The sequence below is a fragment of the Actinomycetota bacterium genome, assembly GCA_028698215.1.
GTDB lineage: Bacteria > Actinomycetota > Humimicrobiia > Humimicrobiales > Humimicrobiaceae > Halolacustris.
Genome location: JAQVDY010000003.1, coordinates 70,001 through 127,671 on the forward strand (window position 1 = coordinate 70,001; position 57,671 = coordinate 127,671).

Annotated in this window: 52 protein-coding genes, 2 rRNA genes and 1 other RNA gene (2 of these 55 running past the window's edge); 48 read left to right on the forward strand and 7 right to left on the reverse strand. The window is 38.7% G+C overall.

The window, feature by feature from the left end; all coding sequences use genetic code 11:
• From PHN32_01870 to PHN32_01880, 3 genes are all read left to right on the forward strand, one after another.
• Window positions 1–2,109 (forward strand): 23S ribosomal RNA (locus PHN32_01870); it begins 868 nt to the left of the window's first position.
• Between the two features lie 54 nt (window positions 2,110–2,163).
• A 5S ribosomal RNA gene (rrf, locus tag PHN32_01875) occupies window positions 2,164–2,280 on the forward strand.
• A gap of 258 nt (window positions 2,281–2,538) precedes the next feature.
• Window positions 2,539–4,413, forward strand: a complete 1,875-nt coding sequence (locus PHN32_01880) for a phosphoenolpyruvate carboxykinase (GTP) (GenBank protein MDD3776344.1) — start codon at window positions 2,539–2,541, stop codon at window positions 4,411–4,413.
• Here PHN32_01880 and PHN32_01885 read toward each other — a convergent pair.
• The gene (locus PHN32_01885; protein ID MDD3776345.1) at window positions 4,410–5,663 is read right to left on the reverse strand and encodes a DUF1015 domain-containing protein; all 1,254 of its coding nucleotides are present in this window, start codon (window positions 5,661–5,663) and stop codon (window positions 4,410–4,412) included. The genes PHN32_01880 and PHN32_01885 overlap by 4 nt on opposite strands.
• A 137-nt stretch (window positions 5,664–5,800) precedes the next feature.
• Between PHN32_01885 and hypB the strand changes: the two genes are divergently transcribed.
• From hypB to PHN32_01915, 6 genes are all read left to right on the forward strand, one after another.
• A complete protein-coding gene (hypB, locus tag PHN32_01890; GenBank protein ID MDD3776346.1) occupies window positions 5,801–6,451 on the forward strand; it encodes a hydrogenase nickel incorporation protein HypB in 651 nt (216 codons plus the stop codon).
• Between the two features lie 68 nt (window positions 6,452–6,519).
• Window positions 6,520–7,551 carry a 4Fe-4S dicluster domain-containing protein gene (locus PHN32_01895; GenBank protein MDD3776347.1) on the forward strand — a complete coding sequence of 344 codons (1,032 nt, stop codon included), beginning with the start codon at window positions 6,520–6,522 and terminating at the stop codon, window positions 7,549–7,551.
• On the forward strand, window positions 7,552–8,421 hold the full coding sequence (locus tag PHN32_01900) for an FAD/NAD(P)-binding protein (protein ID MDD3776348.1): 870 nt from the start codon (window positions 7,552–7,554) through the stop codon (window positions 8,419–8,421). It begins immediately after the preceding gene.
• Entirely contained in the window at window positions 8,421–9,164 is a 744-nt protein-coding gene (locus tag PHN32_01905; GenBank protein ID MDD3776349.1) for an NADH:ubiquinone oxidoreductase, read from the forward strand. Before PHN32_01900 ends, PHN32_01905 begins: the two co-directional genes overlap by 1 nt.
• A gap of 16 nt (window positions 9,165–9,180) precedes the next feature.
• Window positions 9,181–10,482, forward strand: a complete 1,302-nt coding sequence (locus PHN32_01910; GenBank protein ID MDD3776350.1) for a Ni/Fe hydrogenase subunit alpha — start codon at window positions 9,181–9,183, stop codon at window positions 10,480–10,482.
• 12 nt (window positions 10,483–10,494) lie between these two features.
• Window positions 10,495–10,965 carry a hydrogenase maturation protease gene (locus PHN32_01915; protein MDD3776351.1) on the forward strand — a complete coding sequence of 157 codons (471 nt, stop codon included), beginning with the start codon at window positions 10,495–10,497 and terminating at the stop codon, window positions 10,963–10,965.
• 145 nt (window positions 10,966–11,110) lie between these two features.
• Here PHN32_01915 and hypE read toward each other — a convergent pair whose 3' ends face one another.
• The 4 genes from hypE to hypF are packed head-to-tail and all read right to left on the reverse strand — an operon-like array spanning window position 11,111 to window position 15,753.
• The gene (gene hypE, locus PHN32_01920; protein MDD3776352.1) at window positions 11,111–12,136 is read right to left on the reverse strand and encodes a hydrogenase expression/formation protein HypE; all 1,026 of its coding nucleotides are present in this window, start codon (window positions 12,134–12,136) and stop codon (window positions 11,111–11,113) included.
• A gap of 2 nt (window positions 12,137–12,138) precedes the next feature.
• On the reverse strand, window positions 12,139–13,218 hold the full coding sequence (gene hypD, locus PHN32_01925; protein ID MDD3776353.1) for a hydrogenase formation protein HypD: 1,080 nt from the start codon (window positions 13,216–13,218) through the stop codon (window positions 12,139–12,141).
• Complete coding sequence (locus PHN32_01930; GenBank protein ID MDD3776354.1) at window positions 13,211–13,426, reverse strand: HypC/HybG/HupF family hydrogenase formation chaperone; 216 nt, start codon at window positions 13,424–13,426, stop codon at window positions 13,211–13,213. Before PHN32_01930 ends, hypD begins: the two co-directional genes overlap by 8 nt.
• The gene (gene hypF / locus PHN32_01935; protein MDD3776355.1) at window positions 13,417–15,753 is read right to left on the reverse strand and encodes a carbamoyltransferase HypF; all 2,337 of its coding nucleotides are present in this window, start codon (window positions 15,751–15,753) and stop codon (window positions 13,417–13,419) included. Before hypF ends, PHN32_01930 begins: the two co-directional genes overlap by 10 nt.
• 133 nt (window positions 15,754–15,886) lie before the next feature.
• Between hypF and PHN32_01940 the strand changes: the two genes are divergently transcribed.
• Complete coding sequence (locus tag PHN32_01940; protein MDD3776356.1) at window positions 15,887–16,084, forward strand: hypothetical protein; 198 nt, start codon at window positions 15,887–15,889, stop codon at window positions 16,082–16,084.
• Window positions 16,085–16,173: 89 nt separating this feature from the next.
• Here the strand turns inward: PHN32_01940 and PHN32_01945 are convergent, their stop codons facing one another.
• Window positions 16,174–17,403 carry a sugar-binding protein gene (locus tag PHN32_01945; protein ID MDD3776357.1) on the reverse strand — a complete coding sequence of 410 codons (1,230 nt, stop codon included), beginning with the start codon at window positions 17,401–17,403 and terminating at the stop codon, window positions 16,174–16,176.
• Complete coding sequence (gene fusA, locus PHN32_01950) at window positions 17,393–19,477, reverse strand: elongation factor G (protein MDD3776358.1); 2,085 nt, start codon at window positions 19,475–19,477, stop codon at window positions 17,393–17,395. The genes PHN32_01945 and fusA overlap by 11 nt, the downstream gene beginning before the upstream one ends.
• 196 nt (window positions 19,478–19,673) lie before the next feature.
• On the opposite strand from fusA, the gene PHN32_01955 reads away from it, so the two are divergent.
• The 38 genes from PHN32_01955 to PHN32_02140 form a co-directional block, all read left to right on the forward strand.
• Complete coding sequence (locus PHN32_01955) at window positions 19,674–20,243, forward strand: LemA family protein (protein MDD3776359.1); 570 nt, start codon at window positions 19,674–19,676, stop codon at window positions 20,241–20,243.
• Window positions 20,244–20,261: 18 nt separating this feature from the next.
• On the forward strand, window positions 20,262–21,194 hold the full coding sequence (locus PHN32_01960; protein MDD3776360.1) for a M48 family metallopeptidase: 933 nt from the start codon (window positions 20,262–20,264) through the stop codon (window positions 21,192–21,194).
• Between the two features lie 18 nt (window positions 21,195–21,212).
• Window positions 21,213–22,097, forward strand: coding sequence for a pyridoxal 5'-phosphate synthase lyase subunit PdxS (gene pdxS, locus PHN32_01965; protein ID MDD3776361.1), 885 nt, complete (start codon window positions 21,213–21,215; stop codon window positions 22,095–22,097).
• Between the two features lies 1 nt (window position 22,098).
• The gene (pdxT, locus tag PHN32_01970; GenBank protein ID MDD3776362.1) at window positions 22,099–22,713 is read left to right on the forward strand and encodes a pyridoxal 5'-phosphate synthase glutaminase subunit PdxT; all 615 of its coding nucleotides are present in this window, start codon (window positions 22,099–22,101) and stop codon (window positions 22,711–22,713) included.
• The gene (locus PHN32_01975; protein MDD3776363.1) at window positions 22,697–23,455 is read left to right on the forward strand and encodes a YebC/PmpR family DNA-binding transcriptional regulator; all 759 of its coding nucleotides are present in this window, start codon (window positions 22,697–22,699) and stop codon (window positions 23,453–23,455) included. The genes pdxT and PHN32_01975 overlap by 17 nt, the downstream gene beginning before the upstream one ends.
• Window positions 23,455–23,973 carry a crossover junction endodeoxyribonuclease RuvC gene (ruvC, locus tag PHN32_01980; protein MDD3776364.1) on the forward strand — a complete coding sequence of 173 codons (519 nt, stop codon included), beginning with the start codon at window positions 23,455–23,457 and terminating at the stop codon, window positions 23,971–23,973. Before PHN32_01975 ends, ruvC begins: the two co-directional genes overlap by 1 nt.
• Window positions 23,973–24,554, forward strand: coding sequence for a Holliday junction branch migration protein RuvA (gene ruvA / locus PHN32_01985; GenBank protein ID MDD3776365.1), 582 nt, complete (start codon window positions 23,973–23,975; stop codon window positions 24,552–24,554). The genes ruvC and ruvA overlap by 1 nt, the downstream gene beginning before the upstream one ends.
• A 48-nt stretch (window positions 24,555–24,602) precedes the next feature.
• A complete protein-coding gene (ruvB, locus tag PHN32_01990) occupies window positions 24,603–25,583 on the forward strand; it encodes a Holliday junction branch migration DNA helicase RuvB (GenBank protein MDD3776366.1) in 981 nt (326 codons plus the stop codon).
• A 2-nt stretch (window positions 25,584–25,585) separates the two neighbouring features.
• On the forward strand, window positions 25,586–26,599 hold the full coding sequence (gene queA / locus PHN32_01995) for a tRNA preQ1(34) S-adenosylmethionine ribosyltransferase-isomerase QueA (GenBank protein ID MDD3776367.1): 1,014 nt from the start codon (window positions 25,586–25,588) through the stop codon (window positions 26,597–26,599).
• A 7-nt stretch (window positions 26,600–26,606) separates the two neighbouring features.
• Complete coding sequence (gene tgt / locus PHN32_02000) at window positions 26,607–27,722, forward strand: tRNA guanosine(34) transglycosylase Tgt (GenBank protein MDD3776368.1); 1,116 nt, start codon at window positions 26,607–26,609, stop codon at window positions 27,720–27,722.
• Window positions 27,723–27,812: 90 nt separating this feature from the next.
• Complete coding sequence (yajC, locus tag PHN32_02005; protein MDD3776369.1) at window positions 27,813–28,226, forward strand: preprotein translocase subunit YajC; 414 nt, start codon at window positions 27,813–27,815, stop codon at window positions 28,224–28,226.
• 13 nt (window positions 28,227–28,239) lie between these two features.
• Entirely contained in the window at window positions 28,240–29,499 is a 1,260-nt protein-coding gene (secD, locus tag PHN32_02010; GenBank protein ID MDD3776370.1) for a protein translocase subunit SecD, read from the forward strand.
• A complete protein-coding gene (secF, locus tag PHN32_02015) occupies window positions 29,496–30,380 on the forward strand; it encodes a protein translocase subunit SecF (protein ID MDD3776371.1) in 885 nt (294 codons plus the stop codon). The genes secD and secF overlap by 4 nt, the downstream gene beginning before the upstream one ends.
• Before the next feature lie 2 nt (window positions 30,381–30,382).
• The gene (recJ, locus tag PHN32_02020; protein ID MDD3776372.1) at window positions 30,383–32,113 is read left to right on the forward strand and encodes a single-stranded-DNA-specific exonuclease RecJ; all 1,731 of its coding nucleotides are present in this window, start codon (window positions 30,383–30,385) and stop codon (window positions 32,111–32,113) included.
• Window positions 32,114–32,233: 120 nt separating this feature from the next.
• Window positions 32,234–34,399 (forward strand): bifunctional (p)ppGpp synthetase/guanosine-3',5'-bis(diphosphate) 3'-pyrophosphohydrolase, encoded by a 2,166-nt coding sequence (locus PHN32_02025; protein MDD3776373.1) that lies wholly within the window; start codon window positions 32,234–32,236, stop codon window positions 34,397–34,399.
• Window positions 34,396–35,028, forward strand: a complete 633-nt coding sequence (locus tag PHN32_02030; GenBank protein ID MDD3776374.1) for an MBL fold metallo-hydrolase — start codon at window positions 34,396–34,398, stop codon at window positions 35,026–35,028. The genes PHN32_02025 and PHN32_02030 overlap by 4 nt, the downstream gene beginning before the upstream one ends.
• 9 nt (window positions 35,029–35,037) lie before the next feature.
• Window positions 35,038–36,312, forward strand: a complete 1,275-nt coding sequence (gene hisS, locus PHN32_02035; GenBank protein ID MDD3776375.1) for a histidine--tRNA ligase — start codon at window positions 35,038–35,040, stop codon at window positions 36,310–36,312.
• Complete coding sequence (aspS, locus tag PHN32_02040; protein ID MDD3776376.1) at window positions 36,312–38,123, forward strand: aspartate--tRNA ligase; 1,812 nt, start codon at window positions 36,312–36,314, stop codon at window positions 38,121–38,123. The genes hisS and aspS overlap by 1 nt, the downstream gene beginning before the upstream one ends.
• A gap of 10 nt (window positions 38,124–38,133) precedes the next feature.
• On the forward strand, window positions 38,134–39,021 hold the full coding sequence (locus PHN32_02045; GenBank protein ID MDD3776377.1) for a dihydrodipicolinate synthase family protein: 888 nt from the start codon (window positions 38,134–38,136) through the stop codon (window positions 39,019–39,021).
• 1 nt (window position 39,022) lies between these two features.
• Window positions 39,023–39,988, forward strand: coding sequence for a hydroxyacid dehydrogenase (locus PHN32_02050; GenBank protein ID MDD3776378.1), 966 nt, complete (start codon window positions 39,023–39,025; stop codon window positions 39,986–39,988).
• 2 nt (window positions 39,989–39,990) lie between these two features.
• On the forward strand, window positions 39,991–41,322 hold the full coding sequence (locus PHN32_02055; GenBank protein MDD3776379.1) for an FGGY family carbohydrate kinase: 1,332 nt from the start codon (window positions 39,991–39,993) through the stop codon (window positions 41,320–41,322).
• A 110-nt stretch (window positions 41,323–41,432) separates the two neighbouring features.
• The gene (locus tag PHN32_02060) at window positions 41,433–42,152 is read left to right on the forward strand and encodes a FadR/GntR family transcriptional regulator (protein MDD3776380.1); all 720 of its coding nucleotides are present in this window, start codon (window positions 41,433–41,435) and stop codon (window positions 42,150–42,152) included.
• A gap of 48 nt (window positions 42,153–42,200) precedes the next feature.
• Window positions 42,201–43,544 (forward strand): hypothetical protein, encoded by a 1,344-nt coding sequence (locus PHN32_02065; GenBank protein ID MDD3776381.1) that lies wholly within the window; start codon window positions 42,201–42,203, stop codon window positions 43,542–43,544.
• A 19-nt stretch (window positions 43,545–43,563) separates the two neighbouring features.
• Entirely contained in the window at window positions 43,564–45,036 is a 1,473-nt protein-coding gene (locus PHN32_02070; protein MDD3776382.1) for an aldehyde dehydrogenase family protein, read from the forward strand.
• A 139-nt stretch (window positions 45,037–45,175) separates the two neighbouring features.
• Entirely contained in the window at window positions 45,176–46,144 is a 969-nt protein-coding gene (locus tag PHN32_02075) for a C-terminal binding protein (GenBank protein ID MDD3776383.1), read from the forward strand.
• 18 nt (window positions 46,145–46,162) lie between these two features.
• Complete coding sequence (locus PHN32_02080) at window positions 46,163–47,347, forward strand: dihydrodipicolinate synthase family protein (GenBank protein ID MDD3776384.1); 1,185 nt, start codon at window positions 46,163–46,165, stop codon at window positions 47,345–47,347.
• Between the two features lie 18 nt (window positions 47,348–47,365).
• Window positions 47,366–47,629 carry a BMC domain-containing protein gene (locus tag PHN32_02085; GenBank protein ID MDD3776385.1) on the forward strand — a complete coding sequence of 88 codons (264 nt, stop codon included), beginning with the start codon at window positions 47,366–47,368 and terminating at the stop codon, window positions 47,627–47,629.
• Between the two features lie 61 nt (window positions 47,630–47,690).
• Window positions 47,691–47,875, forward strand: a non-coding RNA gene (gene ssrS, locus PHN32_02090) — 6S RNA.
• Window positions 47,876–47,902: 27 nt separating this feature from the next.
• On the forward strand, window positions 47,903–50,587 hold the full coding sequence (gene alaS, locus PHN32_02095; GenBank protein ID MDD3776386.1) for an alanine--tRNA ligase: 2,685 nt from the start codon (window positions 47,903–47,905) through the stop codon (window positions 50,585–50,587).
• The gene (gene ruvX, locus PHN32_02100) at window positions 50,578–50,967 is read left to right on the forward strand and encodes a Holliday junction resolvase RuvX (GenBank protein MDD3776387.1); all 390 of its coding nucleotides are present in this window, start codon (window positions 50,578–50,580) and stop codon (window positions 50,965–50,967) included. The genes alaS and ruvX overlap by 10 nt, the downstream gene beginning before the upstream one ends.
• Window positions 50,957–51,952: an endolytic transglycosylase MltG gene (mltG, locus tag PHN32_02105; protein ID MDD3776388.1), complete on the forward strand. Its 996-nt coding sequence runs from the start codon at window positions 50,957–50,959 to the stop codon at window positions 51,950–51,952. Before ruvX ends, mltG begins: the two co-directional genes overlap by 11 nt.
• Window positions 51,924–52,559, forward strand: a complete 636-nt coding sequence (locus PHN32_02110) for a methyltransferase domain-containing protein (GenBank protein ID MDD3776389.1) — start codon at window positions 51,924–51,926, stop codon at window positions 52,557–52,559. Before mltG ends, PHN32_02110 begins: the two co-directional genes overlap by 29 nt.
• Entirely contained in the window at window positions 52,556–53,785 is a 1,230-nt protein-coding gene (locus tag PHN32_02115) for a U32 family peptidase (GenBank protein ID MDD3776390.1), read from the forward strand. Before PHN32_02110 ends, PHN32_02115 begins: the two co-directional genes overlap by 4 nt.
• A gap of 32 nt (window positions 53,786–53,817) precedes the next feature.
• Window positions 53,818–54,090 carry an acylphosphatase gene (locus PHN32_02120; protein MDD3776391.1) on the forward strand — a complete coding sequence of 91 codons (273 nt, stop codon included), beginning with the start codon at window positions 53,818–53,820 and terminating at the stop codon, window positions 54,088–54,090.
• 6 nt (window positions 54,091–54,096) lie between these two features.
• Window positions 54,097–54,975, forward strand: a complete 879-nt coding sequence (aroE, locus tag PHN32_02125; GenBank protein ID MDD3776392.1) for a shikimate dehydrogenase — start codon at window positions 54,097–54,099, stop codon at window positions 54,973–54,975.
• Window positions 54,962–56,017: a type IV pilus twitching motility protein PilT gene (locus PHN32_02130; GenBank protein ID MDD3776393.1), complete on the forward strand. Its 1,056-nt coding sequence runs from the start codon at window positions 54,962–54,964 to the stop codon at window positions 56,015–56,017. Before aroE ends, PHN32_02130 begins: the two co-directional genes overlap by 14 nt.
• A 5-nt stretch (window positions 56,018–56,022) precedes the next feature.
• Window positions 56,023–57,243 (forward strand): type II secretion system F family protein, encoded by a 1,221-nt coding sequence (locus PHN32_02135; GenBank protein MDD3776394.1) that lies wholly within the window; start codon window positions 56,023–56,025, stop codon window positions 57,241–57,243.
• 218 nt (window positions 57,244–57,461) lie between these two features.
• Window positions 57,462–57,671, forward strand: part of the annotated coding region (locus PHN32_02140) for a type II secretion system protein GspG (GenBank protein MDD3776395.1) (this coding region is incomplete at its 3' end). 172 nt of the annotated region lie beyond the right edge of the window; 210 of its 382 annotated nt are in view.

The window sequence follows — 57,671 nt, forward strand, 5'->3', positions numbered from 1 at the left end:
CAATCAAACTCAGAAATATCTGGTTCTCCTCGAAATAGCTTTAGGGTTAGCCTCGAGTGTTTGACTTTGGAGGTAGAGCACTGAATGGACTAGGGACCTTACAAGGTTACCAAATCCAATCAAACTCCGAATGCCAAAGTTTTTAGCTCGGGAGTCAGACTGCGAAGGATAAGCTCCGTAGTCGAAAGGGAAACAGCCCAGACCATCGGCTAAGGTCCCTAAATGTATGCTAAGTGGTAAAGGAAGTGAAATTACCCAGACAACCAGGATGTTTGCTTAGAAGCAGCAACCATTTAAAGAGTGCGTAACAGCTCACTGGTCAAGTGGTTTTGCGCCGATAATTCAACGGGGCTTAAGCATACTACCGAAGCCATGGACCCATTTATGGGTGGTAGAGGAGCGTTCTGTAAAGGCTGAAGCTCAACCGTGAGGTTGGGTGGACATTACAGAAGTGAGAATGCCGGTATGAGTAACGAAAGACAGGCGAGAAACCTGTCCGCCGAATATCTAAGGTTTCCTGGGCAAGGTTAATCCTCCCAGGGTTAGTCGAGACCTAAGCCGAGGCTGAAAAGCGTAGGCGATGGATAACAGGTTAATATTCCTGTACAACCAAATTTCGTTATCACCAATGGGGTGACGCAGGAAGGTAGGTCATCGCGGTTTGGTTGACTGCGTGTAAGCGTGTGGGACGCTAGCCAGGAAAATCCGGTTAGCATTAAGTCTGAGGCGTGATGCCGAGCCAGTAAATGGCGAAGTGATTGATCCTATGCTGCCAAGAAAAACCTCTAGGAAGTTATTTGGTTCTCGTACCAAAACCGACACAGGTAGATAAGTAGAGAATACTAAGGCGATCGAGATAACTCTCGTTAAGGAACTCGGCAAAATAACCCCGTAACTTAGGGATAAGGGGTACCATAGTAGCGTGAAGAAACTTGCTTTCGGAGCGCGACGTGGTTGCAATAGAAAGGCTCAAGCGACTGTTTACTAAAAACACAGGTCTCTGCTAAGTCGTAAGACGATGTATAGGGGCTGACGCCTGCCCGGTGCTGGAAGGTTACGAGGAGGGGTTAGGTTTCTTCGGAAACCGAAGCTCTGATTCTAAGCCCCAGTAAACGGCGGCCGTAACTATAACGGTCCTAAGGTAGCGAAATTCCTTGTCGGGTAAGTTCCGACCTGCACGAATGGCGTAACGATTTGAGCGCTGTCTCAACGAGGGACTCGGTGAAATTATAATATTGGTAAAGATACCAATTACCCACAGAAGGACGGAAAGACCCCGTGAACCTTTACTGTAACTTGATATTGGACTTTGGTATACCTTATGCAGGATAGGTAGGAGGCTTTGAAGCCAGGGCGCCAGCTCTGGTGGAGCCAACGGTGAGATACTACCTTTGGTATGCTAGAGTTCTAACCACGTACCGTGATCCGGGCGTGGGACAGTGGCAGGTAGGCAGTTTGACTGGGGCGGTCGCCTCCTAAAGAGTAACGGAGGCGTCCAAAGGTTCCCTCAGAGTGTTTGGCAATCACTCGTAGAGTATAAGGGCAAAAGGGAGCTTAACTGCAAGACTTACAAGTCAAGCAGGAACGAAAGTTGGGCCTAGTGATCCGGCGGCTCAGTGTGGAATGGCCGTCGCTCAACGGATAAAAGGTACTCCGGGGATAACAGGCTTATCTCCCCCAAGAGTCCATATCGACGGGGAGGTTTGGCACCTCGATGTCGGCTCATCGCATCCTGGGGCTGTAGCAGGTCCCAAGGGTTTGGCTGTTCGCCAATTAAAGCGGTACGCGAGCTGGGTTTAGAACGTCGTGAGACAGTTCGGTCCCTATCCTCTGTGGGCGCAGGAAAATTGCGGGAATTCGTCCCTAGTACGAGAGGACCGGGATGAGCAAACCTCTGGTGTGTCAGTTGTCCTGCCAAGGGCATGGCTGATTAGCCAAGTTTGTTATGGATAAGTACTGAAAGCATATAAGTACGAAGCCATTCCCAAGATTAGTTTTCCCATCCATTTGGAGTAAGACCCCATGAAGAATACATGGTTGATAGGCTGGATGTGTAAGCACAGCAATGTGTTTAGCTGACCAGTACTAATAGGTCGAGGACTTAATATTTTCTATAGAATGCTATGAAGTTTTGAGAGAATACTTTAAAAAGTTATTTAAGCTTACGGTGGCAATAGCGAAGGGGTAACACCTGTTCCCATCCCGAACACAGAAGTTAAGCCTTTCAGCGCCGATGGTACTGCACTGGAGACGGTGTGGGAGAGTAGGTAGCCGCCGTTTTTTTATGCCCATTATTTAACAAATTTAAAATATTTAAACTCTTCCTCCAGTCTTCTTTTAATAAGAACCCTGCTATATTTAAAAAAAATAAATAATTTTTCTAAATATTAAAAAATACGAAATAATTTGCAAAACTGAAATAAAAGTAAAAAAATAATAAATTATTACCTAAATTTTAAATATTTGTAATATTTACTATATATATTGTAAAATTTAAGATATAATTTTTAAAAATTGAATAATAACAAAAGGAAAACCATGAAATTAAAATTAGAAGAAATCAAATCCAAGTTAGATGAAAAAAATTTTAACAAACTGATTAAAATAGGTAACCCTTTCCTAATTGATTTCATAGTAAAATATGTAAAATTACTGAATCCTGACAGCATATTTGTAAACAGCGACACTGCTGAAGATCTTCAATATATAAGGGATAAAGCATTGGCTGACAGGGAAGAAAAAAAATTAGCATTAGAAGGGCATACTGTCCATTTTGATGGAATTAACGACCAGGCTAGGGATAAAAAAAGGACTAAATTCCTAATAGATGAAAACAGCGAGCTAACCAGTGAATATAATACCATTGACAAAAAAGAAGGCTCAGAAGAGCTGGATAGTTTGTTTAAAGACATTATGAGGGGCAGGGAATTAATAATTGGATTTTACAGTTTAGGGCCCAACAACTCTGTATTTTCAATTCCTGCTGTTCAATTAACTGATTCCAGTTATGTAGCGCATTCTGAAAACATATTGTATCGACCAGGTTACCAGGAATTTATAAAATCCGGACAGGCCGATAGGTTTTTTAAATTTGTACACTCAGAAGGAAAACTGGAGAACGCGGTTAGCGTAGATGTGGATAAAAGAAGGGTATATATAGATACACAGAATGAAATTGTGTATTCAGTTAACACCCAATATGGTGGAAATACAATAGGCTTAAAAAAACTAGCTATGCGGCTGGGTATTAAACGGGCATCACAGGAAGGATGGCTTACCGAGCATATGTTTATAAGTGGAATCCATGGTCCCCGGGATAGAGTAACCTATTTTATGGGAGCTTTTCCTTCTATGTGCGGCAAGACCTCTACTGCCATGATTCCTACAGAAACCATAATAGGCGATGACATAGCCTATATCAGGAAAGTAAATGGTAAAATAATGGCAGTAAATGTAGAAGAAGGCCTGTTTGGCATAATTAAAGACATTAATCCGGAAGACGATCCCATTATATGGGAAGTGCTGCATAGTCCCAACGAGACTATATTTTCCAATATTCTGGTAACTGAGGACCTTCAGACTTACTGGATCGGTAAACCGGTGGATGAGCCTTCAAAAGGTATAAATTTTGCGGGGCAGTGGTGGCCCGGTAAAAAGGATGAGAGCGGCAATGAAATAACTCCTTCCCATAAGAATGCTAGATTTACTACCAATTTGAGAAATCTTAAGAATTTGGATCCTAATTATAACAATCCTGAAGGGGTGCCTATAGGAGGAATAGTTTATGGTGGCCGTGATTCGGATACCAATGTACCGGTACTGGAAGCTTATGATTGGACGCATGGCATAGTTACAATTGGAGCATCACTGGAATCTGAGACTACAGCCGCAACCTTAGGCAAAACTGGGGTAAGAACTTTTAACCCCATGTCTAACATGGACTTTCTTTCTGTACCTATGGGAAGATATTTAGAGATGAATATTGGTTTTGGCCAAAATTTAAGCAATCCTCCTAAAATATTTGGAGTAAACTATTTTCTAAAGGACGATCAGGGAAATTATATCAGTTCTATTTTAGATAAAAGGGTATGGTTAAAATGGATGGAACTAAGGGTTCATGATGAAGTAGGGGCTATTGATATCGGTACCGGCTACATACCCAAATATGATGATTTACAAGAGTTATTTAAACAGGTTCTGGGTAAAGATTATTCACTTCAGGAGTATGAGCTCCAGTTTAGCTTAAGGGTAGTGCAAAACCTTTCCAAGATTGAAAGGATAACTGGCATCTACAATAAATCTGAAAGCAAAATACCTCCTGTGCTCTTTGACATACTAGAAAAACAAAAAAGAAAATTATTGGAAATGCAGCAGCAGTATGGTGATTGCATTAAGCCTGAACAGTTTTCTTAATAACTGTCAAGTTTATACATGACCAGTCCAGTGCAGGGTTTAGGATAGAAATAAGTTGATTTCTGGGGCATCAGGTATCCCTGCCTGGATAAGGTTTCTACCTCGCTAACACTAGGAGCATTGAGCAATATGCCCATATTGTATTTTCCCTTGTCCAGCTCTGATTTTAAATGCTGCCATGAATGGGTAAAATCAATGTTTTTAACCATGCTTTTTCCCAATCCCTGGTCCAATAATACATTATGCAATATATTTACATCCAAGTCCTGCCATAAATCATTTTTTAGAAGATTATTTTTGTAATCGGCTTCCAGCGTAAGGCCGTTGCCCATATAAATGAGAAAGGATTTGATTTGGTTGTTTTTCCTATCTACTAGAAATTGGTCTATTGAAAAACCATCATAAGTTTTTATTTTTATATTAAAATAAGGGCTTATTTTATCTATTATCTGCTCTATTTTTAAGGGTTTTTCAGTTTCTACCAATCTATAGGTAGGATAGATGGCAATATCTTTCTGGTAGCTGTTTACAAAAAGGGTTAAAATATATTCATGCCCTTGGCCTGGCCAGCCTTCCTGGTTGGCTTTCTGGCCATATATTCTTGAAGTTTCATAACGGTGATGCCCATCCGCTATCAAAACCTGTTTGGCAGCCATTAACTTAATTATTTTTTGAATTAAATCCGGCTGGCATAACTTCCATAGCCGAAATTCCAGGGTAGGGTCATAGCTGGGCTTAAACTTAAATTGTTCGGGGCAGCTGTCAGCGATCTTCTCAATAAAATTGGTCTGGTCCCGGTATATAGTGTACACCAGGCCAAAATTAGCCCGGGTACTTTCCAGAAGATTTAGGCGGTCTTGTTTAGCTTTAGGAAGGGTATTTTCATGCCTCAGCACTTTTTGGGTGCTATATTCTTCTATTTTATTTAGGCCTATAAAACCAATAATACGCTTTTTTTGACCACCTGTTTTAAATGATTCTTCTAATAAATAAAAACACCTCTGGGATTCAAACTGGAGTATGTCCTCTCTTATCCATTGATTTAAAGTAGTAGCAGCATACAGATACTTATCCGTTGCCGGGCTGCCTGCAGGCAATATAAGATTTATAATATTATAGGGAGAAATACTTCTAAGTAAGGTGTCTTGCTGTTCGGAAATAACATCATAGGGAGGAGATACTACCTGCGAAAGATGCTTAATTTTCAAATTATTGTAAGTTAATGCCTTGAATGGTAGAATTTCTACCACGGATATCCTTTCTTTTATCTTCCAAATTTGAATAAATATAAAATTGAATTAGAAATATGTCAATAAAAAATTAGTTGTTTGACATAGATAAAAATTTAGGTAGGATTGTAAATCAGAAATTTATTTATGGAGATTTTATGAAAGTAAATGTAGTTGAAAATGTTTTAGCCTATAACAAGGAACATGCTGAACAAAACAGGGATTTGTTTGCTAAAAACGGTGTTTTTGTGATAAATATTTTGTCCTCTCCAGGGGCAGGCAAAACTACTTTAATTATAGAAACATTAAAAAAACTGGAAAATGATTATGCCATTGGAGTGGTAGAAGGGGATATTTCTTCTACCCATGATGCTGAAAAAATAAAGAGATATACAGATGCTGTAGTACAAATTAACACTGGAGGCAGTTGCCACCTTAATGCTTCCATGGTAAAGAAGGCTTTGGAAAAACTGGACCTTGAAAAACTGGATATTTTATTTATAGAAAATGTTGGCAACTTGATATGTCCCGTAAATTTTGATTTGGGAGAAAATATTATGGCAGTGCTCTCTTCCGTAAATGAGGGAGATGATAAACCTGTAAAATATCCGCCGGTATTTGTCAAAAGCGGTTTAGTTTTGTTAAACAAGATAGATATGTTGGAAAATAGTGATTTTGACCTCGCTTTTTTCCAGGGTAAGGTGCGGAAGTTAAATCCTAAAGCTTCTCTAATTAACTTTTCCTGCAAAACCGGGGAAAATCTGGATAAATGGATAGATTGGCTAAAAACCAATAAGGACATTGGCTAGTTTTACTTTATTAATAATTTTGTTGTAAATGTTTTGTGTAAAATAGCATTCAAGCGAAAGGAGACTCTATGCTCTATAAGGTCTTAACCAAGAATGATTATGTACGGCTAGTAAAAGGGCTGATTGAGGATTACAAAATGATTGGACCCAAAAAGAAAGATAAAGCCGTTCATGATTTTGTCCATATCAAGGATATGGCAGAACTAGACACCAATTATACCCGGACTACTATACCTCCAGCTAAAAAGATACTTTTCCCCCCCAAAGAAAAACTGGTTGAATACGAGATCGGTAATGAAATTAAAATAAAGCCGGTTATTGAAAGCGAAGAAATGATATTATTTGGAGTAAATGCCTGGGATATTAATGGCATTAACTTTTTAGACCAGTTTTTCTCTACAGACTTTGTGGATGAAAATTATTGGGAAAAAAGAGAAAAAATTACAGTAATTGGCCTGGATATTGATCCTATTGAGACGAATTTTGCTTTGAGCATGAATGCAGAATATGCAACTGAAGGTTTTGATCTATACCTAACCGATTTAGGAGACAGGTATTTTACCAGGGTTGCTACTGCCAAAGGTAATCAGCTGTTAAATAGTTACACAGAAGCAAAAGAAGCTACCCAGAAGGACTTTAAAGATTTTGACAGCTATATGGATAACTACAGGTCAAAATTTACCAATAAGGTAGATATAAAAAGTTTTTATGACAACTTTGAACTTATCTATGATAATGAAGAATTTTGGAAAAAAGCAGCCAAGGATTGCTTAAGCTGCGGTTCATGCAACCTGGTATGCCCCACCTGTTTCTGTTTTAATGTGCAAGATGACCTGGAACTTAATTTAAAAAAAGGTGCTAAAACCAGGGAATGGGACTCCTGCATGATTCCGGAATACGGATTAGTTGCCGGCGGGCATAATTTCAGGCCTGACAAAGAAAACAGGCTCAAGCAAAGGTATCGATGTAAGCTTAAGACTTTTTATGATAAGTTCGGTCAGTACTCTTGTGTGGGTTGTGGAAGATGTATAGAAGCATGTTTGGCAAAAATAAATATAGCTGAAGACATTAACTCAGTTAAGAAAGAGGTGAATGTATAAATGACTACTCCAACCAGAGAAATAGATAAACTGGATCATCACCAGAAACTATATGAACCCTTTGTAGCAACAATTAGAAATATAAAAGAACTTTCTCCCACGGAAAAACAGTTTGATATCTATATTGATGACCCCCAGGTAAGAGAATCTTTTAATTTCTTGCCCGGTCAATTTGTAGAATTAACTATATTTGGTTTGGGAGAAGCACCATTTTCTATACCATCTTCTCCTAATAATAAAGACTATTTTGAATTATGTGTCAGGAATACGGGGAACGTATCCGGTGCCCTCCATAGAATGAAAGAAGGCGATAAAGTTGGTATTAGGGGTCCATTCGGGAATGGCACCTTTCCCTATGAAGATATGAAAGGCCATAATGTTATTATAATTGCTGGCGGTTTAGGTATGGCTCCGGTGAGGTCCCTTATTAAATACATTCTGGAAAACAGGTCAGACTATAAGAGGCTGGTAATAGTTTATGGTTCGGTAAGCCCTGAATATTTGCTTTACAGGCAAGAGTTGGAAGAATGGAAAAATAGGGATGATATAGAACTCTGTTTAACTGTTGATAACCCTGATCAATCTTGGGCAGGCGAAGTAGGGGTGTGCACAAACCTTATTCCCGGCATTGACTGCCCGGTAGATGATTCTTATGTAGTGGTATGCGGACCTCCAGTAATGTATAAATTCGTTATCAAAGAATTGGACATTAAATGCTTTAAGCCGGAAAACATTTTCCTGTCACTGGAGAGAAGGATGGAATGCGGGGTAGGTAAATGTAACCACTGCCATATTGGGGATAAACTAGCATGTGTAGATGGTCCCGTTTTTAGTTTATGGGAAATCAGGAATTTAAAGGAGGCTATATAATGAATAAGCCGAAGGTAGGAGTATTTGGATTTACTGGTTGCGGCGGATGCCAGCTGGAAATATTGAATCTGGAAGACCAGCTGCTGGATTTGGTGAGTGCAGTAGACATTGTTCATTTCCGAGAAGCCATAACCGAATACAGCGACAATTATGATATAGCATTAGTAGAAGGTTCTATTACCACCAAGCATGGAGTGGAAAGAATAGAAAAAATTGGCAGCATAGCCAAAATAATAGTAGCTGTAGGGGCTTGCGCCTGCACCGGAGGGCTAAACTGCTTGAAAAACCTTTACGGCCTGGAGAAAGCCAAAGACCTGGTGTATGGTGAAAAAAAAGATTGGATTGATTCTATTGAAGTTAAACCTATTGATGATTATGTCAAAGTAGATTATATGGTGAGGGGATGTCCTCCCAACCGGTTTGAAATAGTGGATGTAATAAGATCCTTACTGGTAGGAAGGAAACCGGAAATACCCAACTATCCAGTTTGTGTAGAGTGCAAGAGGAATGGAAACACCTGTCTTTATGATCTGGGTCTTACTTGTATGGGGCCGGTTACCAGGGCAGGGTGCGATGCCAGGTGTCCCGGCAATGGTTCAGGATGCGATGGTTGCAGAGGCCCCATTGATGATCCTAATGTAAATGCTCAAAAAGACATAATGGTGGAATATGGGTTGACAGTTGAGGATATAATGGAAGGCTTTAATCTATATAATGCATGTAAAAAGATTGAGCAAAAATAATGGAGGTTAAATAATTATGGCTAATACTTTTAGTATAGAAGAAGAAAACATTTCAAGGGTAGAAGGTCACGGTGATCTTGTGCTTAATGTAAAAGATAGAAGGATAGAGCAGCTGCAATTTAGGATACCTGAGTCACCACGGTTTTTTGAAGCCATGCTGGTAGGAAGAAAATGGGATGAGCCTTCACATATTACTTCAAGAATATGTGGTATTTGTTCTGTTGCTCATACTTATGCTTCCATCAAGGCTACTGAAGCTGCTTTTGGAGTGGTGCCTACCGATAAGATAACCAAGCTGAGAAAACTTATATTCCATCATGAGTGTGTGCAGAGTAATGCATTGCATGTTTATTTTTTAGCAGCTCCCGATTTCTTTGGGGTAGGCAGTGCCATATCTTTGGTAGATACCCATCCAGATGTAGTAAATATTGCTTTAAGGATTAAGAAAATGGCCAATGACATGGTTAGAATCATCGGCGGAAGGGCTGTACACCCTATTAGGACTGTGGTGGGCGGATTTACCAAACTTCCTACAGAGGAAGAAATGGTTAAGATGAAAGAAATGTTAAAATCCAGCTACGCCGACCTAGAGACTACCTTGCAGTTATTAAAAACCTTAAATCTACCTGATTTTGAAAGGGAAACTGAATATATCTCCATTAGCGATCCCTTAGATTATGCTTTATATGATGGTGATATTAAATCCAGTGACGGGTGGGTAATAAATGATCAGGATTACTTGACTAAAATAAATGAAAAGGTAGTTCAGCATTCTACCGGCAAGCATTGTTGGGCTTCCCGTGATTCCTATATGGTAGGGGCTTTGGCCAGGTTTAATAATAACTATGAACAGCTTTCTGACCGTGCCAAAGAATACGCCCAGGAATTAGGCCTTCAGGCTCCAAATTATAATACATTCATGAACAACATAGCACAATTTGTAGAGATAGTTCATAGCATAGATGACAGTATAAAACTTATTGATGAGCTAATGGAGGAAGGTATGGCTCAAGAGGAAGCCATGGTAGATATTAAGCCTAAAGCCAGTAGGGGAGTAGGGGTAGTCGAAGCGCCCAGGGGCCTGTTAATCCATGATTACACCTATGGTGATGATGGTAAAGTAACTAAAGCCAACCTTATAATACCCACCAATATGAATTATGCCAATGTAGAAAAAGATATGGAGGCTTTAGTGCCATCTATAATTGATAAAAGCGAAGATGAAATAAAACTGGCTTGTGAAATGCTGATCAGGGCTTATGATCCCTGTATTTCTTGCTCTACCCATTTTTTGAATGTAAAGCTAGTAAATAAATAAATTAAATCAGCTATGAATAAAAGTAATATTCCCAAAACCATTATCAGAGTTATTGGTTTTGGGAATATTTTTATGTCTGATGATGGTGTAGGAATAAAAGTACTGGAAACTTTACCCTCTTTACCCGGGAATGTAGAAGTTATAGATGGGGGCACTTCAGCAGCTGATTTAATCAATTATGCCAAACAATGTGGAAAAATAGTTATTATAGATGCAGTGGACGCTGGGCAGGAGCCTGGTGAAATTATAAGATTTGGGCTTAAGGAAATAGATCAGTTCTATAAAAATATTAGGAGCTATTCCCTGCATGATTTTGGCTTAGGCCAAGCTTTAGAGCTTATCCACCGGCTGCATTTAAAAACTGAAATAATAATAATAGGAATAAAACCGCTAAATGTAAGTTTTGGCCAGGAGCTTTCAGAAAGAGTAAAATCAAAAATAACTGAAATGGCAGAGATGGTCCTAGCAGAAATAAATGTTTAGACCTGTAATATATTACTGGTTGCTTTTTTATTTATACTTTCATATTCAGCCACCCGGCCAGGATACATATTTGTCCTAATTATTCCAATATTAAAAAGCAGCCATTATAGTCAAATTGATTAAAATAACCGATGCTAAAGCAGGCCTAGCAAATACGGGGCAACTGTTCCCCATACAGCATGTCCAGCATTCTGCGGGTACCTATTTCAGTATTTAGTATTACAGATCCTGGTCCTGAAGGGCCTACTTCGCCTATAATGGCGGCCTGCTTCCCATATTTGTGGTTTCTTATCGTATCCAGCACAACCTGGGCATCCATAGGATCTACAAATATAACCATCTTGCCCTCATTGGCTATATATAGCGGATCTAATCCTAAAAAATCACAGATGCCCCGTACTTCATCCCTGACCGGTATATTTTGATTATGGATATTAATGATATGGCCGGAAGCTTGGGCTATTTCCAGCAATACTGTAGCCAAACCACCCCGGGTAGCATCACGGAAAGCATGTATTTTTTTTGTTTTAGACATTACAGCGGAAACCAAAGAGCTTAAGGGCGCACAATCACTTACAATATTTGATTGGAAGTTAAATTCCTTTCTTTGGCTGAGGATAGATATTCCGTGATCTCCAATGGGGCCATTAATAATTATTTTATCTCCTGTTTTTACTTCAGAGGGTGACAGCAGGCTATTGTGTTTGATTAGGCCTAAGCCAGAAGTGTTTATAAATATTTTATCTGCGCTTCCTTTTTCCACCACTTTAGTATCACCGGTGATGATACTGGTTTTTGCTTCGAGAAGGGTTTCCCTCATAGAAGCTAGTATTTTTTTTAAATGGCTTACAGGAAAGCCTTCTTCCAATATAAGGGAAAAGCTTAAACCTATAGGAACACACCCTGAAGTAGCCAGGTCATTTATGGTACCGCATATAGCCAGTTTGCCTATATTTCCTCCCGGAAAAAATATTGGATTTACTACAAAACTGTCCGTAGTAAAAGCTATCCGGGATCCAGGCGCCTTAATTACAGCACTGTCCTCCAAGCGGTTAAGCAAATCATTTCCCAAGTATTCTAATATGAGGTTATGAATCAGCTGATTGCTTTTTAAACCCCCATCCCCATGAGATAACTGAATATTTACATCTTTAAAATTTTGATCTTTAATAGCTATATCCTTTCTGGGTTTAGTCTTTCGTACCTATAATATGCAGCACAGGACCCTTCGCTGGAAACCATACAGGGGCCGATAGGGTTTTGGGGAGTACATGGCTGGCCGAAAAGGCGGCACTGGTTTGGTTTCAATAATCCTTTCAATACCTCCCCGCAAACGCACCCTGGATGAGGCCTGGGTTTAATCTCAGGTACCGGAAATCTTAACCTGGCATTAAACCTCTGGTATTCAGGCTTTAGTTCCAGACCACTACAGGGCATATTTCCCAACCCTCTCCACAAGCAGTCCACAGGCTGGAATACATCGTATATATTATCGATGGCTACTCTGTTGCCTTCCGGTTTCACAACTGTCTTATATTGTATTTCTACGCTGGGCTTACCCTGATATATCTGCCTTAATATCATAGCAATGGATAGCAGTATGTCAGTGGGTTCAAAACCGCTAACTACACAGGGTATACCATATTCTAAAGGTATAAAATGGTAAGGTCTGGACCCAATTATAGCGGATACGTGCCCGGGACAGAGAAAGCCGTCAATCTTTACCTGTTTGTCTTTTACCAGCAGCTCTAATGCAGGCGGGACCAATTTATGGGTTGAGAATATAAAGAAATTTCTGACCTGGTTTTCTTCTGCCCTTTTTATAACAATAGAGGATAGGGGGGTAGTGGTTTCAAAGCCAATAGCAATAAACAATACCGATTGGTCTGGATTATGGATAGCAAAGTTTAAAGCGTCAAGAGGTGAGTAGCATACAGTAATTTTTTTGCCCCTGGATTTTTGTTCAAGCAAGCTGGAGGAGGAGCCTGGTACCCGTATCATATCTCCAAAGGTAAACAGGTTAAGGTCGTAATTATTGATAATTTCCAGTATTAAATCAATATCATAGGCAGAAGTAACGCAAACTGGGCAACCAGGCCCGCTGATCAAATTAATATTTGGGGGCAAAAGCTGCCTTAATCCATACCTTGAGATAGCCATAGTATGGGTGCCGCATACTTCCATTATGTTTAATGGTTGTCCAGTATTATATTTTTTTAACCATTTCTTTCCTAATTCAAAAAGATCACTCACTAGAGAATTCCTCCCAATAACCCTGGGTAGCCAAGGCATCGTCCTCTTCTACTATTTGAATAGCAAAACCAGCATGGACCAATACATAATCTCCTGTCTTTGCTTCAGGAACCAGGGTAATATCAACAATTTTGGTTACCCCCAAGGCTTCTATTTGTGCAGAATTACCATCTATATTTATAACTTTTGCAGGAATGGCTAAACACATCTGTTACTCCTTTCTAGTTCCAGGGCTGCCATATAGGCTTGCCCCAATGAGATACCCCCATCATTTACTGGTGCTTTGTAATTAGAAAAAACCTCAAATCCCTGCTTACTTAATTTTGAAAGTGTATTTTTAAGCAGCAAGGTATTCTGGAAAACTCCACCGCTTAAAGCAACCTGGAATATATTGTATTTATCCTGGGCTATTTTGCAAATGTCTAATATGGCCGATGCCAATGTATTATGGAATTTGGCTGATATTATACTTGCCGGTACTTTATTTTTGATATCCTCCAGGATCTGCTCCAAAATAGCCATATCGTCCATACAGAAGTGGTCAATATGACTCCTATATTCTTGAGTACAGCGTAAATCAGCTATTGATTCCAAATGTATAGCTGCTTGGCCTTCATAGCTAATGGTAGAAGTTAAATTAAGAATGGAGCTAACCGCATCAAAGAACCTGCCCATACTGGTAGTGGCAGGACTGTTAAATTTAATCTCCAGCTGGTGTTTTAAAATTTCTATTTCATTTTTTCCTATAAGCTTTATAAAATGGGGGCAATTATCATATATATATTCACTAAATTGCTGCTTCCTATTTTGTTTCCTATAAATTTCAAGGAGGTAGCTAATAGCCATACGGTAAGGATTTCTAATAGCAGCTTCGCCTCCAGGGATTAACTTCTCTGAAAGATTCCCTAAACGGGTAATTTGTTTTTCCTTTAATAGTAATATTTCGCTACCCCAAATTTTTTCATCCAGGCCCAACCCTGTTCCATCCCAGGTGATACCCAGCACATCCCCCTGCAGATTATTTTCAGCAATGACACTAGCCATATGGGCTTGATGGTGTTGGATTCCCATAGTGGGGATACCCAGGTGCTGGGCAAATTTAGAGGAGGTATAGCCAGGATGAAGGTCATGGGCTACCAGGTCAAACTCTGTAACATTAAACAGCCTTTTGTAAACCTCTAGTGTTTCTTTGAAAAAAGCAAAACTGTCTGCATCATCCAATTCTCCCAAATGCTGGGAAATTATGGCATAATTCCTGGTAAGTACGCAAAAAGTGTTCTTTTCCTGGGCTCCCACAGCTAATATGCATTTGTCCCCAATATCCAAACCAATTTTAATAGGGTAGGGGGAAAACCCCCTGGCTCTCCTGATAATCATCTGGTTTTTGTTTATTTCCTTTACTACTGAATCATCATAGCGCGAATATATATCCCGGTCATGCAACAGGAAATAACCGGCAATAGGACTTAGCTTTTCCAGCGCTTCTTGATTATCTTTAGCAATAGGCTCTTCACTGTTATTTCCACTGGTCATTACCAAGGGAAAATCTATTAAATTGAATAATAGATGGTGGATGGGGGTATAGGGAAGCATGATCCCATCCATACGGTTATAAAAAGATATTCCTTCTGCCAAAAAATTTTTATTCTTTTTATTCAATAATACTATGGGGGCAGAGGGGGAAGTAAGCATTTTAATCTCTGCCTGGCTAACTGTAAAATTCTTTTTTACTGTTTCTATATTCCTGACCATTACAGCCAATGGTTTATGGGGTCTGTTTTTTTTGTTTCTTAATTTTATAACTGCTTCAGGGTTGGTGGCATCCACCGCCAGCTGGAAACCACCAAGGCTCTTTAAGGCTATAATATGTCCCTGTTTAAGCTTTCTGGCTGCCGCTTCTAAAGGGCCAGTGCTGCTTATAAGGTTATTCTTATTATCTACAAGCCATAGTTTGGGACCGCATTTATGGCAGGCATTTGGCTGGGCATGAAATCTTCGGTCAAACGGGTTTTGGTATTCCAATTGGCAGTCTTTGCACATTTCAAACTTTTTCATGGTAGTCTGGTAACGATCGTAGGGAAAACTTTCCATTATAGTAAACCGCGGTCCGCAGTTGGTGCAATTGGTAAAAGGATAACCGTATCTTCTACCAAAGCTGCTGTTGTTAATATCAGAAATACAATCCTGGCAAGTAGCCAGATCTGGGGATACTAGCTGAAAACGGTTCTGGCTCTTTTTGCTTTTGGTAATGCTAAAATTATTGAAACTCCTATACGGTACCTGTTCAAAAACAATCCTTTCTATATAAGCTGCAGAAGGCCTGTCCTTATTGATTTTATCCATAAACGCAGCCAGGGTCTTTTTTGAGGTAGTATTTATTACAATATCTACTGCTTCTGTAGTGTTGGTTACCATACCCTTTAACTTAAATCTAGAGGCCAGGTTAAAGATAAAGGGCCTGAAGCCTACTCCTTGTACGATACCAGTAACCTTTATGCTATATGTTTTTTCTTTTTTTATTAATTCTTTGTTCATGCAAGGTTATAAGATAATAAAAAATAATTATTTTAGCAAACCGAAATTAAAAACCTAATTTTTTATTATTTCATATTGATTATATCTATATGATATAATTATCAAAAATAATAATTAGTAAATGGTGATAGCAATGATGAGCAAAAAAGTAATGCACTCTTTCAAGATAGAGCAAGAATTAATAGATAGGGCTAAACAGGAAGCCAAAAGGCAATCTATGGCTACTTCAGTATTTATTAGGCAAGCTATATTAGAAAAACTGGAAAGTAAGTCTAAAATAGAAGAGTTGGAAAGAAGAATAGAATCCTTGGAAAAAAGTTCCAACAAATAGGAAATGCCATAACTTTATATTTATCCCTGCTGATTTAAATATTCATCCTGAATTGTTAGCCATAGCCAGATAAAACTTATAAGGATAAACTAGTTTTCTTCGGTTTCCTGTTCCTGGTCTTCTTCTGACAGGTCTCCTGCATCAATTAAGACCATATTGCCTAGGGTAAATACATTATTGAAATCAAATTGATTGGAAGAAGAGATTACCAATTCTGTAGACTCAAGATTATCAGTGTCCAGTATAGAAACGGTGAACCCCAGGATATCTTCATCAGTGGGAGTATAATTGGTAAAATTATACCAGGGAATACTGGCTTCAATTAAATACCCGCCGGCTAACCTAGCTGAAGCTATCTGTGTCTGTTGGGGAGCAGCATTGGTGGGCCATTTCATAAAGGCCTCAGGTCTTAACTGCCCAAAATTCCCAGGAGAGAATTCTATTTGGTAATCATCATTATTTAAAAACTGGGTTTGAAGATCACCTTCTAAGTCTGTATCTAATACTATAACTACGCTATCTCCATTGGTTAATTGGTCACCAGAATAATTCTGGCTAAACACATCATCTATTATCTGTATGACAAAATAGAAATTATCATCATCCCAGCAGCTGGAAAAAGTTCCGCTTATGTCAGTATGACTGGTATAATTCTCTTTTTTAATAGTAGGCACAAAATTGGAAAATTTTTCATATATCTCCCATTCTTCAATACTGGCATCTATTACCGGGGGAGTATAACATTTATAGGCGAATATGGGTTTACCGCTGGCATCATTCTGTCTTCGATACTGGCTGTTAGCCAGTATCCTGGTCTTCTTTTCTTCTATATCCTCGCTTATGATCATTTCTTCATCTTGGCTTTGCTGGTAGTTAACTGAAAAAGTAACTTGTTTGGAAATAGCTACAGTTTGGTCTTGTTCGTCGGCTACCTGTACCAGCAGCTGATATTCTCCTCCTCTCTGGGGGTTCCAGTTAAACTCGTAAGGGGGAGAGGCAAATGTTTTTATAATCTGGTCGTTAATTAAAACGTGTACCTTGAAATTTTTATTTTCTACCTGCTTAGCCCTTACCTCTATGGGAACTGTTTCGTTTTGATTAATAAAATCAAAAATATCACCATCATTAGGGGTAGCTAAAAATAGTTCATAGCTTTCCTCAGCGGTTTCCTCAGCCGGCATTTCTCCGCTAAACAGGCTTAGGTCTAAGGTACTGTTAACCACTAAAAATATCAAAATGGCTATACCAGCAACCAAAGCAAAGATAATAAAGGGGAACCTATCTAAAAAAGGTATAAGTTTCCTATATCTATTTTTCATCCTTTTGTTTGTGTTCTTCAATTAATTTTTCAGCAATATGTGATGGTAATTCTTCGTAACGGGCAAATTCCTGGCTAAAGAATCCCCGCCCCTGGGATATGGAAGTTAAATCTACTGCATAATTAAAAGTTTCTGATTGGGGAACATAAGCCCTTATTAATTGAGTGTGATTTTCGTTAGGAGTCATATTAATAATTTTACCCCTTTTGGAATTAATATCTCCTATTATATCACCCATGTATTCTTCTGGCACTATAATCTCAAGTTCCATTATTGGTTCCAATATACAAGGGGAGGCCTGCTCCATACCTTTTTTAAAAGCCATGGAAGCTGCAATTTTAAAGGCCATTTCAGATGAATCCACACTATGGTAGGAACCGTCGTAAAGATTAACATGTATATCTACCACTGGATAGCCTGCTAAAATTCCACTCTGCAATGCTTCCTTGATGCCTTTTTCTACTCCCGGTATATAGCCTTTGGGTATGGCACCTCCAAATATGGTATCTTCAAACTTAAATCCTTCTCCCCGGGGCAAGGGTTTAAGTTCAATAAACACATGTCCATACTGACCCCTACCACCAGATTGTTTTTTGTATTTATATTCTGATTTGGCTTCTTTTTTAATAGTTTCCTTATAGGCCACTTCAGGGGTATGCATTTCTACCCCAATCTCAAATTTTTTCTGCAGGCTTTCTTTCACTACGTTAAGGTGCACATCTCCCATGCCCCATATTATGTTTTGATGCACTTCGGTGTCCAATTCCTGCCTTAAGGTAGGGTCCTCTTCAATAAGTCTGCTGATTCCATTATTAATTTTTTCTTCGTCTCCCTTGGTTATGGGAACCACTGTTTTAGGCAGGGTAGGGTTGGGATATTTTACTTTTGGAAGCTGCAATTGGTTATCTTCAGTGGAAATAGTATCATCATTAGAAATTTCAATTACCTTGGATACCGCTACAATATCGCCACAATCAGCATGTTCTAATTCGTTTTGTTCTTTGCCTTGCAGGCTAAACAGGTTTGCAAACTTAAAAGATTTCTTTATCCCTGACACAAAATAATTATTGTTAATGTCTATTTTCCCGGAAAATACCCTGAAAACTGAGAGTTTTCCTATATAGGGGTCGGCCATGGTTTTAAATACATAAGCACAAGTTGGCCCATCAGGAGAAGGCGCAATATTTATTTCTGAATCATCGCTTAACTTTTTGGCAGTAAGCGATTTGCGCTCCAAGGGCGAAGGAAGCAACTCATTTATATAGTCCATTATTAGGTCTACTCCAAAATTCTTACCAGAAGATACTGCAAATACCGGTACCACTTTTCCTTCTACTACTGCTTTTTTAAAATTACTGGCAATAAGTTTTTCATCGATTTTTTCGCCTTCTAAGTATTTGTTTAAAAGCTCATCATCGGTTTCTATTATGGACTCTACCAGTTGGCTGTTTTGGTCTTCTATTTCATCCTTTAGGGAATCTGCAATATTAGAAGGCTGGCCTTTAAAGTCTCCTGGCTTGTATTGGAAGGCTTGGTTTTTTAACAGGTCTATCACTGTATTGAAATTTTCTCCCACTCCAGCCGGTATAGTGATGGGAACTAAATTAAGCCCGTAGCTGGTTTTTAGCTCTTCTACTGTTTTTAAGAAATCTATGTTTTCCTGATCCAGCTTATTTATAATACAAAAAGCAGGTAATTCTTCCTGCTTTATCATCCTGATTATTCTTTCGGTAGCTGCCTGCGTGCTTGACTTGGGGTCAACCAACAGCAAAGCGGCATCTATTACTTTAAGGGCAGAAAAAGCCTGTCCGATAAAATCGATATAACCGGGGGTATCAATAAAGTTTATTTGAAAATTCTTCCAGGCATAATTTAATACGCTGGAATGTATGCTGAATCCTTTATTGGTTTCCAGAGCATCGTAATCAGAGACAGTATTCTTACTCTCCACTTTCCCTAAACGATTTATTACTCCCGCATTATACAAAAAACATTCTGCCAAAGAAGTTTTACCGGTGTTATTCCCAGATACCAGCCCAATAACCTTTTTCTTGTCCGCGCTTATTTTGCTCATTAATTTCCTCCAAGTTAATCGTTACTGTAAACAGCTTAAATCATAGGAAAAAATATACCATAAAAACCCTATTGTGTAAAAGAGGTTTGAGCAGGTCCATGCAGGTTAACTGCTTTGGCAGGCTGGCTTCCGCTCTATATTTAAGATTAAGCTAATATGTTATAATTTTTTAAAAAATAAAATACAGGAGGAACTGATGTTACCAGGAATAATAATATTGATAGTAGTATTAGTATTGATAGCCTTAGTAGTTATAGGAGTAGGGGTAGGTTATTATAATTCTATTGTTTCTATTAGAAACCGGGTAGATAATGCCTGGCATCAAATTGATGTACAGCTGCGGAAAAGGTATGATTTAATACCCAATCTGGTAGAAACGGTAAAGGGTTATGCCGCCCACGAGAAAGAGACTCTGCAGCAGGTAATAGAAGCCAGGAATGCCGGTATGAATGCACAGTCCATAAAAGAGCATTCTGAAGCTGAAAACCAGATAACAGGAACTCTTAAATCCTTGTTTGCATTATCAGAAAGATATCCCAACCTAAAGGCAGACCAGCATTTTTCCAGATTAATGGAACAGTTAAATGGCATTGAGAGCAATATTGCATATGCCCGGCAGTTTTTCAATGATACCGTAATGAAATTTAATACCAGAATAGAAACTTTCCCCGGTAATATATTTGCCAGGATTTTTAACTTTAAATCTAAAGATTATTTTGAGATTGAAGAAGAAGCTGCCAGAGGGCCGGTAAAAGTTGAATTCTAAATAAGGAGTATTTAGAAATTGTATGAGCAAATAAGCAAAAACAGGGTTAAAACCTATTTCATAATAGCCTTTTTTTTAATATTTATAGGCGCTATAGGCTATTTCATAGGAATTTATATCGATTACAGGTATCAGGTCAGCGACAATTTTTCCATTTTAATTATGCTATTTGCATTAATAATTGCGGTCATTACCAGTTTTGCAAGTTATTATAATAGTGATAAAATTGTTTTGGGCTTAACCAGGGCAAAACCGGTTACCCGAGATGAAGACCCCAGGGTTTATTTTATAGTTGAAGGTTTGTCTATTGCAGCCGGTATTCCCATGCCCAGGATATATGTAATAGAGGACAATGCCCTCAATGCTTTTGCCACTGGCCGAAACCCTGAAAAGGGAGTAATAGTATTTACCCGGGGATTAATTGATAATTTAAATGACCAGGAGTTAAAGGGAGTTGCGGCTCATGAGCTGTCACATATAAAAAATTATGATATACTCCTGGGAACCATAATAGTGGTTCTGGTGGGGATGATTACCATTATCAGTAATATTCTGCTCAGAAGTTTCTTTTTTGGCGGAAGAAGGAGAAGCAGCAGAAGTTCAGGAGGCGTTCTTTCCCTGGTGCTGTTAATAATAGGAGTTATCCTGATATTGCTTTCACCATTAATTGCTACTATTATTAGGCTGGCTATAAGCAGGAACAGAGAATTTTTAGCCGATTCCAGCGGGGCCTTGATTACCAGGTATCCCGCCGGATTAGCTAGTGCATTAAAAAAAATTAGTGCACAAAGCGAAGTAAAAACGGCTAATAATGCCACTGCTCACCTGTTTATATCTAATCCGGTGGGTAAAAAGACAGCTGGAATTTTAAAAAATTTATTTAATACTCATCCTCCAGTAGAGGAGAGAATAAAAAGGTTAGAACAAATGTCCCTGGGAATAGGGCTATAAACTTAGGAGGTGCTTCCAATAATGGAAAAAGGAACTATTAAAGTGAAAGCAGGCCTGGCTGAAATGCTCAAGGGTGGCGTCATTATGGATGTTACTACTGTTGAGCAGGCAAAAATTGCTGAAGAAGCAGGTGCAGTATCTGTAATGGCATTGGAGAAAATTCCTGCAGATATTAGAGCTGCTGGCGGGGTAGCCAGGATGACTGATCCTGAAATAATTTTAAAAATAATGGATGCGGTATCCATCCCGGTTATGGCTAAAGCTAGAATTGGCCATTTCGGAGAAGCCCAGATACTTGAGTCTATCGGCATAGATTATATTGATGAAAGTGAAGTCCTGACTCCTGCTGATGACCGGAACCATATTAATAAATGGAATTTCAAAGTACCTTTTGTGTGTGGTGCTAATAATTTAGGTGAAGCTCTGAGAAGAATAGCTGAAGGTGCAGCTATGATTAGAACTAAAGGCGAAGCTGGCACTGGGGATGTTTTACATGCGGTAAAACATTTAAGGGCAATACTGGGGGAAATTAACCGGGTAGCCGGTTTACCCCAAGACGAGCTTATGACCTTGGCCAAGGAAATGGGGTCCCCCTATGATTTATTACTATATGTTCATGAAAACCGAAAACTTCCTGTAGTCAATTTTTCAGCAGGGGGAATATCTACGCCTGCAGATGCTGCTATGATTATGCAGCTGGGTGCAGATGGGTTATTTGTAGGCTCTGGGATATTTAAATCGGAAAATCCTATGAAGATGGCCCAGGCCATAGTGGAAGCCACTACCCATTACAGGGATCCTGATGTCTTAGCAAGGGTGTCCAAGGGCTTGGGCAGCGCTATGCATGGTATAGCCACTGCTTCTATCCAGAAAGACGATATGCTTTCAATCAGAGGATGGTAAGATGAAACCTGTGGTTGGTGTGCTTGCCCTACAGGGCGCTTTTAGGGAGCATATTAAATCCATAGAAGCTAATGGCGGTATTGCTTTTGAACTTAGATGGCCGGAACAATTAGATAGGGCAGATGGTCTTATTATACCTGGCGGTGAAAGTACTACCATCAACAAGCTGCTTAACCGCTACCAGTTTAAACCCAGCCTGGATGCCTTTTATGGGATAGGAAAACCAATATTTGGTACTTGTGCAGGGATGATATTGCTGGCCAGGCAGGTGGTAAACGAGCAGTTTGGCTTAAATTATATTGATTTAGCGGTACAGAGGAATGCTTATGGAAGACAAATAGAAAGTTTTGAGCAATATATTGAGCTAGATTTGGACCATAATATGGGCCATGATCCATTTAAGGCCATTTTTATCAGGGCACCCAGGATAATTGAGGTGGGCCCAGAAGTAAAAATTCTAGCTAAAATAAATAATAATGTAATTATGGCCCAGGAAAAGAATGTTTTAGTTAGCGCTTTTCACCCCGAGCTGGGTACAGACAATAGGGTTCATAATTATTTTTTGGATATGATTAAAAATAATAAGAGGGAGATACAGCATGTCAGGTCATTCTAAATGGCATTCAATAAAGCATAAAAAAGCCAAAGAAGACGCGAAAAGGGGTAATATGTTCGGCAAACTGAGCCGGATGATTACGGTAGCAGCCAGGGAAGGCGGAAGCGGAGATCCCAAGGACAATATAGCTCTGGCTAATGCACTAGCTAAAGCCAAGGAATATAATATGCCCCAGGATAATATAGATAGAGCCATAAAGAGGGGTACCGGTGAAATTGAAGGTGTAAATTACGAAACAGTTATATATGAAGGTTATGGCCCTGGCGGTATAGCGGTATTGGTGGAAGTAATGACTGAGAATAAGAACAGGACCGCAGCAGATGTCAGAAATATTTTCAATAAGCATAATGGTAACTTAGGTGAGAGTGGAAGCGTGAGCTGGCAATTTGAAAGAATGGGCCTTATTATTGTGGAGAAAAGTGAAATAGGAGATGAAGATGAATTTATGCTGAATGCTATAGATGCGGGAGCGGAAGACATAGAGGATGAAGATGATGCCCTGGTAATAAAGGTAGATCCGCAACAGTTTATGGCAGTTAGGGGATATTTGGAAAATAAGGGGATTAATATTAAATCCAGTGAAATAGGCATGATTCCTAAAAATACAATAGAATTGTCCAAGGAGGAAGCTGGTAAAGCATTGAAACTGGTAAATACTCTGGACGAGCATGATGATGTACAGAATGTTACTTCTAATTTAGATATTCCAGATGAAATTTTAAATGAAATTGAATCTGAATAATGGCTATCAGTGCACTTAGAATTTTGGGCATAGACCCTGGATTAGAGACCACAGGCATAAGTGTTTTGGAGGTTCAGTCCAATAAAATGGAACCTCTTTATTGCAGCTGTATCATTACCAGCAATACACAAACAATTGAATTGAGGTTAAAAAAGATTTATGAGTCAATAATCGAAATAATCGGGGATTATAAACCCGAATGCCTGGCTATTGAAGAAATCTTTTTTAGCGTTAATGCCAAGTCGGCCATCAAGGTGGGGCAGGCCAGGGGGGTATCTATTTTGGCAGCCAGCATAAACCATATGGAAATCTTTGAATATACGCCTTTACAGATTAAGCAGGCTTTAGTAGGGTATGGTCGAGCTACCAAGCAGCAAATAAAATTTATGCTAAAAAATATATTACATAAACCAGAAAGCTATTTTCCCAAGCAAGATGATGCCTGGGATGCCATGGCTGTTTGTATATGCCATGCCAACAGCTATAAATTTAATCATAGAATTAAAAAACAAGGCTGATGATTTCTAAATTATATGGAAAAATTATAGAAAAGTATCCATCCCATATTATAGTAAAGACCGGCGGAATAGGGTTTGAGGTGTTAATATCAGCTAAAACCTATGAAAAACTGCCCGATAAGGGCCAGGATATAGAGCTTGATATTTATACCCAAGTAAGGGAGGATGCCATAAATCTGGTCGGATTTAATTCTGCCGACGAGAAACAGGTTTTTTTAAAACTACTGGAAGTAAGCGGGGTCTCCACCAAGATAGCTTTAAGCTCTTTTTCCATTTACTCTTCCCAAGAACTTAAGGATATCATAAGCAGCAAGAATGTGGAGCTTTTAAAAAGAATACCCGGTGTAGGCAAAAAATTGGCAGAAAGAATTTTATTGGAATTGAGTGAAAAGTTTGGAACGGATTTCCAGGCTACTGTCCGTGTAGCCGGGGATCAGCGGCTGGAAGAAGTAAGACAAGCTTTAAGGTCGCTGGGCTATAACCCCCATGAAGTTGAGAAGGCTATTAAGAATATTGACATAAAAGATATTGATAGCAAAAAGACCGAGGATATCTTAAGATTGGCACTAAAGGAGGTTTAGGCTATCAACCAGGATAAAAAAGAAAGTGATGTAAACCCAGAACCGGGCATTGAAGATGTAGAGTTGGATAAGAGCCTGCGCCCCCGGTATACTGGAGATTTTATAGGCCAAAAAAAGATAGTAGATAACCTGCTGGTGTTTATAGGGTCAGCTAAAAAAAGAAAGAGGCCCTTAGACCATGTAATTTTATCTGGTCCCCCTGGATTAGGTAAGACCTGCCTGGCCGAAATAATTGCTAATGAATTAGGAGTAAATTTCAGGGTTACTTCGGGACCCGCCATAGAAAGGCCGGGTGACTTGGCTGCAATTTTGACCAATCTTGAAAATTTTGATGTTTTATTTATAGATGAAATTCACCGGTTAAACCGAACAGTAGAAGAAATACTTTATCCGGCTATGGAAGACTACAAATTGGATATAATCATTGGTAAAGGGCCTTCAGCCAGGTCAATACGTATTGATATTGCACCTTTCACCATAATAGGTGCCACCACCAGGATTGGTTTGGTAGCCTCTCCTTTAAGGGATAGGTTTGGGGTAAACTTGAGACTGGATTATTATGATGAGGAAAGCCTGGTGCATATTATTAAACGTTCTGCTAAAATACTGGGCCTTAACATCAGTGATTCAGGAGCAGAGGCAATTGCCAGCCGGAGCAGGGGAACTCCAAGGATAGCCAACCGTCTGCTTAAAAGAGTAAGGGATTATGCCCTGGTCTATGGCCAGGAAAATATTGACCATGAGCTGGCCCGCAAAGCATTGGTAAAACTGGAAATAGATAAATTAGGCCTGGATATTATCGATAAAAAGATACTAAACACTATTATTTTTAAATTTAGCGGAGGGCCGGTAGGGGTAGGTACCATTGCCGCTTCTATAGGAGAAGAAGTAAACACTGTTGAAGATGTATATGAGCCTTATCTTTTACAGCTTGGTTTTATTAAAAGGACCGCCAAGGGAAGGGTAGCCACCAGGTTAGCTTATAAGCATTTTGGAATAAATAAAGATGAAAACCCAAGCCTGTTTTAGTTATGGATACAAGTAAGTTTTCATATCATTTGCCTTCTAACTATATTGCCCAAGAGCCTTTACCTAAAAGAGACCAGGCAAAACTAATGCTTTTAGACAGAGATAAAAAAGACATAATGCATGACTTTTTTTTTAATGTGGGAAAGTACCTTAAAGCTAATGATTGTTTAATCCTAAATGAAAGCAAGGTAAATAAATGCAGGCTGATAGGCAAAAAAGACCAAACTGGGGCTAAAATTGAATGTTTTGTATTAAAAAAAATAGAAGGTACGGCCTACCAGGTTCTCCTTAAGCCATTTAAAAGATTAAAAGTTGGGGGCAAGGTATGGATAGGGGATCATTTTTTTATAGTTATGGCCAAAGAGGAAGCAGGCAAGGCAGTGGTCAAGTTTGATGTAGATGCATCCCTGTTATTTAAAAAATATGGCCTGGTACCCCTGCCTCCCTATATAAAGGGAAGCAATATAAGGGAAAAGGATTACCAGACAGTGTATGCTAAAATTGAGGGTTCGGTGGCTGCTCCCACCGCAGGCCTTCATTTTACCCAGAACCTAATTTCCAGCCTTAAAAAGAAAGGAATAATTTTTGCCAATTTGGGGTTGGATATAGGCATTGATACCTTTAGGCCCATAAGTGAAAACAAGATAGAGGACCATCAGATACATTCTGAATATTATTATTTAAAACAAGACCAGGCTGATAAAATTAATGAAGCCAAAAGCAGGGGAGGCAGGCTAATAGCAGTGGGTACTACCTCCGTCAGGGTATTGGAAACCATTGCCCTGAAACATAATAAAATTATAGCAGATAAAGGGAAGACTTCTTTGTATATTTATCCAGGGTATAAATTCAGGATGGTAGAAGCAATGATAACCAATTTCCATTTGCCCCGGTCCAGCTTATTGGTAATGGTAAGTGCTTTTGCCGGAAGGGACTATATCTTACAATCTTACCAGGAGGCTAAACAGGAAGGTTACCGCTTTTTCAGTTTTGGAGACTGCATGTTTATAAGGTAAGGATTATATGAAAATTTTTAAACCAATATCGCAGGATAAGCACAGCAGAGCCCGGACGGGTTTGCTAAAGTTAGATAAGATGGACGTAAATACCCCTGTCTTTATGCCTGTGGGCACCAAGGCTACAGTAAAGGCGGTTACCGTGGAACAATTGTACCAAATGGGCTGCAAGCTTATTTTGGGAAATACCTATCACCTTTACTTACAGCCAGGGCTGGAGTTGATCAAAAAAGCGGGGGGGCTGCATTCTTTTATGAATTGGAAAGGCAATATTCTAACCGACAGTGGCGGGTTCCAGGTTTTTAGCCTGGGTGACATAAGAAAAGTTAAAGATGAAGGCGTGGAATTTAAGTCTATTATTGACGGCTCCCTCCATTTCTTTACTCCTGAGAAGGTAATAGAGATACAGTTGGCCCTAGGTTCAGATGTTATGATGGTGCTAGACGAATGTATTCCCCATACTGCCGATTACCGGAATACTTTGGCAGCAGCCAAGCGTACCTTGGATTGGGCAGAAAAATCATTAAAACATAGGCAGTCAGTTAATAGCCACTCTGCTATTTTTGGCATTGTCCAGGGTGGTTTTATTAAGGATTTACGTAAATTTTGCGCAGAATCAATATCAGAAATGGATTTTGACGGTATCGCTGTAGGAGGCTTAAGTGTGGGTGAAGACAGGAGCCTTACTATGGATATTTTATCCCATACTGTGGATTACATCAGGAAAGATAAACCTATCTATTTTATGGGTCTTGGCGATCCCTTGGGATTGCTGGAAGCTATTAGCCTGGGGGTAGACATGTTTGATTGTGTACTTCCAACCAGAATAAGCAGGAACGGAAGTGCTTTTACCAGGCAGGGGAAAATAAATATCAAAAAAAGCCAGTACCGGTTGGATATGGGGCCTTTGGATGAACATTGCAGCTGTTATACTTGTCAAAATTATTCCAGAGCTTATATCAGGCATTTATATAAAAGCAATGAGATACTTTCCAGCATGCTGCTGAGCATACATAATCTTTATTTTTTATTTGATCTGGTCAACCTTTCCCAGCAAGCAATAAGGGAGGGTATTTTTAGTAATTTCTACCAGGAATTTAGCCATAATTACCAAAAATCATAAAAATATCACATATATGTTTGCAAATTTAGTAAAAATGTTAATAATATTAATGTTTACTTAAAAAATTATACTAAAGGTTAAGGGGTGTATATGAAAGTTTCTAGAAAAATTGTTTCATTAATCTTAATAACGGCAGTGGTATTAGTAATGGGTCTGACCTTTACAGGTTGCTTTCCCATGGGTACCACCGGTACGGAAGGCCAAACAGAAGCACAAGCAGAGCCACCTGAAGGTGCTGCTGGATTTTTAGCACAATATGGAACCTGGATATGGTTAATAGTGCTGGTAGTAGCTTTCTATTTTCTATTGATAAGGCCTCAAAGACAGAGAAGTAAAAAAGCTCAGGAGCTTCTAACCAATATAAAAAGGGGAGATGAAATATTAACCGTAGGCGGATTTTACGGGAAAGTAAAAGACGTTAGGGAAGACAGCTTTATAGTTACATTATCCAGCGGGGTAGATGTAAAGATCAGTAAAAGTGCAGTTTCTAAGAAAGTAAGCTAAGCTATAATTTATTATGCGCAATAAAAAGGTCCACGTCACCATTATAGTAATTTTGGCTATAATTATAGGGGTAAGCATCTATTATGCCTACCCCTTTGATTCCTCTATTCAGCTGGGACTGGATTTAAAGGGTGGAACTCAGATTATATTAAAGCCCATTCAGGAAGACACCCAGGAGGTTACGGACGAAACCTTGGATCAGGCCATGTTTATTATCCGCAACAGAATTGATGCCCTTGGCATATCTGAACCTTTAATTACCCGTGATTATTCCAATAATATAGTAGTACAGCTGCCTGGTGTTGGAGATCCGGATGAAGCTTTGGAGGTTATAGGGAAAACCGCCCAATTGGAATTTCGAATAGTGGAATTTTTAGACCAGGAAACAGGGGACGCCCAGCTGGGACCGGTAATGATGACAGGTGATAAGCTGGCTAGTGCCAGGGCGGGGTATGATGATAATGGAAGAATAATAGTAGCCATGAGTTTTACGGCAGAGGGACAGCAGGAATTTTCACAAATAACTGCTGATAACGTAGGTAAGATGTTGGCTATAGTATTGGATGGAGAAATAAAATCGTCACCGGTAATAAATACTGCCATAACCGGTGATGCGGTTATAGAGGGCATCGGCAGTTTAGAAGAAGCAAATAATATAGCCCTGGTGCTTAGAACCGGTGCCTTGCCGGTTAATCTGGAAATAGAGGAAAATAAAACTGTGGGACCTTCGCTGGGCCAGGATGCATTAACCAAGGGACTATATGCAGGTTTAATTGGCTTAATACTGATTGTAATTTTTATGATTGCCTACTATCGCGGCTTGGGCTTGATTTCATTAATAAACCTTATCATATACGTAGTTATATTCTGGGGTATTCTAGCCGGTATAGGAGCGGCATTAACGCTTCCTGGAATAGCTGGAATAATACTTACCATAGGTATGGCTGTAGATGCCAATGTAATTATATTCGAGCGTATTAAAGAAGAACTGGTAAAGGGCAAATCATCCCGGTTGGCCATAAATGAAGGATTTAGGCATGGGTTAAGGACTATTGTGGATGCCAATATAACTACACTTATAACTGCTGCTGCCCTATACAGGTTTGGAACGGGGCCGGTAAGAGGATTTGCAGTTACTTTGAGCATAGGAGTAGTTATAAGTATGCTAACCAGCTTGGTATTTAGCAGAACCATACTATACATGCTGGCAGGCTTTAAATCAGTAGCCTCCCCTGGCTTTTTAGGAATTTGGAGAAAACGGAGAGAATCTTGATTTTAAGGGATACCAATATAGATTTTGTCAGTAAAAGAAAGATATGGTATTTTGTATCATTGGCCATTATTTTCATAGGAGTTATAGGCTTTATTGCCAGAGGCGGCTTCAACCTTGGCATAGACTTTCTGGGAGGCTCTTTGATGGAAGTCAAGTTTAACCAGGAAGTAGAAGTAGAACAAGTCAGGGAAGTTATGGAAGAAATTGGTCATAGCAACGCTATTTTACAGAGAACAGAAGACGACCAGTTCATAATCAGGACTACTACCAGGAACACTGAAATCAAAAACCAGATTCTAGATGCCTTGGATAAAGAGATAGGTATCCAAACGCCGCCCCTGCAGGATAGAAATGTAATGCCAGGATTTGGAAGGCTGATAACCCGCATGGCCCTTATAGCCATTGCTATAAGCATAGTAGGCATATTGGTATATGTATGGATCAGGTTTGAGTTCAGGTTCGGTGCGGCTGCTATTCTGGCATTGCTTCATGATGTATTGATTACCTTGGGGATTTATGCAATTCTGCATAGGGAAATAAATACCTCTACCATAGCAGCTATACTTACCATAATTGGTTATTCCCTAAACGATACTATAGTAGTATTTGACCGCATCAGGGAAAATAGCAGCGAAGCCAGCAAAATAGGATATGCTGCCATGGTTAATAATGCTATTAATAAAACTCTTTCCAGGTCACTTAATACTTCTTTCACCACTTTGATTCCAGTCATAATTTTATTGATTATCGGCAGTACGGCATTAAAAGATTTTGCCTTAGCCTTAACCGTTGGTATTATTACCGGCACCTATTCCTCTATTTTTGTGGCTAGTCAATTCCTGGTTACCTTAAATAATAGGTTCCCCAAATTTAAAAAATAGGCATGAACAGTTTATGTCCGGTTTGGGTTAAAAGAAAAGCAATTAAAGAACCTGACCCCAACCTATCTAAATACAGCGCCGTACTATATGAGATATTGGCCCATAGGGGAATTACTGGTAATGATAAAATTGAAGCATTTATAAGGCCTACTTTAAAAAAACTCCACAGTCCCCAAAAATTGCCAAACATAAAGGCGGCTACAGACAGGTTGTTTAAAGCCCTGCAAAAAAAAGAGAACATCTTAATTTTTGGAGATTACGATGCAGATGGCATCATTAGCTCAGCCCTTCTATATAATTTTTTAAAAAAACTAGACGTTGAGCCTGACATACATATACCCAGCCGTTTTGAAGACGGCTATGATATTAACCTGGAATTTGTAAAAAAAATAAATAGGCAAAAAAAATACGGTTTGATTATTTGTGTTGATTGCGGTACCAATAGTATGCCGGTCATGCAATTTGTCAATTCTGATCAATGCAATCTGGACATTATAGTTTGCGATCATCATCAACCATCAAATGAGGTTGAAAATTTTTACTCCGACCGGTATATAATAATTAATCCAAAATTAAGAGAAAGCATCTATCCTTTTAAGGATTTAAGTGGGGCCGGGGTTACTTTTAAATTTATTGTAAACATACTCAGGCAACTAGGTGATAAACCTAAAGAAAACTTTGATCCCCGGTACCTTACTAATCTTTTGGATCTAGTAGCAATATCCACTGTGGTTGATGTAATGCCTTTGATAGATGAAAACAGGATTATAGTTAAAAAAGGTTTAAAAGTAATGGAAAAAACCACACACCCCGGATTACAAATTTTGCTTCAAGAAACTTCCTGCAGGCAAAGTAACTTAACTACCTATGATCTGGGATTTATAATAGGACCCCGCTTGAACGCAGCAGGAAGGCTTAAATCAGCCCAGGATAGCGTTGATATTTTAAAATGTGATGGCTGCGATATTGAAAACAAGGTAAAAAATTTAGAAAAATTTAATCAAAAAAGAAAAGATGTACAGGAAGAAATTCTCAATCAGATATTAGAACAGAAAAATATTGAAAAAAAGATACATTCGCAGAAAACATTAATTGAAAAATCAACATCCTGGAATGAAGGGGTGCTGGGTATCGTGGCTTCTTCCATAGTAAAACGCTATAATGTTCCTGCTTTGCTGTTTAAGGAAAAGGACGGAATACTTAAAGGCTCTGGCAGGAGTACGGATAATTTTGACCTATATTTTCACCTATCTTCCTTAAGGCATTATTTTAAAAAATTCGGCGGCCATCAGCAGGCATGCGGTATAACTATGGAAATAGAAAAATACCAGGCTTTTAAGAAAGATTACATAAAATTAACTTCCAGCTCAATATCTGATTCCCAACTTAAAAAAACTATAAAATATGATATGGATTTAGACTATAGCCAAATAGATGAAAACTTGCTCCAACAGCTATCCTGGTTAGAACCTCATGGCCGCGAAAATCCCAGGCCGGTGTTTAAAAGCAGTAACTGTAAAGTAATAAAGGTAGATCAGCTAAAAGACGGCCGGCACTTAAAGATTAAGTTAAAACAGGGAAAAACCAATATGGAAGCATTATTTTTTAATCCCGATTCCAGGATAAAAGACAGCCTTTCTGCTGAAAAAGTTATCGATATATTATACCAATTGCAGTTAAATGAATGGAACGGCAGGCGCACCATACAGTTGGTGTTAATTGATGTATTTTAGGTTATAGGCAAAATGTTCTATAATATAGGGTATATTTTATAGCTACATATTTTTAAAATGAAAAAATTAAAGGAAAAAGAAGCTAGCAGGGATAAAGCAGAAACGGTAGACACCGATTTCATTTTTGAACGACTAGTAAAAAGGATACAGGAATATAACCCCAGGGTAGATGCCAAGTTATTGGAAAAAGCTTATCTTATTGCCAAGGATAACCACCAGGATCAATTCCGTAAATCAGGTGAGCCTTTTATAATCCATCCCCTGGAGGTAAGCTTTATACTGGCGGATATGGAGATGGACCAGACTTCTATTATTGCTGCTTTGCTTCATGACCTGGTTGAAGATACCAACATAAGCTTACAAAACATAGAGAAGGATTTTGGTAAAAAAACAGCCAACATAATTAATGGCCTGACCAAACTAGACAAAATTGTCTTCCACAGCAAAGAGGAGAGACAAGTTGAGAATTTAAGGAAAATGATTATTGCTATGTCTGAAGACGTCAGAATCATTTTGATTAAACTGGCAGACAGGCTTCATAATATGAGGACCATTTCCAGCCTCAGTAAAGAAAAAATAAAGATCAAGGCTATTGAAACCATGGAAATCTATGCCCCCATTGCTCACCGGCTGGGAATATTCCAAATAAAATCAGAACTGGAAGACCTCAGCTTTAAATGGCTTTATCCCAAGCAATATAAGCTAATATACGATATGACCAGGGAAAAGGTCTCACAAAGAAAAGATTTGATGGACCAGGCCATAGAAGAAGTAAGGAGGCAATTAGACCAGCTGGGCATAAATGCAGAAATAAGTGGAAGGAACAAGAATTACTTTAGTATATATAATAAAATCACCAACCAGCATAGAAAATTTGATGATATATATGACCTGATGGCTGTAAGGATTTTGGTGGATGATATAAAAACCTGCTATGGAGTGCTGGGAATTATTCATTCTTTATGGAAGCCGGTACCGGGAAGGTTTAAGGACTATATAGCCAATCCTAAATTTAATATGTACCAATCCCTGCATACCACTGTTATAGGAAATAAAGGAAAGCCAATCGAAATACAGATAAGGACTTATGAAATGCACAAATTAGCAGAATATGGGATAGCTGCACACTACAAATACAAGGAAGGAAATGTAAAGCTAAGTGAATTCGATAAAAGGATTACCTGGATAAGGCAGATACTGGATTGGCAAAAGGAATTAAAAGACCCCGAGGATTATATGGAATCTTTAAAACTTGATCTTTTTGAAGAAGAGGTCTTTGTGTTTACTCCCAAGGGCAAGGTAATAAATTTGCCCAGAGGCTCTACTCCTATAGATTTTGCCTATCAAATACATACGGATATCGGGCATAACTGTATCGGGGCTAAAATTAATGGGCAGATGGTACCTATAGAAACTATTTTAGAAAACGGTGATATATTAGAAATAATTGTATCCAAATCTTCCAAGGGGCCCAGCAGGGACTGGTTAAACGTAGTAAAGACCTCTAGTGCCAGAAATAAGATAAAACAATGGTTTAACCGTGAACAAAGACAGGAAACCTATAATACAGGGAAAGAGATACTAGCTAAAATCCTGAGAAAGAACAAGCTTTCTTTTAAAAATATTCCTTCTGAAACTTTAGACGAAGTAGCACGGGAAATGAATTTTGATAAAGGAGATAAGCTGCTCAGCTCTATTGGCTCTCATAAGGTTTCTCCCCATCAAGTGTTTACCAAAATTATAAAAAAGCTCAATCAGGCTGAACCGCAAAAAGAAATAACTACTGATGATATTGAAAAAAAAGAAAGAAAGGTAAAGCCGGAAACAGGCATCAGGGTCAAAGGAATGGATGGAGTGCTGGTTACTATAGCAAAATGCTGCAACCCGGTTCCTGGTGATAAATTAATAGGTTATATTACCAGGGGTAAAGGAGTTACTGTCCACCGTAAAGACTGTACCAATATTACCAATTTATCCAAAGTGGACCAGCAGCGATTTATTGATGTAGAATGGGACAAAGCTGCACCTAATAAATTTAATGCTGAAATCCAGATAGATGCTTTGGACAGGACCAAACTGCTAAGGGATATCACCAATGTTATAGGCGAATATGATATAAACATAGTAAGTGCCAGTACTTTGAAAGTGGATAAGGTAGGTCATGCCCGTTTTAGGTTTTTAATAGAAATTAGTAATAAATATATACTAAAAGATATTATTAACAATTTAAAACAGATAGATTCTGTCTATGATGTGTTTAGAATATTACCCAGAAAGAAGAATTGAAAATAGATAAACTTACTTTAGGCTCCTTCGGGGTAAATTGCTACCTGTTAAGCTCGGGTAAAAAGGCTGTAATAATAGACCCAGGTGCTGATTTTAAAAAAATTGAGAAATATATACTTATCCAAAAATTGCATCCTGTAGCTATTATTAATACACATGGCCATTACGACCATATAGGGGCTGCAAATGAATTAGCAGAAAAATTTCACCTGGATTTTTATATTCATCCTGGAGATAAACAATTGCTAAAGGATCCTGGCTTGAATTTATCTTTGATGCTATGTTCCAAACCTTATGTGCTAGAGGATTTTAAATTAATTGATTCTGAGGCTATTGATTTTTTTTATAAACAGGGAATAAATATAATACATACTCCTGGCCATACACCTGGACATATAACCATGATTGCAGATCATTTTATGTTCTGCGGTGACCTTTTATTTATGGGGGCCATAGGCAGAACTGATCTTCCCGGAGGAGATATGCAAAAGATTAAAAATTCTTTGAAAAAAATAAGGAAAATGGATAAAAATTTGGTAATATATCCTGGACACGGCCAGAGAACCATATTGGGTATGGAATTAGAAAACAATTATTATTTAAGTGATAATTTTTTAGGTAAGGGATAGTGGTTTAAATTGAATTTGAATTCTCCACGGGGAACTGCTGATGTTTTTGGAAGAGACCTGGAATATAGGAATTATATAATAGGGGAGTCCAGGAAGTTATTTAAACTGTTTAATTATGAACAGTTAATAACTCCTACTTTTGAATATTCTGAAGTCTTCCAAAGAAGTATTGGCCAGTCGACAGACATAGTTCAAAAAGAAATGTATACTTTTGAAGACAAAAAAGGCAGGTCAGTAACACTTAGGCCTGAAGGTACGGCTAGTGTAGTAAGGGCCGTAATTGAAAATAAGCTTTACGCCCAAAATTTACCCCTTAAGGTTTTTTATAAGGGAAGCATGTTCAGGTATGAGCGCCCCCAGAAGGGAAGAATGAGGGAGTTTTATCAATTGGGAGTAGAAGTTTTGGGCAGCGATAACCCTTTAATAGACGCTGAGGTAATATGGTTGGCTAATTTGTTGTTTAGCCAGTTGGGTTTCAAGGATTTAAACCTTTTAATAAACAGTATAGGATGCCTTGACTGTCGGTTGGATTACATGAATTTATTTCGTGCTGCGGTTAAGCCCAAGCTAAAGAATTTCTGTAAAGACTGCCAGCAAAGGTTTGAAAAAAATCCTTTAAGGATTTTTGATTGCAAAAATTCCCAATGTATCGAACAGTTGGAAAACAGTCCCAAGATAGCAGATAATCTATGTTCATCCTGCCAGGAACACTTAGGGAAGGTTACCGGTTACTTGGAGCAGTTGAACATAAATTTTAAGCTTGAGCCTACTTTGGTTAGGGGCTTTGATTATTATACCGGAACTATATTTGAACTAACTTCAGGGCAGTTGGATAGTGCCCAGAATGCTCTAGGAGGTGGAGGGAGATACGATAACCTGGTGGGCCAGATGGGCGGGCCTAATCTTCCAGCTATTGGTTTTGCCATCGGGGTGGATAGGACCATAATATTGATGAAACAGCTGGGAATAAAACCGGTCCTGCAAAAACAATCCCCCAAGATATATATTGCTGCCATGAGTGATGAGTTTTCATCTTTTGTGCTTAACCTATTAAGCTGTTTAAGAAACTATTTTACTTGCGATACAAATTTTAATATTAAAAATATTGGTAAAGAAATAAAATGGGCCCAGAAAAATGACTTTGATTTTGTAATAATAATTGGGGAAGAGGAATTTAGGCAAAACCAGGTTACCATAAAAGATTTAAGAAAATACCAGCAGTATGAGTGTAGCTGGAAAGACGAAAAAGAAAAAATTATAGAATTATTGAGAGGAAATAAATAATGCCTTTTGAAAGCCATAAGCATATTGATTATAAACAATTCAAGACCTCTTACCGGACACACCTATGTGGAGAAATCAGGAAGGATAACTTAAATGAAAAAGTAAGTTTATGCGGCTGGGTGAACAGCAGAAGGGACCATGGTAAGCTTATCTTTATAGACCTAAGGGATTTTTCGGGAATAATCCAGCTGGTTTTTGACCCCGCCCGTAGCTCGGAGACTTACTCTTTGGCTAAAAAAGTCAGGACAGAGTTTGTATTAAGGGTTGAAGGTTTAATAAGGAAAAGAAGCAAGGATACTGTAAATAAAGATTTGGCTACCGGTGAAATAGAGTTATCCGTAGAGGACCTAAAGGTATTGGGAAAATCGAGTACCCCTCCATTTTTATTGACAGAAACTGAAAAAGTAGATGAGATGTCTAGGCTTAAGCACCGCTATATGGACTTAAGGTCAACCAAGATGCAGGAAAACTTAAGGCTAAGGCACGCCATTGTTTCCCAAACCAGGGATTATTTAAATCAAAAAGGTTTTCTGGAAATAGAAACTCCCATATTAGCTAAAAGCACTCCAGAGGGGGCCAGGGATTTTTTGGTTCCTTCAAGACTCAATCCAGGGAAATTTTATGCGCTTCCTCAATCTCCTCAATTATTTAAACAAATATTAATGTTTTCAGGTTTCGATAGGGCTTACCAGATAGCCAAGTGCTTCCGGGATGAAGATCTTAGAGCAGACCGGCAGCCGGAATTTACCCAGATTGATCTGGAAATGACTTTTGTTGATGAGGATGATGTAATTAGTCTTATTGAAGGGATGATGGCTGTAGTATTCAGGAAAGTGCTTAACACTGAATTAAAACTGCCCTTTAGGAGAATGACCTGGCAGAAAAGCATGGAAACCTACGGTAGCGATAAGCCTGATCTAAGGTATGATTTGCCTTTGACTGATGTATCTGATATCTTTTCCGGCACCTCCTTTAACGTATTTAAACAGGTATTATCTAAGAAAGGCTGCATTAAAAGCCTGGTTATAAAAGAGGGGCAATCCTTTACCAGAAAAGACTTGGACCAGTTAATTGAAATGGCTAAAAACTATGGAGCCGGTGGACTGGTTTGGGCTAGGGTAGAACCGGACAATACCTTAAAATCACCAATAGCAAAATTTTTATCGACTGGCGAGACTGGCAGCCTGGTTAAAAAACTAAAATTAGAGCCTGGCAATCTTTTGATAATGGTAGCTGATAATTTTCTGGTTACCTGTAATAGCCTGGGCGCTATCAGAAAACACATAGGCCAGAAATTAGGGTTGATCAAATCGGGTTATGAGTTTCTGTGGGTGCATGATTTTCCTTTATTCGAAAAGGATAGCCGGGATAATACTATTACTCCAATGCACCATCCTTTCACTCAACCTGACTGTGAAAGCATCAAGCTATTAGACCATGACCCTTTACAGGCCAAATCATTAGCTTATGACATAATTGTAAACGGCCAGGAACTGGGCGGAGGTTCAATAAGAATAAATGATTTAAACCTTCAAAAGAAAATTTTTGAGTTGCTAGGGTTTACCCCGGAAATGATAGAGCAAAATTTTGGTTTCTTTATAAAAGCCATGGATTATGGTATACCACCACATGGAGGTATTGCCCTGGGGCTGGATCGGTTGGTCATGATTTTGGGACAACTGGAAAGCATAAGGGATGTTATTGCTTTTCCGAAAACCCAGTCTGCTGTATGCATGATGACTGACTCTCCGTCAGGGGTAACCAATAAACAATTGCAGGAAGTACATATTGAGATAACTAAAAGTGATTAAGGAGAAAGAAATGAAAGAAAAGCTAAGCGGTGTATTTGTACCAACTATAACCCCCTTTGAGGATGATCAGGTGCAATACGGACAGTTGGAAGAGAATTTAAAAAAGATTAACAGCACCCCAATAACCGGGCATCTGGCACTAGGTTCAAATGGTGAATACAAGAGCCTGACTAGGGATGAGCAGTTAAAAGTATTAGAAGTTTTTATAAAAAACAAGGGTGATAAAATAGTTATGGCTGGTACCGGTTGTGAGTCTACCAGGGAAACAGTGCAGCTAAGTAAGCAATGCCAGGAAATTGGTGCAGATTTTGTTAGCGTGCTTACCCCCAGTTATTTTAAAAAAGTTATTAATGATGATGTCCTTGTAAGCTACTATACTGAAATAGCCGATAATGTAGATATCCCTGTGCTCATCTACAATGCTCCTGGTTTTACCGGCGGGGTTAATATTTCTCCCAAAGCAGTACGGAAACTGGCAGAGCATCCTAATATTGTAGGAATGAAAGACAGCTCACCAGCAGGCTTGATGGGTTATTTGAATGCCACTAGGGATTTAGAGGGATTCTATGTGCTTGCTGGTTCCATTAACTTCTTTTTAACTGGCCTGATTTTCGGAGCAGTAGGTGGAATTATTTCCTTGGCTAATGCTATACCTGAAGTTTGCTGCCGGCTATATCAGTTATATACCGATGGAAAAATGGAAGAGGCAATCAAGCTGCACATGGATTTATTCCAGATAAATGGAAAGGTATCAGGAGCAAATGCTGTAGCTGGAGTTAAAAGCGCTGCCGCCCTTTGTGGTTACCATGCTGGAGATCCCAGAAGACCGCTAATACCCTTAACTTCTGAGCAAAAAGAGCAAATGAGTCAATTTTTTAAAGAAAAAGGATTGGTTTAATATGAAGGTTTTATTAGGCCAGTCTATTCATGAACAAGCTGTCAAGCTTCTCAAAGAAAATAATATTGAGGTTGTAATATCTCCTTCTCCCGAAGATGAAGTGGTAAGGCAACATATCGTTGATGCTGATGCTATTATTGTCAGAACAGCTACCAAGCTAAGCAGGGAGACAATAGAATCTGCCCCTAATTTAAAAGTAATCGGCAGGACAGGCGCTGGGGTAGACAATGTTGATGTTGAGGCCGCCTCAGAACACAATATACCAGTATGTAACACTCCGGAAGCAAATACTTCTGCCGTAGCAGAGCATGCAGTCTGTTTCATGTTAGCCCTAGCCAAAGATTTAAGCGCAATGGATAATGCAGTAAGGGAGGGTAACTGGAAGATTAGGTTTAATTACACTCCTGTTGATATTTCGGGTAAAACATTGGGCCTGCTGGGATTTGGCAAAATCGGCAGGACTACTGCTCAGATGTGCTACCGGTCTTTTGGTATGCAAATATTGGCCTATGACCCCTATCTGCCAGCTGATCTTAAAACCGGTTTTCCTTATACTTTAGCGGATAATATGGAAGAAATTTTTGAGGATTCTGATTTTATATCTTTGCATATACCCTACACTAAAGAAAATCACTATATAGTAGGAAAAAAGTTGTTGGAAAAGATGAAAAACAGCGCTTACCTGATTAATACTTCCAGGGGAGGACTAATTGATGAAAAAGCTTTAGCCAAGGCTTTAACTGAACATAAAATTACAGGGGCTGCATTGGATGTTTTTGAAGACGAGCCTCCTAAGCCTGATAATCCCTTGCTTGAATGTGAAAACATAATTCTAAGCCCCCATTCTGCTGCTTTAACCAAAGAGAGCGCTACCCGTATGGCAGTACATGCAGCCATGGGAGTAATTGATGTATTACACAACCGAAAACCGAAATGGGTATTTAATATCAAAGAAATTACCTTATAGGAATGAAAAAGCCAGATTGCTACTTGGCTATTGATGCTGGTACCTCCAGCGTCAAGGTAGGGATAGTAGACCAAGAATATAACCTGGTTAGGCAGGCCAGTGAAAGCTATTGCTTTAAAGCTGAAAAAAAAGATGAAGTTTCGCTTGATTTTAAGCTTTTAATGGCCAAACTGCTAAAAGCTCTATCCCCGTTAAGGGAAGATTTATCTGTTATTAAAGGGGTAGCTTTTTCAGTTCTTTGTCCAGGACTAGTGCCTTTAGATAAGGAGGGTGAACCCTTAACAGATGCCATAATACACTTGGACAGGCGGAGCGTGCGGCAGGCTCAGCAGGCTTTGAAGTTAATAGGAGAAGAAGAATTTTTAAAGTATTCTGGCAATCTGCCTTTTCCCGGAGGGATATCCCTGACCTCTATGTTATGGATTAAGCAGAATTGGCCCGATGTATATAAAGATACTTATATGTGGGGTCACACCAATACTTTTTTGGCCAGGCAGTTTACCGGTAAGTTTGGAATTGATCCCAGCAATGCATCCTTTACCGGTCTTTATAATACGGTAGGATATTCTGATTGGAATATGGATTTAGCAAGTACTTTAGGAATTGATAAGGATAAGCTGCCCCCGGTTCTTTATTCACACCAGGTAGTAGGAAATATTACCAGACAAATAAATAACCTAACCGGCATTCCCCAGGGAGTGCCGGTTACTATTGGTGCTGCGGATACTGCCTGTGCCGCAGTGGGTGCAGGAGTAAATGAAGATGGGCGGATTCTCAATTCCACCGGTACAGTAGAGCTGATGGTATTGTGCATGGATAAACCGGCAGTAGATAAAAGACTGCTGCTTAGAACTCACCCTATCCCTCAAAAATGGCTTAGCATGAATATAATTGGAGCGGGTGGAGCATCAGTAGAATGGTTTAGAAAAAATTTTTGCAGGGAAATGGATGAGGATTATTATTACCGTAAATACCTTCCTCGGGTATTAAATGATTATAAGATTAGATGCCAGTTCAGGCCCTACCTGGCTGGAGACCGTTTAAGTTTTAGCCAGAAGGCAGGTTCCTTTAGCAACTTGTCCTTGGGTACCGAACGGGAAGATATGCTAAGGGCTCTGGTAAATGGTATCATCAAGCCTATGGAAAAAGCGCTGCACCAGTTTGAACAAATAACCAATACTAATAAAATTATCAGGTATACTGGAAAAGGAAGCAGTTTCCTAACCCAAATTAAAAAAGAGAAATTTTACCCTTATATTTTGGAGCCCACCATTACCAATAATACCCTTATAGGGGCCGGTATGCTCATAAAAATGAATAATGGAATTAATTAGGCTAAAAAGGTTTTGACAAAAGCTTTCAATATAGATTACAATGAACTGGTATGACCAGCTAGGATTACTGGTATGCGTGGAGTAACTTGTTTGCCTATTAAAATAATACAATGAACAAATCTGATTTAAAATCAGTTAATAATAAAAGCACCGTTCAGATGGTAATAGACCAGTTAATCAGTCAAATAAAAAAAGGCCAGTTAAAACCCAATGATAAAATGCATTCCCAAAGAGAACTAGCTAAAAGGTTTAAGGTGGGAAGAAGTTGCGTAAGGGAAGCCCTCCAGGCTCTAAGCCTATCCAATATAATTGAAATTAAGCCCTGCAAAGGGGCTTTTATTTCAGAACTATCCATAGAGTCCATTATGAACCCGGCTAAAGTCCATCTTACTGTAACCAAGGAAGAGCTTTTTGATTTAGTCAATGTAAGACTTATTTTAGAAACTGCAGCCATTAGAGATGCAGTAGTTAATGCCTTACCGGGAGATTTAGAAAAACTTCAAAGACATATAAACAATACCAAGAAATGCCTTCAGGAAAACAAAATTGACCTATATTATTTTGAAGATTACGAATTTCACAAAACTATTTTTAATTGTACCCAAAACAAGGTATTAATAAATATATTTGATTTTATCTTTGAGATCCTGGTGGAAGGCATAAAAACCACTGCCCAGGTGCCTGGTTCTAAAGATAGGGGATTAAAATGGCATAAGGAAATATATAAGCATATAAAGAATAAGGATGTGGATGGTGCAGAGAAAGCCCTGACCAGCCACCTTATGCAAATTAGGGAGGATATTAATAGGGCAGATTTTTTAATGAGTTAAACTATTAGAATATTTATTAATAAAATAATCAAAAAACGGGAGGATAATATGGCAATTAAATTTAGAAAGGTTAAGCTGGGGTTTGTTAATTTAGCCCTGGATTTTCTGGATGAAGAAGATCTAAAAACTGCTTCCGGCTATGCTAAAGATGCCAGGGAATTGCTGGAAAGCATGGGGGCTGAAGTGGTTGAATTCCCTAAACCCATGGATTCCAGGCCATTGGCTAATGAAGCTTGGAAACTATTTACAACCGAAATTGTAGACGCCGTAGTTATATTCAATGGTACTTTCTCTACAGGCGACATCACTGTGGAGCTGGTAAGAAACATGGATTGCCCCTTCTTGATCTGGGGCATAGAAGAATTTGCCGCCAGCAAGCATAATTTTACCGGCTCTATGGTAGGAGCAATGCCTGCAGGCAGCATTTTTAAAAATTTCGGCAGGACATTTTCTTTTGTCTATGGCAATGCCAAAGGCGGTAGGCCAAATCATGGTGTACAAAAATTTATTAAAGCGGTAACTGCTATTGCTTATCTTAGGGAAGCAGCCATAGGGGTAATTGGAATGAGGCCTGATGGCTTTGAAATTTCTGATTTTGATGAGCTGGCTATCAAACAAAAATTCGGCACCACTATCACCAAGGTTTCTATGTATGAGTTCTCTAATATAATTAAGGGAATTAGCGAAGAAGAAATTGATAAGGATATGGAAACCCAAAAACAGATATTCGAGATTGCAGAAAAAGATTTGGAGGAATCAAGAGGGCTATCCAGAGTATATCTTGCAGTTAAAAAGGTAGTGGAAGAAAAGAATCTAAAATCTTATGCACCTGATTGCTGGCCTGAATTAAGGGACATAGACAAAACTCCTATTTGTCCTGCTAACGGCCGTTGCAATGCTGAAGGTATTATGGCTTCCTGTGAAAACGATGTTGATGGATCTTTAACTTTAATGCTGCAATATGTGCTTGCTGGAAGTACTCCCTGGTTTGCAGACTTTGTAAATATTATAGATGACCTGGATGCATTACTTTTCTGGCACTGTGGAAATTCACCTTATAATCTGTCTTACAAGAAAACCAAAATAGAAAGGGTATTTGGGGGATTAGCAGAGACAGATTCTTTAAAGGGCGGAGTGGCTACAGTGTGCAGGCTCAATTCAATAAGAGGGGAATATGCTATTCATGCAGGTATTGGAGAAGTAATTGAAACCGAGCCCTTGCTGAAGGGCAGCAACCTTTGCATAAAGATGAAAGGTGGAAATTTCGAATTTGTAGAGTCACTTCTCAGGAATGGTATTCCTCATCATAATGGATTGGTTTACGGTGATATTTTAGAGGAACTGGAAGAATTTGCAAAGCTGATGCAAATACCTTTTGTTGTACAAAAATAAATATTAGCAAGGAGGAAAGATGAAAGAATTTAAGCTGTTTATCAACAACCAGTGGGTTGATGCCGAAAATGGCAAAACCTTTATTTCCTATTGCCCCGCTACGGGCGAGGAACTGGCAAAACTTGCAGCTGCTTCCGAAAATGATGTAAACAAGGCAGTAGCTGCAGCTAAAGCTGCTGCCCCTAAATGGGCTGCTATGAGCGGTGATCAGAGAGCTGACCTGATGATGAAAGCTTTGGAAATAATGAAGAGAAGGCATCAGGAACTGGCAGAATGGGAAGCTAAGGATGTAGGGAAACCCATTCATGAAACAGTCAATACTGATTTACCTTATGCTTTTATGGCTATGGAGTATTTCTCCAATAAGGCCAGGCAAATCAGGGGAGATGAAGTACCTATTGCTGGGGGAGAAACATTATGTTATGAAACCTGGGAGCCTTATGGCGTAGTAGGCTCAATTATTCCCTGGAACTTCCCCATACATATTGGTACCAGAACCATATGCCCTGCGTTATCTGCAGGAAATACCGTAGTTTTAAAAGCTTCCAGTATGGCTCCCATCACCTGCCAGATGCTGGGTGAAATTTTCTTGGAAGCCGGTTATCCTGAAGGTGTGTTAAATATTGTATCTGGGTCAGGGAGTGTTACCGGGGAAGCCATGCTGGTACATCCTGATATAGACATGATTTCTTTTACTGGCTCTACTGCTGTGGGCAGAAGATGCATGCAGGCTGCTGCTGAATCAAACTTAAAGAAAGTAATTCTAGAGCTGGGCGGCAAAGGCCCCTTCATTGCTGAGCCTGACTGCAAAGTGAGCGATGCAGTTAATTCTCTCATATTAGGATTCTGTTTCATGCAAGGAGAAGTTTGCTGTGCTTCCACCAGGCTATATGCCCATGAAGACATTTATGATGAGTTTGTAGACCTGCTGGTAAAAAGATGTAATTCCATGAAGATTGGCGATATCATGGATCCTGAAACCAGGATGGGAGCCTTGATAGATGAGAATCAGTATAAAACTATTGACGGTTACGTACAAAGAGCTGTAAAAGACGGCGCTAAACTATTATGTGGAGGCCAAAGGGTAACTGGTGGAGTATTTGATAAAGGATTCTTCTATCCTCCTACAGTGCTGGAAGTCAACGATAACAGTATGGAATGCGTACAGGAAGAAATATTTGGGCCAGTGGTAACCGTAATGAAATATAAAACCTTTGAAGAAGCTCTGGAACTTGCCAATGATACTGTATACGGCCTGGGTGCTACTATTTGGAGCGAGAATGTTAGAAAGCTTATCAAAGCTACCAGAACATTGGATGCCGGTATAGTATGGATGAACACAAATGTTATGTCTAAGATCGAAGCTTCTTATGGGGGCAATAAATTAAGCGGAATCGGTAGAGAAGGCGGAGAAGTCGGCCTTATGGAATACCTGAAGTGCAAGAACAATGTTCTTTTCTTGGGCGAAGAAGGCAATTACTACGGATTCTAAAGTAAAAATTAGCAGGGAGGGGTTGCAGGCAGCCCCTCCCTGGGCTATTATTGTTTGCAAATAGATTAGAATTATAATAGTATTAGCTAATTTTTATAATTTAACAGTACAACATATGCTTTAGTAAGGGCTGGTATAAATGAATGATAACCGTTTTAAAGTAGTTTTTACTGATTATGATTTCGAAGATGTAGCTATTGAAAAAGAAGTCTTGTCACAAATGGATTGTGATATAGTAGAGCTACAAAGCAAAGATGAGGACAAGCTAACCGCAGAATGCGCAGACGCTGATGGTTTAATAGTGCAGTATGCTCCCATATCCGATAAGGTAATTGCGGCTATGCAGAAATGCAAAGTAATATCCAGGTATGGTATAGGGGTAGATACCATCAACTTATCGGCAGCTACCCAAAAGGGAATAAAAGTATGTAATGTCCCTGATTACTGCTTGGATGAAGTAGCTGACCATAGCTTAGCTTTGATTATGTCTTTGGGAAGAAAAATAGTAGATTTAACCAAAGCCGTAAAATCAGGGGTATGGGATGCAGTAGGGACATCTAAACCTGTATTTAATTTTAAAAGGCAGATACTGGGTATCATAGGGTTCGGAAAGATTCCTCAAAACCTTTACCCCAAGGTAAAGGCCCTTTTTGGCAAAGTACTAATATATGATCCTTATGTAAGCCAGGAAATAAAAGACCAGTTTGGCTTGGAAATGGCTAGTTTTTATGAAATAATTCATAATTCAGATTTCCTTTCTATTTACTGTCCTTTAAATGATTCCACCTTTCACATGTTTGACCAGAGAGAATTCCAAATGATGAAGCCTACCTCTTTTATTGTGAATACCTCCAGGGGCGGCATAATAAATACAGAAGCTTTGTATCTGGCTTTAATTCACGGCCATATAGCTGGAGCAGGATTGGATGTATTGGAACAGGAACCGCCTGGAATAGATAATGAGCTGGTTAAGCTGGATAATGTAATAGTAACTCCTCATGCCGCTTTCTATTCTGAATCTTCCATTGAGGATTTAAAATACAAAACCGCCTTGAATATTGTAAAAGTTTTAAAAGATGATAACCCACAAAATGTGGTTAATCGGTAGTTGAAAGGAGTATAGTTTATGGATATACCTGAAGGCGTAATCGTAGCAATGCTTACCCCCTTTGACGAGCAGGGGAAAATAAATGAAGTAGAGGTAAGAAGGTTCGTTAATTTTTTGATTGATAAAGGGGTTGACGGTTTATTTCCGGTAGCTTCTTGTGGTGAGTATACCCATATGGATATGGGTGAAAGAAAGTTTTTAATTGATGTCGTGGTAGATGAAGCCAGGGGCAGGGTAGATGTAATACCGGGTTCCGGGGCTACTTGTCACCATAAATCAGTAGAGATAGCAAATTATGCTAAGGAAAAAGGCTGCTCAGGAGTAGTTTTGCATGGGCCTTACTTTTTCCAGAATACCAAGGAAGTAGTAGAAGGTCACTTAAGAAAAGTAGCAGAATCGGTAGATATTCCTATCTTTTTATACAATATTCCATTCTTTGCCAATGAAGTTACTCCCCAAATGGCAGAAAACCTGTGCAATATGCCTAATGTAGTTGGAATAAAGGATTCTTCTGGCAATATGGTTAATGTTATGAACTTGATCGAAATGACCAGAAAGGTAAACCCTGATTTCAGGGTATTGGTAGGTGCAGAGGAAATACTTCTACCAGCATTAATGATGGGCGGCAGGGGCTGCATGACTGCTACTGCAGGTATTATGCCTGAATTTATGGTGGGCATATATAAGAACTTCCTAAACCAAAACACCCAGAATGCTGCCAATTTGCAGTTTGCAATCCTTCCCTTGATCAGGGAAATGAAATCTGTAAACTTTCCTCAGGGATTTAAAGAGGCTTTGGATGTTAGGGGCATAAATACAGGACCTCCTATGATGAACTATCCCCCCCAGGAAATGGCTAAGATTGCTGATTTAAAAACCAGGTTAGAGCTGGAAATGGAAAACCTTATGGATAAATATTTCACAGGAGTTTCCCTTAAATACAGGGAAGGCAGTGATATAAGGGCCAAGCTAAGTTATCCTGCCCCCATGGCCAGCGAAACCACAGCAGGTATTAAAAAATATAGTGATTGTGTAGTATGCGGTATGTGTGATGGCGATGTTGAATGCAAGGTAGTACCTTGCGACAGTGTTTCCACCGATAGTGCCCAGCAGGCTACACCTATAGGCAATAAGGAAAATATAGATGAAGCTCAGCTTCAGGAAATAATTGCACAGACTATTAAGAAGGTTCTGGGCCAATAATAAAGAAAGGATTAAGATATGAATAAAGCATTAGGTTTAATTGAGACCAGAGGGCTGGTAGGGTCCATAGAAGCTGCTGATGCCATGGTGAAGGCAGCCAATGTAACTCTAATTTCTAAAGCTTATGTAGGCGGAGGATTAGTTACAGTCATAGTTGAAGGTGATGTAGGGGCAGTAAAAGCTGCTGTAGATGCAGGTTCTGCTGCCGCCAAGAGAGTGGGGGAGGTAGTATCTGTACATGTTATACCTAGGCCCCATGAGGAAACATCAAAAATAATTTAACTGATTTTGGGTGCTGCGGCGTTTATTGAATTAAGACTTGAATTATGATAACATCAAAATGGATACGCTGTTTGGTACGTAATTAGAGTTAATTTTTGTGCCAACAAATTAACTTTGGAAGCCCAAACTTCATCTGCGGCATAAATGCCCGTGTTATTGCGGGACTTATAAAACAGCTAGGAGGGCATCCACCTGCTGAGGCAGGGCATAAAAAACTTCCAATAATTACGGCCGAATGGGGTATCCATTTTATTAAGAACGTTTGATTTTTTTATGGATATAAGAGAAAAATTTTTAAACTATTTTAAGCAAAAAGGGCATCTAGTATTGCCGTCTGCCAGCCTAGTTCCTGAAGATGATCCCAGTGTGTTGCTTACCACAGCAGGAATGCAACCTTTTAAACCTTATTATTTGGGAATTAAAAAACCTCCTAAAACCAGAATTTCTACCGTACAGAAATGTTTTAGAACCAGTGATATTGATAGCGTGGGATACACCGATAGGCATCTTACCTTTTTTGAAATGCTGGGAAATTTTTCCTTTGGTGATTATTTCAAGAAGGAAGCTATAAATTTCGCCCTGGATTTTATTATTAATTACCTTGATTTAAAAATAGACAGGTTATGGGTGGCCATATTTAAAGGAGAAGGTAATCTTCCCCGTGACCATGAAGCCCATAGTCTTTGGTTAGAAGAAGGAATCAGCAAGAAAAGAATCGTTGAATACGGTAAATCTGAAAATTTCTGGGGTCCTGCCGGTGATACAGGTCCCTGTGGCCCTTGTACTGAGATATATTACGATTTTGGTCCGGAAGTGGGGTGCGGTAAAAAAGATTGCAGCCCGTCCTGTGATTGCGGAAGATTTCTAGAAATTTGGAACCTGGTCTTTACACAATATAATTTTAACGGCAAAGAATACGTAGAGCTCCCTTCTAAAAATATTGATACTGGAATGGGCCTGGAAAGAATTGCCGCGGTTCTGGAGGGAAAATTATCTGTTTTTGATACAAAATTATTTAGCCCTATTATTAATAAAATCAAGGATTTGTCCGATCATGTTAGCAGTAACCTGTCTCCCCAAGAATACCAGAGGGCTTTAAGGGTTGTAGCTGATCATTGCCGGGCAATTTATTTTTTGATAGCTGACGGGGTTATACCGGCTAATGAAGGCCGTGGTTATATACTTAGAAGAATTATAAGAAGGGCTATCAGGTTTGGGAAACTATTGGGCATAAAAGGTTATTTTTTAAATGATTTAGGGCAAGTGCTGATAGATAACTATAAGGGACCCTATCCCGAATTGGCAGCCAAACAGAAATTTGCTTTTAAAATAATAAGCGATGAAGAAGAAAGGTTTTCCAAAACCCTAAAGCAGGGAAGTAAGGTTTTGGCTTCTACTATAGAAAACTTAAAATTTCATAAAAATGATTACATTGACCCCAAGGATGCTTTCAGGCTTTATGAAACCTATGGTTTTCCGGTAGAAGTGACCAGGGAAATACTCCAGGAAAATAATCTTAAACTGGATATGGACCAGTTTGAACATTTTTATAGACAGCATGTAGCTAAATCCAAACAGCAGACCGTATTTGATAAAAAAGTGGACCATAAGCTTGATCTTTATAAGGAAACAGCTAGGAAGTGTTCAGCTGACTTTACTGGATATCAGGCTCTTCATACCTCTACTCAGGTGACTCAACTATTTGAAACAAGCCCTAAGCAAGAGTTATCAATAGTGGGCAGCTTAAAAGAAGGACAAAAGGGTGAAATCATATTAAAATCTACACCCTTCTATGCTGAAAAAGGCGGCCAGGCTGGAGATAAGGGCAAAATTTATACAGATAAATTTTTATTTGAAGTAGAAGACACCCAGGTTCCGGTAGAAGGGGTATATATTCACCAGGGAAGGGTAAGTAAGGGTACGGTTAATATTGGTGATATGGTAGAAGCTGAGGTAGAAATAAGTTTCCGCAAAGATATAAGTAAGAACCATACTGCTACCCACCTGCTGCATTGGGCCCTTAAGGCAGTGTTGGGGGCAGAAATTAATCAAGCTGGGTCGTCTGTGGAAAACAGCCGCTTCAGGTTTGATTTTTTATGCTATCAGGCTCCTACCAAGGAACAGTTGGACAAGGTAGAGATGATGGTTAATGCTAAAATACAAAATAATGATATAGTCAAGATTTTTGAAACCAGCAAGGAATATGCCCAGGAAATAGGGGCGATTGCCCTTTTTGATGAAAAATATGGTGATTTTGTAAGAGTAGTAGAGATTGATAATTATAGCCGGGAACTATGTGGCGGAACCCATGTAAGCAGAACCGGAGAATTAGGGTTGTTTAAAATTATTTCTGAGAGCAGCATAGGTGCCAATACAAGGAGAATTGAAGCAATAACTGGCATGCATGCTTATAATATGTTAAAGCAAAAAGCCATACAGGCAGATATGGCTGCTAGGATTTTAGGGGTAGACCAGCTAGAAGTTATTAAGGGTATAGAGGCATTAAAAAATAGTTATGATCAGCTTTCAGCCCAGATGGAAAATATAAAAATAAAGCAATTAAGGGATGATATAAGCTCCAAACTTCCTGCTGGACAGGATGGCAAAAAAATAAAGATAATTGCCCAAAATTTAATCCATAATCCTTTAGCTCATGGTTTAGATGCCCAGTCGTTAGCTGATATAGGGGACCAGATTAAGGATTTAAATCAGCAAAAATCTACGGTTATAATACTGGGACATGCTGTAAACAATAAGCCTGTCTTGATACTGCAAGCAACACCAGATTTAGTGAAAAAAGGTCTAAACCTGGGTAAAATTGCCAAAGAGAGCGGTAAATTACTGAATGGAGGGGGAGGAGGTAAACCAGATTTTGCCCAATCCGGTGGTTCACAGTTATCAAAAATTGATGAGGCTATTAATTTTTCCAAACAAAGGATACTAGAGCAATGCGATTGATGAGCCTTGATATAGGGGACAAGAATATTGGTGTCGCCATAAGCAAAAAAGATATCAAGATGGCTATTCCTCATTCCGTACTTCCTCATGACCATATGATTGCAGAAAGCTTAAAAAAAATTATAGATGAGCATAAAATTGAAAAAATAATAGTGGGTATTCCCTTTAACCTTAAAGGTGAAATTGGTTATCAAGGTAAAAAAGTAATTGATTTTATAGACAAATATATTAAACCCCATGGTTTGCCTATAGTCCAATATGATGAAAGGTTTAGCACCAAGCTTTGTGAATTTAAAAATAAAAAAGATAAGACTAAGCAAATAGATAAATATTCTGCCTGTGTAATATTAAATGATTATATAACCAGATATGAGAAATAAAATTTTTACCATTATAATTTTAATGCTGGCCTTAATTATTTTTACCAGCTGCAGCCTGGTAGCTGTCCAGAAAGAACCTGAAATTGAAAAAGGTATGCCAATAGAAATAGAGATTAAAGAAGGCATGAATCTTACCCAGATTTCCCAGCTTTTACAGGACGAGGGAGTAGTAGAAAATGGTTTTGTTTTCCGGCTTTACGTTCAACAGCAACAAAAAGAAACTGCACTGCTTCCAGGGACCTATACTTTAATTACTGGCTCTGAAATGGAAGTTGTGCTGGATACTATTACCGCAGGGCCCAAGATAGTTACCTATAAACTAATTATACCCGAAGGGTTTACGCTCGATCAAATAAAAGAAAGGGTGGCACAGCTTCCCTTTATCCACTCTTCAGATATGGAACAGGCTATGCAAATAGGAAATTATGATTATTCCTTTCTGGAAGGAGCCGAAAGCCTGGAAGGATTTTTGTTTCCAAAAACCTATGAATTAACCGCTGATTATACCGCTAAAGATATAATCGGTCTTCTTATTTCCCAATACCAATTAGAGACTAGTTCTCTTGATTATTCCTGGGCCGGTCAAAACGATTTGACTCCTTACCAGATACTGATAATAGCTTCTTTAATTGAAAGGGAGGCCTATGTAGCGGAAGAAAGAGAGCTGATTTCAGCAGTAATTCATAACCGACTGGAAATAGGTATGCCTTTGGGCATTGATGCTACCATAAGATATGGCCTTGATAAATGGGACCAGGATTTAACTGTGTCGGACTTACAAACAGATTCGCCCTATAATACCAGGCTATATGCAGGGCTGATACCCACACCTATATGTAATCCCGGCCTGGAAGCAATCCGGGCAGCCCTTTCACCAGCAGATGTAGATTACCTTTATTTTGTAGTTACAGATGAAGAAAAGCATACTCATTCTTTTTCAACAACGCTTGACCAGCATGAACAAAATATTAACAACTCCCCATAATTTTTGGGAAAAATATCAGGAAAAACAACGGATATTAGAAAATTACCGTAAGAAAGCAATTAAAGAGAAAATACCAGTCTTAAAACCGGAAGCGGGTAGTTTTATCAGTTTTTTTTGCTGGCTGAAGAAACCAAAAAGCATATTGGAAATAGGCTGCGGTTGTGGATATTCCTCTTATTTTTTAATAGAAAACCTAATGCAGGGCTCGTATATCGGTATTGATTTAAATAAAAAGAGGGCAGAAAAGGCAGAAAGCTTTCTGGCTGAGAACTTCAATACCAAAAACATCAGTATTATCACCGGTGATGCCTTGATTGTAATTTCAGAAATAGACCAGAAATTTGATTTGGTATTTATCGATGGGGCCAAATACCAATACCCTGATTACCTACAGGCATTAATGGGAAAAGTGAAACGGCATGGCTATATCATAGCAGATAATATTTTTTACTTAAATAGACTACCTGGGACAAATTTAGATAAACACCATAAAAATAGTGGCCAGGGTATAAAAGACTATTTGCAATTAATAAAAAATACTAATAATTTTAATAGTACTATCTATAATATAGGTGACGGTTTATCTGTATCTGAGGTTTTATTATGAATAATATAAAGCTGCCCGAATTATTAGTTCCGGCAAACAACCTTAATACCTTAAAATATGCTATAAATTATGGAGCAGATGCGGTTTATGTGGGGGGAAAGGATTTTAACCTGCGCAGTATCAGGGGCAATTTTAGTTTTAACCAGCTAAAACAGGGAATAGATTATGCCCGCCAAAGAAAGGTAAAAGTATATTTTACCCTAAATTCCATAGTTGCAGAAAATCAGCTTGATAGTTTGGTCAATTTTATAGAGCAACTGAAATCAATTAATCCTGATGCTTTAATAGTAGCCGATACCGGAGTATTCGCCCTGGTTAGAAAATTATGGCCTGAAGCTTTAATTCATATCAGTACCCAGGCCAACACCTCTAACAGTATGGCTGTAAACTTCTGGGCAAGACTGGGTGCAAAAAGAATAAATATGGCCCGTGAAGTTACTTTTAATGATTTAAAGGAAATCAAAGGTAAAGCCCAAATTGAAATAGAGGTATTTGCCCATGGAGCCCTATGTATTTCCTATTCAGGTCGCTGTATGCTATCCAAATACATGAGTGGCCGAGATGCCAATCAAGGAAAATGCGCCCATAGCTGTAGATGGAAATACTATCTTATGGAAGAAGAGAGGCCTAATCTATTTTTTCCTGTTATTTCTGACCATTCAGGCACTTATATTTACAATTCCAGGGATCTCTGCCTGCTTTCACGGTTAAAGGATTTGGTGAATTTAAAGATAGATAGCCTCAAAATTGAAGGCAGGATGAAAACTGAAAATTATGTAGGCCAAGTAACCTGGGTTTACCGCAAGGCACTGGACTACATTAAAGATAGTAAGCTGGATCAGGAGAAAATAGAATATCTTATCCAACAACTGGATAAAGCATCTCATCGAAATTTCACTTTGGGTTTCATGTTTTTAAAAGAAAGGCAGGAACTTGAAGATAACGATAATGTAGGTTATATAAAAAAATATAGCTTTGCGGGAGTATACAAAGACTACAGCGCCCATTTTAATGGTCCTGTCATATCTGTTAAGAATCAATTTAAGTTAGGACAAATCCTGGATATAGTACAACCTTTTAAAGATCCTGTAGAGGTAAAGGTAAATAGAATTATTAATGATAAGGCAGGGCAGGAGATTGATTGTGCCAACCCTAATGACGAGATAGTGCTGCCCGGTATAGGCAATATTGACAAATATTCTCTGCTTAGAGTTAAACTGGTATAATTCTGTTTATAATAAAGGCTAAAAGCGGTAAAATGAAAACATTTAAAATAATGCTATCGGGAAGAGTGCAAGGAGTGGGCTTCCGTTATTTTACTGAATCCAGGGCTCATAAATATAATATAAAAGGATATGTGTGCAATACCCCTGATTATAAAGTTGAAATACTGGGACAGGGGGAAGAAGAGGAGTTAGAGCAGTTTATAGAAGAAATAAAGAAAGGCCCTGCTTATTCAGTTGTTACGGATGTTCAGATCCAGCCTATTGTTAATCCTAAAAATTATTATTCTTTTGATATAAAATTTTAAACTACTATGATTGATTCTAATACCAGAATGCTGGCCGTGGTCGGATATCCCTGCCGCCACAGTCTCTCGCCGGCAATTCATAATTATTTTATAAAAAAAGCACAATATAATGCTGCCTATGTTGCTTTTGAATTTAGCCCTGACCATTTTGACTGTGTCTTCGATGGTATGGTAGCCATGAATTTCATTGGTTTTAATGTGACTATGCCCTACAAACAAGAAGCATACAGAAAAGTAGATAGCTTGAGCGAGGCCGCCGCTGCCACTGAATCAGTAAATACAGTCAAAATATTACCCGGGTTTAAAACCAAGGGTTTTAATACTGATATTAACGGTTTAATTAATTGCCTTAAAAACAAAGATTTTAAATGGAAATCCTCACAAGCTTTGGTTCTAGGAGCAGGGGGAGCGGCCAGAAGCAGCATATATGGTTTGCTAACTAAAAAAATAAAAAAAATATATATATACAATCGCAGCCTGGATCGTGCAAAAAATATTAGAAAATTATTTAATAATGATGATAGAATAGAGATAATAAAATATTTGAATAATGTAAATGTTAAAGAAATTAACCTTATAATAAATTGCACTCCCATAGGTATGACCATAGACGATAATTTAGGGAATAAAATGCCCATACCGGAAAATTGGGACCTATATGGTAAATTTGTAGTAGAAATGGTTTACAAACCAGTGGAAACCTTGCTGGCAGTAAAAGCTAAAAAACAGAAAGCCGTACTCATAAATGGTTGGGATATTCTGTTAAGCCAGGCTGCATTCTCTTTTAAAATATGGTTTAGCCAGGATAATATACCAGATACCGAAGAAATTAATAAAAAATTAAAAAAATTGATCCAAAACGGAGGTTTGCATGGATTTAAATGAAATACTAAAAGAAGCAGTGCAATTAAATGCTTCCGATATTCATATAGCTGCTTTCCAACCTCCCATATTTAGGATAAACGGTAAGCTTGTAAAAACAGATAACTTACAGGAACTGGGCTCTGAACAGATTAAATCCTTATTACTAAATATTATAGATGAGCACCAAAAGAACCACCTGTTTGCAGAGAAGGAATTGGATTTTTCTTATTCCCTACCCGGAATTAGCAGATTCAGGGTTAATTATTTTTTCCAGAGGAATAGCTTAAGTGCTGCTTTCCGAGTTATTAAAGCAAAAATTGCTACTATAGAAGAACTGCGGTTGCCTCCCCAAATTAAGGAATTTGCTGCTTACCCCCGCGGATTGGTGCTGGTAACCGGTCCTACAGGTAGTGGTAAATCTACTACTTTGGCTGCTATCATTGACCTTATTAATGAAAACCGGGTAGAAAATATTATAACTATTGAAGATCCAATAGAATACCTGTATAAACATAAAAAAAGTTTAATTTCCCAAAGGGAAGTAGGCTCTGACACTAAATCCTTTGCCAATGCTTTAAAATACGTGTTAAGGGAAGACCCGGATATTATTTTAGTAGGCGAGATGAGGGATCTGGAAACCATCTCCAGCGCCTTGACTGCTGCTGAGACCGGTCATCTTGTCTTTTCTACTCTCCATACCCAAGATGCAGCCCAAACCCTGGATCGAGTAGTAGATATATTTCCCCCTCATCAGCAGCAACAGGTCAGGATACAGCTTTCAGGTACATTAAAAGCCGTTCTGGTTCAGCAACTTATTCCCACTATCGATAACCAGGGGAGGGTACCTGCTGTGGAATTAATGTTCAGCAATGTTGCTATTAGAAACTTGATTAGGGAAATGAAAACACATCAAATCTATTCTGCTATCCAGTCTGGTGGCAGGCGGGGAATGATAACTATGGACATGTCTTTAGCTGATTTATACCGGAAAGGCTTGATTTCCAGGGAGATTGCTTTGGAGAAATGCCACCATAGAGAGGATATGGAAAGGATGCTGGGTTAAAATATATGGCTTCCTATAATTTTAGAGCAAGAAACAGCCAGGGGGAACTGATTGAAGATACTATGGACTCTCCCAGCCAGGAAGCTGTTTTAGCAAGATTAAAAGAGATGAACTATTTTGTCATTGAGGTAAAAGAAGCAAAACCATCATTTAAAAATATAAGTTTTGATATTGGTTTTCTTAATCGCATAAAATTAAGAGACCTGGGGGTTTTTACCCGCCAATTCTCTACCCTTATCTCTTCCGGAATGTCCTTAATAGAATCTTTGGAAGTACTGAGGGAACAGACCACCAATAAAAAGTTTTCTGAAATTATCTTAAATATAAGGCGGAGCATTGAATCCGGACTGACCTTATCTGAATCAATGGCCAAACATCCCCAATTATTTACCAAACTGTATATAAGCATGATAAGCGCTGGTGAATCAGCAGGGGTATTGGACCAGACACTGGACAAATTAGCTAATTTTTTAGAGAAGGAAGAGAATATACGCCTGCAGATTAATAATAAAACAGCTTATCCCAAGTTTGTTTTAGGTTTTGCTGTAATTATCATGGCCGCTATTATTATTTTTATTGTCCCTACTTTCCAAGGGATATATGAAGAACTGGGGGCTGAGCTTCCAGTTTTAACCAAAGCCATCATTTCTATTGGGGATCTTTTCAAAAAATGGTACACCTACATCATATTAATAATTTTAGTCCTGGGAGGAAGGCTTGCCTTCAAAAAATTTATAGCTACTCCCCGGGGAAAATATATCATTGATAATTTTAAGATCAGCATCCCCAAAATAGGTGAAATCATTAAAAAAATCGCCCTGGCTAGGTTTTCACGTATTTTCGGAACCTTGATTTCGGCTGGAGTCCCCCTGCTTAGGGCCCTGGATATCATTAAGGGTGTATCCGATAACTCTATCATTGATAATGCCCTGGAAGATATAAAGAACAACATTAGCGAGGGAGAAAGCATTTCTATCCCTATGTCCAAGTATAAAGTATTTACCCCTATGATGGTACAAATGGTGGCAGTAGGGGAACGGTCAGGTTCGCTGGACAATATCCTAATCAAGGTAGCTGATTTCTACGATCAGGAAGTATCTTCCTCCATTGACACTATCATAACCGTGCTGGAGCCGGTTATGCTGCTAGTGGTAGCGGTTATGGTGGCCATAATAGTCCTCTCCTTATACCTGCCTCTGTTTAATGTTTATCAGTATATAAGTTAATAGAAAATTCCCAATAAATTTCTTGACATTCTAAAATAATATGTTAAATTATTATTTAAATAATCTATTTATAAATATATTCTATATTTAATAAATAGTATAATATAGATATATATTTATATTTATTATTATATATAAAAAATATATTTTTTTATTTTACTATTGAAGTAACAAGTAATAATTAAAGGCCAAAAGCATTTTTATTTAAGGGAGGTAGAATGAGAAGGTTATATGAATATCTGCATAGGGATCAAAGAGGTTTCACCTTGGTGGAGTTGCTCATAGTGGTAATTATATTGGCTGTACTATCCGGAATTGCTGTTCCCAGCTATATGGCACTGCGTAACCGTGCCCGGAAGTCAGCTACTGAAAATGAAATGAGAAACATTGCTACTGCTTTGGAGCTATATCAAGCCGATAACGAGTCT

Coding starts and splice junctions, on each gene's coding strand:
- ruvX (MDD3776387.1), top strand. CDS start 50,578: ATGCGATTGATGAGCCTTGATATAGGGGACAAGAATATTGGTGTCGCC.
- aspS (MDD3776376.1), top strand. CDS start 36,312: ATGCCTTTTGAAAGCCATAAGCATATTGATTATAAACAATTCAAGACC.
- PHN32_01930 (MDD3776354.1), bottom strand. CDS start 13,426: ATGTGTTTAGCCATTCCTGCAAAAGTTATAAATATAGATGGTAATTCT.
- ruvA (MDD3776365.1), top strand. CDS start 23,973: ATGATTTCTAAATTATATGGAAAAATTATAGAAAAGTATCCATCCCAT.
- PHN32_02045 (MDD3776377.1), top strand. CDS start 38,134: ATGAAAGAAAAGCTAAGCGGTGTATTTGTACCAACTATAACCCCCTTT.
- tgt (MDD3776368.1), top strand. CDS start 26,607: ATGAAAATTTTTAAACCAATATCGCAGGATAAGCACAGCAGAGCCCGG.
- PHN32_01940 (MDD3776356.1), top strand. CDS start 15,887: ATGATGAGCAAAAAAGTAATGCACTCTTTCAAGATAGAGCAAGAATTA.
- PHN32_01955 (MDD3776359.1), top strand. CDS start 19,674: ATGTTACCAGGAATAATAATATTGATAGTAGTATTAGTATTGATAGCC.
- queA (MDD3776367.1), top strand. CDS start 25,586: ATGGATACAAGTAAGTTTTCATATCATTTGCCTTCTAACTATATTGCC.
- PHN32_02135 (MDD3776394.1), top strand. CDS start 56,023: ATGGCTTCCTATAATTTTAGAGCAAGAAACAGCCAGGGGGAACTGATT.
- PHN32_02075 (MDD3776383.1), top strand. CDS start 45,176: ATGAATGATAACCGTTTTAAAGTAGTTTTTACTGATTATGATTTCGAA.
- PHN32_01915 (MDD3776351.1), top strand. CDS start 10,495: ATGAATAAAAGTAATATTCCCAAAACCATTATCAGAGTTATTGGTTTT.
- PHN32_01895 (MDD3776347.1), top strand. CDS start 6,520: ATGCTCTATAAGGTCTTAACCAAGAATGATTATGTACGGCTAGTAAAA.
- yajC (MDD3776369.1), top strand. CDS start 27,813: ATGAAAGTTTCTAGAAAAATTGTTTCATTAATCTTAATAACGGCAGTG.
- aroE (MDD3776392.1), top strand. CDS start 54,097: ATGATTGATTCTAATACCAGAATGCTGGCCGTGGTCGGATATCCCTGC.
- PHN32_02065 (MDD3776381.1), top strand. CDS start 42,201: ATGGCAATTAAATTTAGAAAGGTTAAGCTGGGGTTTGTTAATTTAGCC.
- hypF (MDD3776355.1), bottom strand. CDS start 15,753: ATGAACAAAGAATTAATAAAAAAAGAAAAAACATATAGCATAAAGGTT.
- PHN32_02130 (MDD3776393.1), top strand. CDS start 54,962: ATGGATTTAAATGAAATACTAAAAGAAGCAGTGCAATTAAATGCTTCC.
- PHN32_02070 (MDD3776382.1), top strand. CDS start 43,564: ATGAAAGAATTTAAGCTGTTTATCAACAACCAGTGGGTTGATGCCGAA.
- PHN32_01975 (MDD3776363.1), top strand. CDS start 22,697: ATGTCAGGTCATTCTAAATGGCATTCAATAAAGCATAAAAAAGCCAAA.
- PHN32_02120 (MDD3776391.1), top strand. CDS start 53,818: ATGAAAACATTTAAAATAATGCTATCGGGAAGAGTGCAAGGAGTGGGC.
- alaS (MDD3776386.1), top strand. CDS start 47,903: ATGGATATAAGAGAAAAATTTTTAAACTATTTTAAGCAAAAAGGGCAT.
- PHN32_01910 (MDD3776350.1), top strand. CDS start 9,181: ATGGCTAATACTTTTAGTATAGAAGAAGAAAACATTTCAAGGGTAGAA.
- PHN32_02055 (MDD3776379.1), top strand. CDS start 39,991: ATGAAAAAGCCAGATTGCTACTTGGCTATTGATGCTGGTACCTCCAGC.
- PHN32_02115 (MDD3776390.1), top strand. CDS start 52,556: ATGAATAATATAAAGCTGCCCGAATTATTAGTTCCGGCAAACAACCTT.
- recJ (MDD3776372.1), top strand. CDS start 30,383: ATGAACAGTTTATGTCCGGTTTGGGTTAAAAGAAAAGCAATTAAAGAA.
- PHN32_01880 (MDD3776344.1), top strand. CDS start 2,539: ATGAAATTAAAATTAGAAGAAATCAAATCCAAGTTAGATGAAAAAAAT.
- PHN32_01945 (MDD3776357.1), bottom strand. CDS start 17,403: ATGAAAAATAGATATAGGAAACTTATACCTTTTTTAGATAGGTTCCCC.
- PHN32_02080 (MDD3776384.1), top strand. CDS start 46,163: ATGGATATACCTGAAGGCGTAATCGTAGCAATGCTTACCCCCTTTGAC.
- PHN32_02085 (MDD3776385.1), top strand. CDS start 47,366: ATGAATAAAGCATTAGGTTTAATTGAGACCAGAGGGCTGGTAGGGTCC.
- PHN32_01900 (MDD3776348.1), top strand. CDS start 7,552: ATGACTACTCCAACCAGAGAAATAGATAAACTGGATCATCACCAGAAA.
- fusA (MDD3776358.1), bottom strand. CDS start 19,477: ATGAGCAAAATAAGCGCGGACAAGAAAAAGGTTATTGGGCTGGTATCT.
- PHN32_02060 (MDD3776380.1), top strand. CDS start 41,433: ATGAACAAATCTGATTTAAAATCAGTTAATAATAAAAGCACCGTTCAG.
- secD (MDD3776370.1), top strand. CDS start 28,240: ATGCGCAATAAAAAGGTCCACGTCACCATTATAGTAATTTTGGCTATA.
- pdxT (MDD3776362.1), top strand. CDS start 22,099: ATGAAACCTGTGGTTGGTGTGCTTGCCCTACAGGGCGCTTTTAGGGAG.
- ruvC (MDD3776364.1), top strand. CDS start 23,455: ATGGCTATCAGTGCACTTAGAATTTTGGGCATAGACCCTGGATTAGAG.
- PHN32_02110 (MDD3776389.1), top strand. CDS start 51,924: ATGAACAAAATATTAACAACTCCCCATAATTTTTGGGAAAAATATCAG.
- mltG (MDD3776388.1), top strand. CDS start 50,957: ATGAGAAATAAAATTTTTACCATTATAATTTTAATGCTGGCCTTAATT.
- PHN32_02050 (MDD3776378.1), top strand. CDS start 39,023: ATGAAGGTTTTATTAGGCCAGTCTATTCATGAACAAGCTGTCAAGCTT.
- hypB (MDD3776346.1), top strand. CDS start 5,801: ATGAAAGTAAATGTAGTTGAAAATGTTTTAGCCTATAACAAGGAACAT.
- PHN32_01905 (MDD3776349.1), top strand. CDS start 8,421: ATGAATAAGCCGAAGGTAGGAGTATTTGGATTTACTGGTTGCGGCGGA.